Source organism: Veillonella sp. HPA0037, assembly GCF_000411535.1.
Lineage (GTDB): Bacteria > Bacillota > Negativicutes > Veillonellales > Veillonellaceae > Veillonella > Veillonella atypica.
In genome coordinates this window covers 1,002,336-1,060,006 of the sequence record NZ_KE150483.1, presented here as the reverse complement: position 1 = coordinate 1,060,006, position 57,671 = coordinate 1,002,336, and the positions used below count along the sequence as shown (strand labels likewise).

Sequence of the window (57,671 nt, the reverse complement as noted above, 5' to 3'; positions counted from 1 at the left end):
AATAATGCATAGGCACTTAGTATGGCAACGTTTTATATTGGCGTTAGCTTTCATAGGTGCCATGCTCTTAGGTACTGTTGCTCATGGTACTGCACCTACGCCACCATCTACCATTGGTGAAGCAGTAGTACTCATTGATGCGGATAATAAGGAGATTTTATTCGCCAAGAATCCCGATAAATGGATGCATCCGGCAAGTACTACGAAAATGGTAACCTTATTAACAGCACTTGAGTTAAAAGGAACACAATTAGATGAGTTAGCTACGATTAGTCCCTATGCGACGAGCATGGAAGAATCTAATCTTGGTATACAAGTAGGCGACCAAATCACCTTGGAAGGTGTTCTTGAAGGTATGATGGTAGCATCTGGTAATGATGCGGCCGTAGTGGTGGCAGAGAACGTAAGTGGGTCTGTAGAAAATTTTGCGAAGGATATGAATCGCATAGCTGCTAAGGCGGGGGCTAAAAACAGCGTATTCCTCAACCCTCATGGATTGACCCAAATGGGTCATCATTCGACGGCACGAGATTTGGCTTTGATTGCAGCTTATGGGATGAAATATCAAATGTTCCGCGATAAGGTGGCCAATGATTACTATAAGGTGCCTTATCAAAACCGTGCGCCTGAAACGATTCGCACTACAAACCATTTTATCCGTAATAAATATCCTGGTGCTAATGGCTTAAAGACGGGCTTTACAAATGCGGCTGGTGAATGTTTAATCGCATCGGCTACGCGAAATGGGCATACTATGATTGTGGTGATGCTCAATGATGACAACCGTTGGAATGAGGCCGTTCAGTTCCTAGACTATGGCTTTAAATTACGCGGTGTCATTTAATATCATAACTATTTAGTTATACATACTATAAAAGGTCCTACCTTCTGGTGGGACCTTCATTGTAAGGGGGATATGTATGAGTTCATTTTTTGCTTTTTTAAAACGGATGCGCTTTATTAACCGTTGGAGCTTGATGCGCAATACGGAAACAGAAAATATTCAAGAACACAGCCTTGAGGTAGCCATGGTAGCCCATAATTTGGCGGCTCTTAAAAATGAATATTTCGGTGGAAATTTAGATATTAACAAGGTGGCCGTCATTGCCATGTACCATGAGGTGAGTGAAATCTTTACAGGGGATATGCCGACGCCTATTAAATACTTTGATCCTAAGCTTCGTTCTTTGTATGGCGAGGTGGAAACCTTAGCGCAAGAAAAAATGTTAAGCACATTGCCGAAAAGATTGCAATCCGTTTATAAACCGTATATTGTAGATGCTGAAACATTGCCTGAATGGTCGATTGTGAAAGCTGCCGATACCTTGTCCGCCTATATGAAATGCGTTAATGAATTACATGCGGGCAATGATGAATTCAAGGAGGCGCACGATACGATTTTGGCCAAGTTGAAAGCTCTAAATATGCCAGAGGTGGACATGTTCATCGAAGAATATGTACCGGCCTTGAGTGAGTCCTTGGATAAACTTAATTACTATAAAATATAGTAGGTAGTATTAAGGTTTTGTAATATATTCCTGATTGCGTATCAATATCTTTTTACCGCGCCATGAGAAAGCTCGATGGCCGTGTTTTGCCTTAAACTCCTTATTGGTCATAGACTCTAATTCATCAACATCCACATAAGGTTCGATAGATTGAAATTCAATAATGGGTGTTGTAGGTAAGTCCTTATTATGGGGGCATACTTCTTGGCATACATCACAACCGAATAACAAGGGTGATTTCCTGATGATGGCTTGTTCGTCATCGGTGAGATCGCCTTTTTTTTGCGTTAAATAGCTTTTACAGGTGGCGTAATTAAATGCATTGCCATTTAGACATTGACCTAAGCAGGATGTAATACACCGATTACAGCCCATACACGTATCGGTCATAGGCGTATTGGGTTCGAACTCTAATGTGGTGAGCACAGTGCCGATGACGATATAAGAACCCCAAGTTGGATTGATAAAGCATTTATTTTTTCCATAGACCCCAAGGCCTGCTAAATAGGCCATATATCGATCAGCTAAGGGACTCGTATCGCAATGGATAGAGAATGATGCATCTGGGGCTGTCGTTTTAAGTTCATCTACGAGGCGTTGTAAATAGTCTATCACCACTAGATGGTAATCAGTGGCCCACGTGTAACGGGATAGATTTGTAGGACCTTCATGTGGCACATGATAGGGAAATAGACAGACGATGGCACTGCGTGGCATAAAGTCTGTTGTGCCTATCAGTCGTTCGTCTATGTCGGCTGCTGTGAATGGACAGGGATTGGATTCCTGCAAAATTTCACGGGCCTCTATAGGGAGTGGCCATGACGTGGTGCCCACTACGGGTATATGTAATTGTTTGCAAACTTCTTGTAATTTTATATTGTTTGTCATAGATTTACGATGTAATAGTTGTTACAATTATATATATAAGCAAAAATAAAAGGTTTTATGGCAACATTGCTAATAGGAAATGGCTTAAGATAATGATTGTTTTTAGTATACCATTGTGAGGATAGATTATGTTAGCCTTTTTGAAAGTATTACAACCGAAGACGGTGGAAGAGGCCTATGAAATGGCCGTAAAAAATAAGACGGCACCGATGCTTGCGGGTGGGTGTTGGCTACGATTGGGTCGCCGTACATGGCCTGCAGTAATCGATATGGCAGGACTAGATTTACGATATGTTCGTGAAGAAGATAACGAATTTGTTATTGGTGCCATGGCGACACAAGGTGATGTAGAACGGTTTGAACCGTTACAACAATTTTGTGGTGGCGCCGTAGTGCGTGGAATTAAGGAAATTTTAGGCGTCCAATTTAGAAATATGGCTACCATGGGTGGTTCCGTGGCTAGTAAATTTGGGTTCTCTGATATTATTCCCGCCTTGTTAGCTGTTCATGCAGACATCGTAACCTATAAAGGTGGTCGTATGTCCATGAAGGATTATATGAATTATCGGGAACGCGATATTTTAGTTGAAATTCGCATCCCTAAACGCGAAGTGCCTGTTGCGGTTGAGGCGTTGCGCATTTCTCGTGGTGACTTTCCGTATTTAACCGGTTCTATTCGCCGTGATGATACAAACTATGAAGTCTATATCGGGACTCGTCCAGGTGTGGCACAATTGGCTGAGAAAGCTAGTGCCTTGCTTTCAGAAAAAGGATTAGATGCATTAGCTGAGGCAGCACAGATTGCATCAGAGGAATTAGTGTATCAAAAGAATTCTCATGCATCCAAGGAATATCGCATTGAGATGGCTAAAGCCATGGTTCGTCGGTTAGTTAAGGAGGTGGCACAATAATGGAATTAGTATTGAATATTAATAATAAGAATGTAATCGTTAATGTGCCAACGGATGAAATGCTATTAACTACACTGCGTAACTTAGGCTATTATAGCGTACGCTGTGGCTGTGATACGACAAACTGTGGTTTATGTACTGTTTGGGTCGACGATGAAATCACGCTATCCTGTGCATATCCTACATTCCGTGCGCCCGGTCATACGATTACGACCCTTGAAGGTCTTGAAGCAGAAGCCTCATTATTAGCAGATTGTCTTGCTTCTGAAGGGGCTGACCAATGTGGTTTCTGTACTACCGGTATGATGATGAGCGCTATCGCATTGAAGCGTAGAAATCCTAATGCTAGTGATGATGAAATCCGAGAATACTTGATTGGCAATCTCTGTCGCTGCACCGGCTATGAGTCGCAGCTCCGCGGTGTTCGTAAGTATCTACAAGGAGGTTTATAATGAAGCACATTGGTAAGTCTTATGATAAAGTCGATGCCAAGGGTATACTCAGTGGTAAACCTTCTTATACAGGGGATTTTGTGCCAAAAGATGCCCTCATTATTAAGGTATTGCGTAGTCCACATGCACAGGCGAAAATTAAATCTATTGACACATCTAAAGCTAAATTAATCCCTGGTGTAGAGGCTATTTTTACCTATGAAGATGTACCGAACACGCGTTTTACTTTAGCAGGTCAAACCTATCCAGAGCCATCTGCCTATGATGCGTTGATTCTCGATTCTGTAGTTCGCTATGTAGGTGATGAAGTGGCCCTCGTCGTGGCTAAAGATGAAGCTACTGCATTGAAGGCGATGCCTCTCATTAAGGTTGAATACGAGGTGCAAAAACCGGTGCTTGATTTACGCACGGCTATGGACCATGAAACAGTAGTTCATCCAGAAGATGATATTCTTAATCACATTCCGGTAGGACAAGACTATAAACGCAATATTTGTGTATCGTACCATAAGCGTGTTGGTGATATTGAAGCGGAACTTGCTAAATGCGATTATGTCGTAGAAGGCACATATTTCGACCAAGCTACGCGTCAATCTGCAATGGAACCATTCCAAAGCTTTGGCTATATTGATCATTTAGGACGTATTGTCATCGTTAGCTCTACGCAAATCGTGTTCCATGTGCGTCGTCATATTGCACGAGCACTAGGAATTCCTGCATCTAAAATTCGCGTTATTAAACCTCGCATTGGCGGTGGTTTTGGATCGAAACAAACGGCTTGTACCGAATTGATGACAGCATTTGTAACATGGAAATTACAAAAGCCATGTTATTTGCTATATGATAGAACCGAAGCACAAACTTGTTCTACTACACGTCATGCTCGTGAATGGTATATTCGCGTAGGTGCTACAAAGGATGGCATTATCCAAGTTATTGACATGGACTCCATTACCGATGCAGGTGCTCATGCAACACACTGCTTTACGACAACCACAGCGGGGGAACATAAATCCGTGCCATTGTATAACAAGGCAAAAGCGGTGCACTACGGCACGGAAGGGGTTTACATGAATCATACGCCGGGCGGTGCCTTTCGTGGCTATGGTGCTACAGAAGCTTTGTGGCCTTTAGAATGTGCAGTAAACCGTTTGGCGGACGAAATGGAAATCGATCCAGCTGAACTTCGTCAAAAGAATCTCATTGCTGCTGGTGAACGCAGCTTAGTATATGATCCTGATGAAATTATGGATTCTGGACTATTCCAAGAAACCGTAAATAAGGTTAAGGAAATGGCTCGTTGGGATGAACGTCCTCATAGCTGGGACATTGATGAGCGCTATCGCGGCGGTTTGGGGATGGCTCTTGCTTTACAAGGGTCCGGTGTTGCTAATATCGATGTAGCATCTGTAGAAATTCGTCTTGGCGATGATGGTAACTACACATTGTATACGGGCTCTTCCGATATGGGGATGGGGGCTAATACAATTCTTACACAAATGGCTTGTGAAGCCCTTGGTTGCCCTATGGAATCTATGACGGTTGTCGAATCTGATACGGATATCGTACCATTTGATCCGGGTTCATACGCATCGAGCACGACCTATGTAACGGGTACTGCGGCGAAAATGGCGGCTGAAGAACTGAGAGAAAAGATAATCCATAAATTAGCGCAATTTATGGATGTTAAACCAGAAGATATTGATTTTGATGGCTTAGTAGGTACGACTAAGGACGGTACAAAGAAAATGTCCGTTCAAGAATTAGCGCCTAAGCTATTAGTCGGAACTACATCCGAACAATTAACGGGCTTTGCAACATGGGGTAGTCATACATCTCCACCACCATTCATGGCGTCTATCGCTGAAGTTAAGGTAGATAAACAAACGGGACAAATTATACCGTTACATATGTATAATTGTGTAGACTGTGGTACCGTTGTGAATCCTAAATTAGCGCGCGTACAGGTAGAAGGTGGCGCAGTACAAGCCATTGGTATGGCTTTGTATGAAGACGTTAGATACTCTAGTAATGGTCGTTTAGAAACTAATAATTTTATGACCTATAAAATTCCTACACGTCAAGATATTGGTGAATTACATACAGCCTTTGTTGAATCATATGAGGAAAGTGGTGCATATGGTGTTAAATCCATCGGTGAAATTGTTATTAATACAGCTTGTCCCGCAATACAACATGCTGTAAAAAATGCAGTTGGTGCGGATATTCGTACATTACCTATGACACCAGAGAAGGTATTTATGGGGATGGACGAGAAATATAAAGTATAACCATTTCTACATTCCTAAAGGGGGCCTCGTGCTATGACATCACAAACGCAGTACTGGAATCGTCTTATCCAACCTGGCATTGTCGCATTGGTTGGGGCTGGCGGCAAAACAACGGTCTTATCTAAGCTAGTCGAGTATGGTCGGTTGCAAGGACAACCTATCGTAGTGACGACTACAACACAGTTGTATGAATCACAAGTGGCTCAATATGAACCTATTTATACAAAGGATATCAACGATGTTGATGAATATTGTACAAAACGTATTCAACAAGGTTATTGTGGTGCCTGGTTTAATGGTATTACACGAACTAAGGTTGATGCTGTAGATTGTGAAAGCATAGATGGCCTTAGTGCGTTACATCCAAACTGGCAAATCGTCGTTGAAGCGGATGGAGCCAAAGAGAAATGGCTTAAGGCACCAAAACATACGGAACCTGTTATCCCAAGTCAAACAAAGACGACTATAGGGGTGGTGAACCTTCAAATGTTGGGCGCATCCCTTGATGAAGATCATGTACATAATTTAGAATTAGTGCAATCCATTGTACATCGCGAAGAAGGTGCCATTGTAACACCTCATATGCTTGCTCAAATCGTGCTTCATAAACAAGGGCTATTCCAATATAGTAAGGGCAAGAAAATCTTGTTCTGCACGGGTTATGACACGGTACAACATCGTATTATTGATGATTTCATAAGTCATGTGGTAGATAGTGATATCACGGCCATTGTGTTGGCTGATGGGTATAAGGCTAGTTGTGAAATTCGTCGCATTATTCAATGTCGCTAGGTAGCAAAATGAAATATAAGACAGGTGAAAGCGCTCCCTTAGGGGGCGCCCTTTCACGAGAAACACCTCGTATTGGCCTTGTTTTGTTAGCAGCAGGTCAGTCTCAACGAATGGGAACAAATAAGCAATTACTTCCGTGGCGCGGAAAGACGATTCTTGACGCGGTATGTCATGCATTACAAATTGGATGGAAACGAACTAATCCTTCATGGAATTTAAAAACCTATCCAATGGTTGCCGTTACAGGTGGGGACCATGATATTGACCATATTGCTAGCAGTTATGGATTTTCCATTATTCATAACGAATGTTCTGATTTAGGTCAAGGCACATCCATCGCATTAGGCGTGAAATACTTGATGAATGAATTTGGCACACGCGCTTTAGATGGTATTATTTGCTCTGTGTCTGATCAACCGTTATTGAATCCAATGGTTGTTGAACAACTCATTACTAGCTTTCAACAGTATAGGGATGAAACAAATAGAACAATCGTAGTACCTAAATATGGAATAACTCAACACCCTGGCAATCCAGTTTTGTTTGGTGCCCATTGGTTTGAGGACTTGCAACACATCGAGGGTGACCAAGGTGGACGAACGATCATTCGTGGTGTGGGGCATAATTTTGTAGAATATGTAAGTATTATTCCTGAATGGGGATTTGATATAGATACGCCAGAGGATTATAACGATTTGCAACATCGTGAAAGTGAGGGTGTATGAAGCCTTTGATACTTGTGCGCGGAGGCGGCGATATCGCTTCCGGTGCAATTTATAGATTGAGACGTGCAGGGTACCCTGTAGTAGTTAATGAAATTGCTATACCTACTATGATTCGCAGAGAGGTGAGTTATGGTAATGCTGTTCACTGTGGTGAAATGATTCTTGAACGGTTGGTTGCACGTCATGTGTGTATCGGTGAAATTCAGGATACGTTATCACAAGGTGTGATTCCTGTTGTAACATCGTCCTATGAAGAGTTATTAGATCAACTGCATCCGGATGTTGTTGTAGATGCCATTTTGGCTAAAAAGAATTTGGGAACTACTAGACTCGATGCGCCATTTGTTATTGGTGTAGGTCCTGGATTTAGCGCTGGCCGCGATGTGAATGTAGTCATCGAAACTATGCGTGGCCATAATTTAGGACGCTGCATTTATGATGGTGAAGCGCAACCAAATACGGGTATTCCTGGCAATGTGGGTGGTTATACCCATGAACGGGTGATTCATTCGCCAAAGGCAGGGGTATTTACAGCTAAACGTCATATTGGTGACGAGGTGCAAGCTAACGAAGTGATTGGTTATGTCGATGAAGAACCGGTGCGAGCTAAGATTACCGGTACGTTACGGGGCATTTTAAAAACGGGACTCATCGTTTCTGATCATTTTAAATTGGCTGATGTGGATGCTCGCTGTGAGGAATCGCATTGTTATAGTATTTCTGACAAATCCCTCGCTGTTGGCGGCGGTGTCTTAGAGGCTGTTACAGCATGGGACTATGAAAGGAATAAAGATGGAAAGCATTTATGATATTATGAAAGACCGATTACAGGTGATGGAGCCAACATTTTTGGTGACCATCCTATCGGGGCCTCGCCAAGGGGATAGAACTATCTATAATCAGGATGGGGATATATTATATGGTGACGCTATAGAAGGTTTTACACTAAATAGAGTTAAGCCGAATGCTTTATGTGTATTTGGTAGTACTGAATGTTTTGTTGAACCTGTTGAAAAGGATCCATCTGTACTTGTACTGGGGGCTGGTCATGTAAGCCGTGCCATTACGGATTTATTATTATTTATCGGATGTCGTGCTACGGTTGTCGATGATCGACCTGAATATGTGGTGCCTGAATTCTTTGATGAGCGTGTAACAAGAAAATGTTTGCCTTTAGATGATTTTAGAGATAAGTTACCTCTTGATGAATATAATGGATTTATTATCGTTACGAGAGCCCATGAATTCGATAACACATGCCTTGAACAATTGAGAGATCAACTGCCTACTTATATGGGTGTTATGGGCAGTCAACAACGCATTCATTATGCATTAGAAAATTTGAAAGCCAAAGGTTGGACGCAAGAGGAACTCGATATGATCTATGCTCCTATTGGACTAGATTTAGGTGCTCAAACACCAGAGGAAATTGCTTTATCTATCGTCAGTGAGTACCTTGCTGTTGTACGAGGTAAACAAGGTCAGTTTTTACGCAGAAAGAGAGTTGTAAGTCATGAATCGTGAGTTTGTAGAATATTTGAGTCAACGCACAGATGAAACACTAGCAGTGGCAACAATTCTTCATACGGCTGGTTCTACGCCTCGTAAAGCAGGTACATCGATGGTTGTATTCCCTGATGGATCTATTTTTGGCACTATTGGCGGTGGCCGTGCAGAAAATGAAATACGCCTCAGTGCTATTGATTCCATGAAGAAGAAGGAGCAACATCGACGTATTGAAGTAAAATTAAATGATGATGTAGCCGTAAAAGAAGGCATGGTCTGCGGTGGATGCATGGATGTGTGGATTAAAACGCAAAATGTATAACCCTGTTTTGTAAGAGTATAATACATTTGTGACAAGTGAATAAAAAATGAGAAGGAACTCTGTTATAATGAAGTTGCTTAATCCAAACATTACAACAAAAGGAGTTCCTTCTCATGCATTCTATTATAACTGAAGAATTAAGATTTCGTAAACGAGTATGTGAATATGCTATAAAGTATGGAAATAATGCTGAAGCTGCACGTCGCTATCATACTAGTAGACAACAAGTACAACGTTGGGTGAAGCGTTTCGACGGGACTATTGATTCACTTCGATTGTATAGTCGTAAACCACATTCTCATCCTAATCAACACACTGAGGAAGAACTAGCACTTATCAAGCGTATGCATTCTAAGTTTAAACATGAAGGGCTGTCTCAAGTATATGTTGAGGCAAAAAAGCGTGGTTATAAACGCTCATATGGCTCTATGTGCCGACAAATCAGGTGTCATATTAAAGAGAAAAAGGTTGTTAAATCTGTTCCTAAAAGCAAGTGGAAACCGGATATAATAACATATCCAGGAGAAAAGGTTCAGATTGATATAAAATACGTACCTCGCGAGAGTTTAGCCTTTTCAACACAAGGAAAATCTTACTATCAACTTACAGCTATTGATGAGTTTTCTAGAAAGAGAATTCTAAAAATTATAGATGAAAAAAGTGTTACTAATACAAGTCGCTTCTTATTAAATTTAGAAGCCAAAATGGGATTTCCTATTCATACAATACAAACAGATAATGGTCGTGAATTTACAAACTATGGAGTAAAAGATCGAGAGTGTTTATTTGATATTGTATTAAAAAGATTAGGAATAGAGCATAAAACGACAAGACCATTTTCTCCGTGGCAGAATGGAAAGGTAGAGCGCAGTCATCGAATTGATAGTGAAAGATTTTATTCTCGTAAGTTTAATAGTATGGAGAGTTTTCTAAAAGCACATAGTCGATATGCTAATAGATATAATAACATTGCACAAAAAGTCTTAAACTTTAAATCACCAAACCAAGTTATAACAGAGTACTTTATGAATCAAAAGGCATAAGTATTTGTCACAAATGTTTGATTACTCTAGAAAAACGCAAAATGTATAACCCTGTTTTAAATTTACAGTGCTCATAAAATGCGATAAAATATAAGGTACAGCTAATGTAATGGCTGTACCTTATTATTTTGTATAAGGAGTTGCACATATGCATTTTGAAGCCCTCATACATACCTTTAGAATCCTTGATCTCATCGATATCTTGACGGTTGCTATCGGTATTTATTATATGTATAAACTCTTAAAGGATACACGCGCTGTAGCCTTGCTAAAAGGGTTATTATTTTTGGCTATTTTGAATGTTTTAAGCCATGTAATGAATCTGTATGTTATTAACTGGATTCTCCAACAAGGGATGACCGTTATCCTCTTTGCGTTACCTGTCGTGTTCCAACCGGAATTACGTCGTGCCCTAGAGCAACTTGGGCGTGGCCGTATTTTTAGTAAAGCACAGAATGTAAACGAAGAAGAAATGGACATGGCTATCAATGAAGTGATGGCTGCTGCACGCGTTATGTCTCGTGAACATACAGGGGCCCTCATCGTATTTGAACGCGAGGTAGGCTTAAACGACTTTATTGATACAGGCATTATTGTTGATGCTGTACTTAGTCGGGAATTGATTAAAAATATTTTCGTTCCTAGTACACCTCTTCATGATGGGGCTATGATTATCCGCAATGGCCGCATTCAGGCTGCAGGTTGTCTATTGCCGCTTACCGAGGACCGTACATTAAGTACCGAACTTGGTACACGTCATCGCGCGGCTATCGGTCTGTCGGAACAAACAGATGCAGTTGTCGTTGTTGTCAGCGAAGAAACGGGTGTCATTTCTTATACCTATGGCGGACATATTTACCGTCACTTACCAGAAGATCAAATTAAAGAGGCCCTTCGTACATTTATGGAAAGACCTCGTCAAAATATTACGAGCATGTGGAAATGGGGTGGCAAGAAATGATGATTCATTTGAAACGCAACTGGCCTGCAAAAATACTTTCATTATTGGCAGCCATCGTCATGTGGTTTTTTATTATGCGCGACCAAAATCCTGTGATGGAGGTTTCCTATACGGTGCCTGTACAGGTGCAAAATTTGGCAGCTAATTACATCATAGAGGATGCACCTCAATATGTACGCGTTACGCTTAGTGGGCCTCGCGATACGATTATTAACTTAAAGTCTGATAATCTTAAGGCCTATATAGATGCATCAGGGGTTTCGACGGGACAAAATAATGTAACCATCCACTTTAATCCACCATCGGGGATGAGCATAGTTGAAATCAAACCTGATACGGTAACGATTAATGTTGATGAATTTGCGTCAAAGAAATTACCTGTTGAAATTGTGCCAATTGGACAAATTCCGGATAATGTAGCATTAAAATCGGTTACAGTCATTCCGAAGGAAGTTACGGTATCTGGTCGCAAACAACAAGTAATGGCTGCCACACGGGTTGTCATGAAGGTTAATGTGGCCGGTCAAACTAAAAACTTTAGTGCTGTTGCTGATTTGGAAGCTTGGGATAATGCGGGCAATGTGCTCGATGTAAATATTAGCCCAACACAAGGTCAAGCACAGTATGAATTAAATTTACTTAGAAAAGATAAAGCCGTACCTATTTCGGCAATAACCGTAGGTCAAGTAGCGGATGGTTATGAAGTCAAAGGTATTACGATTAAGCCTGTACAAGTAACAATTACAGGTCGTGAAGAAATGGTAGATTCTGTTTCGGATCTTAAGACGGAATCTATTGATATAAGTAATGCTACGGCACCTATTGATGGTACCTATAATATAGTAATTCCTGATGGCCTTACTAGTAAGATGACTACGGTTCATGTAACAGTGGATATACAAAGAAAAGCATAGATATGATAAGAATAATAAATCTTCGCGTAGCCGTTACCGTAAAGGCTACGATTGAGGAAATAGTAGAAAAGAAATACCCTCAACTAAAGGGATATATACAGAAAATTCATGTGGTGAGACGTGCCGTCGATGCTCGTAAGAAACCCAATATTGTATTTGTGTATACCCTTTTTGTAGAGGCTCAACATGAAGAAAAAATCATTAAGAAACTAGGTAAGCAAAAGGATGTTACCTTATTTACACCTGAGGATCCAGAACCGATTGCCATTGGTGATAGACCTCTAGCACATAGACCTGTTGTGATGGGATTTGGTCCCGCAGGCATGATGGCGGCCTTTTACTTAGCCCGTGAAGGCTATCGCCCTATCGTGTTAGAACGGGGACAAGATGTAGATACTCGTGCGAAGGATGTAGAAACATTTTGGAAAACGGGAACCTTTAAACCTGAATCAAATGTTCAATTCGGTGAAGGTGGGGCCGGTACATTTTCTGATGGTAAATTGACTACGCGCGTCACACATCCACGGTTGCATGAAATTTCAAAATACTTTGTAGAATTCGGGGCACCGGAAGAAATCCTATACAAGCATAAACCTCACGTAGGAACAGATAAATTACGTCATATGGTAAAAGCCATGCGTGAGCGCATTATCGAATGGGGCGGCGAAGTCCGCTTTGGAGCTAAGGTAACCGATGTGTTTGTTGACCAGGACCATGTGGTCGGTATCGAGGTGAATGGTGCGGAACGTATTGATACGACTTTAGTTTTATCTGGTGTAGGTCATAGCGCGCGAGATACGTATGAAATGTTATTTAAACGCGGTGTCGATATGGTAGCTAAACCATTTGCTATTGGTGTTCGCATTGAGCATCCTCAAGATGTTATCGATCAATCTCAGTACGGTGTGGATCCAAAAAGCCTAGGTTTAGGGGCTGCTGAGTATTCTTTGGTATATCATGATAAGGAATCGGGACGCACTGCCTATAGCTTCTGTATGTGTCCTGGTGGGCAAGTGGTCGCATCTGCGTCCGAACCGGGCGGTGTTGTAACCAATGGTATGAGCTTGTATGCTCGTGACAGTGGCGTTGCAAATAGTGCTATCGTCGTAAACGTAGGCCCTGATGATTTTGGTACCCATCCTCTAGATGGCGTAGCATTTCAACGAGAATGGGAACGCAAGGCTTATAAATTGGGTGGTTCAAACTTTAATGCACCGGCTCAAACGGTAGGTTCTTTCTTAGGCCAGGCTGATGCGCCGTCTGTTGAAAGCAGTATACATAGTTATGAACCTCATATCGTAGATTGCGATTTGCACCAGTGTTTACCTGATTATGTATCGTCTGTTTTAGAACGGGCCTTACCGTATTGGGGACGCCGTATCAAAGGCTTTGATAACCCTGAAATCTGTATGACCGGCGTTGAAACGCGCACATCTTCTCCACTTCGTATGGGTCGTGATGAAAATCGCGTATCCACTACAGTCGGTGGCTTTTACCCGATGGGGGAAGGTGCAGGCTATGCGGGTGGCATCATGAGTGCCGCTTTGGATGGTGCAGAAACGGCGATTGCGTGCATGAGCATGTATGCAAAACCTAATGAATGATACTTTCACAAATAGATTTATACATTTACGTGCTATGGTGAAAGTTCAACCTGGATTTTATAAATTGTACAAACTCGTGTGATATAATACACACAACATAGATTGAAATACATTCGTTTGTAGACGGAGGAGAATATATATGGCTCGATTATTTGGTACCGATGGTGTACGTGGCGTTGTTAATGAATTTTTAACACCTGAATTGGCATACCATTTAGGGCGTGCAGCGGCAACACATTTTGGTAAAGTAAAAGAACATCCTACATTTTTGATTGGTAGAGATACGCGTATCTCTGGTTCTATGTTGGAATGTGCATTGGCATCTGGCATTTGTTCTGTAGGCGGCAATGTAGTTATGGCTGGCGTTATTCCTACACCTGCTGTAGCATATCTTGTAAAGCAACAAGGTTTTGATGCGGGCGCTGTTATTTCTGCATCTCATAACCCATTCCCAGATAATGGTATTAAATTCTTTGATGGTAGTGGTTTTAAATTACCAGATGACGTAGAAGATCAATTAGAAGTATATGTACGTCAAAGTGCAGATAACGAATTACCTCGTCCTACAGGTGCTGGTATTGGTCGTGTAGAGTATAATGCAAATCTTGCACATCACTATGCTCACTTTGTTCGTCATACAATCGATACATCCCTTGAAGGTTTAACGATTGTCTATGATGGCGCGAATGGTGCCGCTTCTAGCGTAGGTCCTGAAATTTTGTCTGGTCTTGGTGCAAAGGTTATCAATATCAATGTCAATCCAGATGGTTTGAACATCAATCATCATTGCGGTTCTACCCATATCGAAGGCTTGCAAGTAGCTGTTCAACAACACCATGCTGATTTAGGCATTGCCAATGATGGTGATGCAGACCGTTGCTTGTTAGTAGACGAAAAAGGTCAAGTCCTCGATGGCGACCAAATCATGCTTTTATGCGCTCTTAAATTGAAAGAAGAAGGTAAGCTCAAAGGCGATACCGTAGTTGGTACCGTTATGAGTAATATCGGCTTCCACAAAGCAGCTGAAGAACTTGGTATGAAAACCGTTTCTACTGCTGTTGGTGACCGCTATGTATTGGAATATATGCGTGAACACGACCTTTCCATTGGCGGTGAACAATCTGGTCACGTCATTTTCCTCGATCATAACACAACTGGTGATGGTATGTTGACTGCTGTTCAAGTGGCGGCTCTTGTAAAAGAAAAAGGCCAACCACTTTCTGAATTGGCTGGCATTATGACAAAATACCCACAAGTTCTTATAAACGTACGCGTTGCCACAAAGACTGGTTGGGAAGAAAACGATATTATTAAGGCTGCTATTGTAACAGCTGAAGGTGAACTTGGTGACGAAGGTCGCGTACTGGTACGTGCATCTGGTACAGAACCACTCATTCGCGTTATGGCTGAAGGGCCTAATCAAGAAGAATTACAATCCTTATGTCAAGAAATTGCCGATATTATTGGTAGAGAACAAGGGCTAGCTGAATAATTTAAATAAATTGAATTGAGATTTTAGCTTGATTGCATAATATAATTTGATATTGATAGGAGAAATCCCTCATATATTCGTTTACACTTTTATTATTACACTTATTAAAAGTACGTATATGGGGGTATTTGCTTTTTATGTGAGTTATATTGGAGTATTATATAATAGGTATTTCTATTGTGAATTATATTACTTTACTAGTAAAATTTAAGTATCCTATATATAATTTTCAAGCGTGCTATGAGTATTGAGGTGATAAGCCATGGTATCAGAAGGTTTGAGAGACCAGTTAAAACAAAGTATGAATGAATTTATCCAATTGCGTGGTACAATTGTTTTAGATATTGATAGTATTTTTAAAGTTCAAGATTGCATAATACCATATTTACAGTTTTTTATGGAGTTGAATTTTGGTGACTTTACAGCAGAACAAGCGGACAAGATAAATACTATCTTAAATGAGTTAAAATCTGCATTTATAACACTAAATAAGTCTATACATATATTTAAAGGAACTCCGGATAATAGTAGTGATAATATAGAACGGGATATATCATCTTTGGAGACAACATTTAATAAGTATAAGAATGAGTTAGATTCATTTTATACTTTTTCATTAGTAAATAAGTTAAATAAATCTTTGAGTGGATTGACCGATTTATATTCAAATATCTCAAATGAAATTTCTTCTTTTGAAAATAGAGTTAACACTTCCATAGAAGGGTTGCAGATATTGGCTGGAGAAATAGCACTGCCTGTTTATACGGAGGTGTATGAAAATGAAGCAAGCCGATTGCAAAAGGCTTCGGTAAGATGGTTGATAGTTGGGATAGTATTGATTTTTCTTTTTATTTGTATGATCTTTAAAATGATGTCGTTAGATATAGATCTCCCAGTTATTACTGGTATTGAACCGATAGTGCTATTATTAACATTTTTATCTCTTCGAATGACTTTAATTTTGTTTTCTATATTTGTAATATATTTTGTTATACATAAACATAATATACTAAAGCATAATGCCACCTTAAATAAAACTAAAGCAAATGCATTGGCTGCATATAGGGGATTTGTTGAAACTAGCAAAGATGAGGAAGCAAGAAATATTATTTTGTTAAAAATTACTGATTTAATTTTTTCTGCTTCAAATACAGGTTATTTAAAAAATGAAGACGTAAAAGATCTATTAAAAGATAGTAATGCTCTGTTGTCTACAATCAGCAATATTACTAATAAAAAGTAATACATAAACCTAAAATGCCCTTATTTAATATAAAATAAACTTTGGGTGAAGGAATTCTTTTGTTTATTTAGTATAAATATAGAGGTTGGTTTTCGATGAACTTTCCAAAAAAAGTGGGAGTTATAGGACAAAAAGTGTGTGTAAAAACCCTTATAACACTAGTAAATATCTAGTGTTATAAGGGTTTAATCTTTTTCTGAAGAAGTTTGAGGGTGGACAAAAAGTGTGGGTGAAAACATTAATTAACCCTTGTATTTACTGACTAAAATGAGGTCATATCTTTCTATATATAAACAAATATGGAGGAAGAGTTTATGCGACAAATAAAATGTCCTGATTGTAATGAAAAATGTATTAAACATGGTGTTTTAAAATCTGGTTCTCAGCGTTGGTTTTCTAAACATTGTAAGGTGGCATTTTCCGTAAAAATTAATAATCTAAGTAAAGAGTTAAACCTATTCTTGAATTGGTTATTCAGCATCGATATTCAAGCTGATACGCCTGGTAAAGGCCGTACATTCAGGCGTAAAACCGTTAAATTTTGGTCCATATGGCCATTGCCACAAAAGGTGGAAGAAGTACATGATGTGGTATACCTTGATGGAATTTACTTATCTAGGAATTTATGTGTATTGATTTGTTGCAATGATACTCATGTTCTAGGATGGTATGTCTGCCGTTATGAGCATGCTAGAGCTTGGCAGTGTTTAATGGAACGGATTGCTGAACCTAAAGTCGTTGTATCTGATGGTGCTAATGGTTTACCTAAAGCATTACGGAAAGTTTGGCCTCATAGTAGCCACCAAAGATGCCTATTTCACATTTTTTGTCAGGTTAGACGGTATACGACAAGTAGACCTAAAACGTTAGCAGGAAAGGACCTTTATAATCTTGCCAAAGCTTTATTTAATGTGAAAACAATGGATCAAGCCTTTGTAAGGATTAATGGGCTTTCAGCGTGGCGAATGACATATTCTGATTTTTTACGAGAAATGACGATTGATGAATTCGGAAATAAACGATCTACACATGAGCGTTTGCTTAAAGCCGAATCATCATTATGGCGCCTGATTAGGCAACAAACTTTATTTACATTTTTAGAATGTATTGATATTACAGTACCTACAAGAAATAATCGTATTGAAAGTGGCGTAAATGCTCAACTAAGAAGTGTGTTACGCGCTCATAGGGGACTTTCACTTGAAAGAAGACTAAAAGCGGTCTATTGGTGGTGCTATATGCACTCGCCAAGACCGCTTTCTATTTCAGATTTATTAAATAGTATGCCTACAGATTAATAGATTGCGGTTATCTATAGATGTTTATCTGAGTATTGTCAAATAGATTGTTCAATCAATGGGGTGATGCTCTTGTTAAGAATGAGCTCTATATGTCTACAGATTTTCTAACTTATTGGGAGTAGTCCCCCACACTTTTTGTCTTATAACCTTTATATGTATGTTAGATAGTTGTCAAATGGATTTATCATAATACGTTGATATTTATGCGCTGTGTCGTTTCTTATAGGTGATATTAAATTACTGAGAGTAACTATTTTTACTAGGAAGTTGAATTGTAGTTGTTAATTTTGGTTTTAGTGATTAAATATTTAATTAGTCGTATCTATCCTTATAGAGTGGTTGTGTTTGTTTAAATAAATATAACATAATTCTTATTATCGTTTAATTGACGAGTCTGAAAGAGAGAATTATAATTAACTCATATTATTCTCATGAAAATTATATGAAAATTAAAGAAGAAATTCAAAGGAGGAGCAGTACATGGATAGATCATTACTCATTCAGGATAATGATTTAAAAATAGAATTTACAAGAACAGATTTATTTGATATTTTACCAGATGATCTTGAACGCAGAGCTAGAATAATATCCTCCTTGAATAAACTAGAGATGCAACAAGACGTATTGTTACATGAACTTGAAAATTATAAATCTGAGATTGAAAGATTGACCAATAATGCTGATACTATTGATTATATTATTGCGGTCAGTAGTGGTGTTATAGCGGCTTTAATTGATAGTCTATGGGTAGGAGAGTTTTCCTTCGAAAGAGGTAAAGCATGGAGTAACCAAAAAGTCAATGAAGTTGTAATGAAGGTAGCAAAGTCTCAAGGATATAAAGGTAATAGACTAAAAGGAGCTATAGATAGGTTAGAAGAAACTTTTAAGATTCCTAGTGATAATGTTTGGAATGGAAGCGATATTGGAGTTTCTGCTAAGAGCCATCATTTAGATGATTTTGCGCATCATCCTACGATAATAGGTTTATTTTTTTCTATCCTTACACAATTTACAAAAGAGGCTTATTTTAGTAACTCTAAGGGTGAGTTTATTCCTATTACAATTTCTAATGGTGAACTTATAGGTCACGATATTGTTCATAAATTTTATGCTGGGACAATTAATTGGTTTTTCCATCTTATTAGTGATATGTCTGGTAGTAGTAAGACTGCCGGGGCTGGGATGGGAATTCCTGGACCATTAGTTTCTATGTTAAAGGAAATATCGGGATTGCCAATTATAAGAAATACGAATTTGTCTGAATTCTTACATAAAATATATAGAGAAGATAGATTTGATTTAAGGGGGGAATTGGCGGTTTTGCATGAAATTGGGAGACAAGCACTACCAGTAATAATTAATGAGGTAATAGTTAGAGCTTCATATTTTATACGTCGACTATACAGTGAGTTAAAACAACATGACTCTATACGTGAGTTGAATTGGAAAAAAATATTTCCCTATAACAATAGGACAATTAATAGAATGTTAACTATTGCAACAGGAACATTTATCGCAGTTGATTTGTTTGATGCAGGAGTTAGAAGTGCGATTAAGACCGGTGGAGCAATAAATCCTGCATTTTGGGGAAGTTTTGTATTACGAGTTAATTTTGTAGGTATAGGACGTTTTGCAATAGCTTGTTATTCAGATATTAAAATGGGACTAAAATTAAAATCGACAAAAACTAGTTTCTTGGCAACACAGATGGAGTATATCTATAATTTGAATGCAATTGTACTTTATAAACAAGCTGATATGTTTATAGAGGCAAGGTCTGTTGAGAAAGCAATTAGTGAGTTGGAAAATAAAGCGGTTGAAATTGAATGTTATTATAAAAATCAGTTAGAGTTAATAGCTGGCTCCCTGAATAATATTTCGGAGTATTCACAATTGATAGAAAACCGTAATCCAGGATTAAAGAATCAACTATTAGAGATTTTAGATTAGGTGTTATTAATGAAAAAGAATAAAAAGGAAACAATTGATATTAAAGCAAAAGTTTATGATGCTGAACCTGGAATGGATCAACTAGTAAATATTGATACTTCAGAATATACAGAAGAAAATCTATCAGATTTAATTACTACAAGGATAGATGCATTAAATGATTTAGAAAAACATATTCTTGAAGCAGAAGAAGCTGCGGATGCAGCTATAAAGGAAGCGGATGATGTAAAGAACGGAATAATTGATTATGGCATTTTTTGGGATAGTATAGATACAGATAGAGCAATAGAAAAATTACAAAATGCAGTTATTTCTACGGCTAAGGCTTTAGAAGAATCTAGTGATGCCCATAAAAAAACATTTGAATATCAAAAAAGATTAACGAATATTTCATATGGGTTATTTCGATTGGGTGCCACTAATATTGCTTATAATAGAAGTTTAGTAAGAGAAATAGAATTAAGGCTAAAAGGGGCCTCTGAAAAGGAAATTTCTGAATTAGCCAGAAATGAGTTAGTGCGTGTTGTAACCCAATTAAAAGAACAAGAAGACTTACAAAAAAAGCTGGCTAGATTAAAAGAAGAGGTTAAAACCCTAAAGAAAAGTCAAAATGATATAAATGATAGTTTGACTGTAATAGATGCTGATAAAGATATACTAGATCAAAAGATTGAGGGGTTAATTAAGCAACTTTTAGATTATAGAGCGCTATTAAAAGATAATATTGAACGTACAGAGAAAATACTTTGTCAGGTCGATTTAAATGAAACTAATTTTAAAAATATATTAGCTGAGTTAGATTCTAAAATAGATGATCAAAATAATGCAAATAAGGTTAGTATTGAGAATAATAGAGCTATGATTCTAGGTTTGAAAGGTGACTTAGATAAGTATCAAGCACAATTTACATTGTTGGTTGAAGCGGACAATGCTAATAAAGAAAGTCATGAGAATAATAAATCCATGATTATTGGTCTCCAAAATGATTTCTTTAAGTACCAAAAACAATTGTCATCATTAATTGAAGAGAATAATACTAATAAAACTTGTAATGAACTAAATAAATCTATGATTGTCGACTTACAAGATGAATTAAATAGAAATCGAGAGTTGTTTTCAAAACAGAGTCTGAGTATTGATAATAACATTAACTCTAAGGCATCTAAGATTAATTTTTATATTTTGGCTGTACTTTTACTATTAAATATTGTAGTAAGTATTGTAGTTTACTGTTATAAGTGAAATATTTAAATAAAAGGGGCTATAACAGAATGCGGTAAAACCGCATTCTGTTATAGCCCCTTTTTGTTACATATATTATTTATCAGCTACAACAAGTTTATATCCATTCAAGTGAATATTACTGCCTGTTGTGTCTTCGTTAGTTAAGGATTTTACATAGCTATTGCCGGTAAGTGTCCAAGTGGAATCTTTGCTAAGTTTTAGTGTAACTTCTTTAGCTGTATTGTCAGTGTTTATAGCCCCGACGAGGTTGGATCCATTTGTCATGTCTAGTGCAATGGTGCTGATGGCATCTGCTACGATATTACCGTTTAAGGCTTGGTTGGATGCACGGAGTGTAAGGTGACCACCGTTTTCACCAGTTTTTCCCCAACGGCTGTCTGCCGCTGCTTTCACTAAGGTAGTGGTATTTGGTGTGGAAATGGCATTGCCAGTCAGGTCCACCTCTGCAGTGGTGTTATTTACATAGATGAACGCGCCTGTAGCGTGAGTTGTGAGTGTATTATTTTCTGCTTTGAGTCGTGCAATACCGCTTTCAGCATCGCCAGAGAAGCTTTGGTAGAGCATGAATCCATTATCTTTGTTCCCCGTTACATTAGAGTTTGTAAGGGTAATAGAGTTTTTACCTTCTACGACGCCGATTTCACTATTTTTTGCCTCGCCTGTGATGTAGTCTGCTGTGATGTTCCCCGTGGAGTAAATGATAGGACTACCGTCACCAGCTGTTGTTAATTTGGCAGCCTCTGCTGTGATTGTGCCTTCACCGCGGTCTGTGGCAAGCGTAGCGGAGTGAGCACCTTCGGTTGTAATGGTAAGGTTTTTACCATTCACAGTGCCTTTATAGGTGGCATCTAAACCGCGAGAGGAATCATTTTTGGTATGAATGTTAGTGTTCTCCACGTTGATGATAGAGCCTTCACCAGTGGCAAACACTGCATTTGAACCATTGGAATTGGATGTAATATTGCTGCCCTTTATGTTGATTTGACTACCATCGATGCCGAGGATTACTGCATTTTGACCACGGAAATTACTGTTGTCATCGCTTGTCGTATTGCCGGTTTTATCGAATACACTGTTTTCGATGTTTACGACTGCTTTATGTTTGCCGATGAACGCATTCTGATCGGATGTTGTATTGGACATCAATTCATGTGCTATAGATTTATTTTCTGTTACAACAGTAGTACCTGTGAACGTATTAGGATTAGCTTCGGCTTTTGGAGCTGGACCATTAGGTGCACTCAGCGGTGGATTCCCTGCTGGCGGAGCACTTGGTATGTCTTCTGCAAAGGTTGGAAGGAATGCCAATGTAGAAAGGGCTGCACCTAATACTGCAGGTAGCACCCAACGGCGTAATTTTCTATATGAATGTTTATGTTTAAGGGATGTTGCCTTTTTATGTGTTTTGTTATTTTGTGTATTCATTTAAATCTCTCCTTTTAGACAATAAATATTTACCATGTAAATTTTGATAAATATGATTGTATAAAATCTTTATAGTAAGTAGTATAATGATGGTGTATGAGTAATCTATGAAATCATTTGATTCTATGGAGCCCTATGAAAATAAGAGTTATATCTCGTGTTTAATGCTTTCATAAAGTCTAGATTCTTTACATTCATTACATCGATTTAGTATAATATAATTTAGTATGATTACAATTGTACTAGTTCTGCCACATATGAGTGAAAGGAGTTCCGAATTCGTAAAGGCGAATAGCGCAAGTACCCGCGAAGGCAGTCGTTAGGGTAGACGAGGTGAAGAGTGATCGAATAATCAGCGGATGCTCTTCCGGCACATTCATGTCGTAACAGATACTAAAAAGCCCATTGGTAACAATGGAGACAAAGTGTATCTGAATGAATTGTATTAAAGTAATAATTAATACATAATTGAAACATTAATCTAGAACATTAATCTAGAATATTAATTAGTTAGCCTTAGTTTTTGGCTGGGGCTAGAATGCCCCCAGTTATAGGAGGATATACTTATGTGCGGTATCGTAGGATACATTGGCTTTAATCAAGCATCTGATTTCTTATTGGACGGTATGGCGAAATTAGAATACCGTGGTTATGACTCTGCAGGTATTGCTGTTATCGGCCCTGAAAATGTAATTAAAATTCAAAAAAAGGTTGGCCGTCTAGCTAATCTTGAGGCGATTGTAAAAGCAGATCCTAATGAAGGGACTGTAGGTATTGGTCATACTCGTTGGGCTACTCATGGTCGTCCATCCGATATGAACGCCCATCCTCACTCCTCTGAAGATGGTAAATTTGCTGTTGTTCACAATGGTATCATCGAAAACTACATGCCTTTAAAAGAAGAGCTCATCGAAAAAGGGTACCATTTCAAATCTGAAACTGATACAGAAGTAGTAGCTCATTTATTAGAGGATATGTACGATGGCGATTTCGTAAGTACTGTTCGTCGCATGCTTGATCGTGTTGATGGTGCGTATGCTCTTGAAATCATCTGTGCTGATGAGCCGGACAAAATCATTTGTACTAAAAAAGAAAACCCATTAGTTATCGGCCTTGGCAAAGGGGAAAACTTCGTTGCTTCCGATATTCCAGCAATCATTAACTATACACGTGATACATACATCTTGAACGATGGTGAATTAGCTATCGTAACGCGTGATAATGTATCCGTATTTGACCGTAAAGGCAACCCTGTTGATAAAGAAGTGTTCCATGTTAACTGGAATGCAGAAGCTGCAGAAAAGGGCGGTTATGAACATTTCATGTTGAAAGAAATTCATGACCAACCAAAAGCTGTGCGTGATACATTCGGCACACACATCTCTGAAGACGGCAAGACTGCTGTTTTTGATGAGTTAAACTGGACTGCTGACGATGTAGCAGCTTTCAATAAAATCCTTATCGTTGCTTGTGGTACAGCATACCATGCAGGTCTTGTAACAAAACAATATATTGAAAGCTTGGCGCGCATTCCTGTAAGTGTGGAAATCGCATCCGAGTACCGTTACAGCAATCCATTGACTGATGACAAAACATTATGTATCGTTATCAGCCAATCTGGTGAAACATCTGATACATTGGCTGCTTTGAAAGAGGCTAAACGCTTAGGTGCTAAATCCTTAGCGATTACAAACGTAGTAGGTTCCAGTATCTCTCGTGAAGCAGATAACACTGTGTACACATGGGCAGGTCCTGAAATCTCTGTAGCATCTACAAAAGCTTACACTACTCAATTAGTAGCAGGCTTGTTGTTCGCTGTATACCTTGGCCAATTGAACGGTAAGATGAATCCAGCTGTAGGCGAAGACATTCTTAGCGGTATTAAAAACTTGCCATCCTTGATTCACGAAATCTTTGAAGTAGATGAAGATATGAAAGCCTTTGCTAAACATTATGGCTTTAAATCTGATGCGTTCTTCTTAGGCCGTGCTATCGACTATGCAGTAGCGATGGAAGGTGCTTTGAAATTGAAAGAAATTTCTTACATTCACGCTGAAGCATATGCTGGTGGCGAGTTGAAACATGGTACATTGGCTCTTATTGAAGAAGGCGTACCTGTTATCGCATTGGCTACACAAGAAGATGTGTACGATAAGATGATCAGCAACATCCGCGAAGTAAAAGCTCGTGAAGCTGTTGTAATCGGTATTGGCATGAAAGGTGACGAAGAATTGTCTAAACACGTAGACCATACAATCTATGTGCCTCGTGCCAATAAATTCATCGCTCCAATCCTCGCTGTTGTACCATTGCAATTGTTGGCGTACTACGCAGCGATTACACGCGGCGCAGATGTAGATAAACCACGTAACTTGGCTAAATCTGTAACCGTAGAATAATATATATAACCAACAGTGCTTCGGCACTGTTGGTTTATTTCAATATAGGGAGACTATTATGGCAGTTATATTTTCCGGCATCCAACCAAGTGGGGAATTAACACTTGGCAACTATTTGGGGGCTTTACGTAATTTCTTAGATTATCAAGATACTGATGAATGTTATTATTGCATCGTTAACCAACATGCGATCACTGTACCGCAAGATCCAAAAGAGTTATTTCAAAATACTCGTAATTTGGCTGCGTTATACCTCGCTGTTGGCCTAGATCCTAAAAAGGTAACATTATTTGTTCAATCCGAAGTACCTGAACATGTAAAACTTGGTTGGGTTATGCAATCTATTAGCTATGTAGGCGAATTAGAACGTATGACACAATATAAGGATAAATCTCAAAAGCAAGGCGAGTCCATTCCAACAGCTTTGCTTACATACCCACCATTGATGGCGGCAGATATTTTGTTATATGGTACTAACTATGTTCCAGTAGGTGAGGACCAAAAGCAACATTTAGAGTTAACTCGTAATTTGGCAGAGCGTTTTAACCGTAGATTTGGCGAAACTTTCGTAGTACCTGATATCAAGGTAGGCGAAGGTGGTGCTCGCGTTATGAGCTTACAAGAGCCAACTAAGAAAATGAGTAAATCTGATGATAACCAAAATGCTACAATCCGTCTTTTGGATGCACCAGACTTGATCGTGAAAAAATTGAAACGCGCTCAAACTGACTCTGACAACGCGGTGCGTTACGATAAAGAAAACAAACCTGGCATTTCTAACTTGATGGGCATTTACCGTGCTATCACAAAAGACAGCTATGAAGCTATCGAAGAAATGTATGCTGGTAAAGGGTATGGCGCATTTAAATCGGATATTGCTGATTTGCTTGTAGCAACACTTGAGCCAATTCAACAACGATACAATGAACTCATAACAAGCCCTGAACTAGATGTCATTTTAGATGAAGGTGCTGCAAAAGCACATGCAAAAGCATCTATGATGTATCGCAAGGTTGAACAAGCGATGGGGCTTTGCCGTAAATAAGTATTTACATACACTTTTGAGGTCAATTATGACAAAACAAGAGGTAAGCGAACGATTTTCGGGTGGCCATGTAAAGCACATGGTCACCACACATAAGGCCGTACAGTGGCTAGGACGGATTCTAGGCATTGTAATTTGTGTTGCTCTCATTAAATGGGCCCCACATGATATAGGTAATCGCATGCTTTGTTATGCATTGGTCGTTTGCTTGTTATGGTGGGTACACGGGCTCGATGTAGTGCTCGTATATATTTGTGACAAAGGCTTTGTTATCAAACAGAGACCGACAAATTTACGTGACTATTTTCGTAGTGCCATTAATTTAGATGATTACTATGTGTATGTTCCTTTTGAAAGCGTAGTTGGGTTTACGCCTGATTGGAAAGAACTACAAGCCGTTAATACTCATGGTGGCATTTATGTAGTACCTTTAGATCTGCAACTTGCACCGTATAAGGATAAAATGCGCCTTCAAGCCGCCATAAAACATTATAGAGATACACATGATATATAATTTTGTAAATTTATTGATTTAACTATTTACAACTTTAATACGCTAAAGTATAATAGGTTCATAAGTTAAAACATGACCTATAACATATTGTGTGGAGGATATTATGAACTGGAAAAAGATTATGGCTGTAGGTTTGGCTGCAGTTTCTATGATGGCTTTTGTAAGCGGTTGTGGTAGTGATACAAAGAAGGCTGATACTCAATTACCTAAGAAAATTGTTATTGGCCTAGATGATAGCTTCCCACCAATGGGCTTTAAAGATGATAAAGGTGAAATCGTAGGTTTAGATATCGACTTGGCTAAAGAGGCTGCTAAGCGCGCTGGTATGGACGTTGAGTTTAAAGCGATTGACTGGTCCAGCAAAGAAGCGGAGTTAAAATCTAAGAAAATCGATGTATTGTGGAATGGTTTAACTGTTTCTCCTGAACGTGAGAAAAATATCTTATTCTCCGATACATATATGAAAGATAAACAATACATCGTTGTTCGTAACGATGATAATGCTATCAAGGGCAAATCTGATCTTGCTGGCAAGGTTGTAGGTGTGCAACAAGCTAGTACTGGTGAATCTGCATTACAAAACGATCCTAGTGGCAAAACTGTTAAAGAAATTAAATCCTATGCTGATTTCGTAAGTGCGTTCATGGATCTTGGCATTGGTCGTGTCGATGCAGTTATCGCTGATGGTGTTATTGCTCGTTACCTCATGACAAAAGAACCTGGCAAATACAAAATTGTAGAAGGCACTGATTACGGCGTAGATAACTTTGCTGTAGGGTTCCGCAAAGATGATACCGTATTACGCGATAAAATCAATGGTATCTTAGCCGAAATGAAAAAAGATGGTACTGCTGATAAAATTGTTGAAAAATGGTTGGGCTCTAGTGCAGATCTAGATAAGAGCGATGCTAAATAGTACGATTCGTGATATACTAATAGTACTGTGGTCAGTATGTACAACTGATAATTAAAGAACGAAATGTACACTAGAGAAGAGGCCATGTGCCTCTTCTCTATTCGTGTTTTGAAGGAGTATTTCATGTTAGATTATTTATTGCAGATTATCCCGACCATTGCGGATGGGCTTAAGGTCACCATTGCACTGTTTTGTGTCGTATGGGTACTATCTATACCTGGTGGTATCATATTAGCTTTACTGCGACTATCTAAGCTTCCTGTAGTCGATAAAATTGTTGAAGCCTTTGTATATCTAATGCGTGGTACGCCATTGATGTTACAAATTTTATTCATGTACTTTGCATTGCCAATCATGACGGATGGGGCTATCCAAATGGATGATGCAACGGCTGCTGTGGTTACATTTGTACTCAACTATGCAGCGTACCTATGTGAAATCTTCCGTGGCGGTATTCAATCGATTCCACGCGGTCAATACGAAGGGGCAAAAGTACTTGGTTTTACCTATGGTCAAACGATGCGTACCATCATTTTGCCGCAAATGTTTAAGCGCGTATTACCTCCACTTGCCAATGAAACAATTAACTTATTAAAAGATACATCTCTCGTATATGTATTAGCTATGAATGATATCTTGCGTATCACAAAATCTATTGTACAACGTGATTTTGATATTTCTGCGTTCCTTGTGGCCGCTATTTTCTATCTAATCTTCACGTTCATTTTGACGAATATCTTTAATTATTTAGAAAAACGTTTCTCTGTATATGATGAGTAAGAGGTAATTATGACTTTTGTAAATATGGAACGCATAGAGAAACACTTTAATAATAATGTGGTATTGAAAGATGTTTCTTTGCAAATGAATAAAGGTGAAATCGTATCTATCATCGGTCCATCTGGCTCCGGTAAGTCTACATTTTTGCGCTGCTTAGGTCAGTTGGAAACGATTGACGGTGGTACTATTACCGTTGATGGTGTAACGTTGGCATCTACAGATGCTAGTGGCGTCGTTACCTACGCTGATAAACATACCATGCATGATCTATTACTTCGCATGGGTATGGTATTCCAATCCTTCAATTTGTTCCCCCATATGACTGTTCTTGAAAATATTATGGTGGCACCGCGTATGGTAAAAGGTATGAAAGATACCGATATTATGCCAATCGCAGAACGCTTACTTAATAAGGTAGGTCTTTGGGATAAACGAGATATGTATCCCTCTAGATTGTCTGGCGGTCAACAACAGCGTGTAGCGATTGCTCGTGCATTAGCCATGAACCCAGAAATTATGCTCTTTGATGAACCGACGTCTGCCCTTGATCCAGAATTGACTGGAGAAGTATTAAAAACGATTAAACAACTAGCCGATGATCGGATGACTATGATTATTGTTACCCATGAAATGAACTTTGCTCGAGAAGTTTCAGATCGTATCATCTTTATGGCAGATGGTATCATTCAAGAAGAAGGGGAACCGGAACAATTGTTTACCAATCCACAATCCCCTAGAACTAAAGCTTTTTTAGAAAATATGTTATAATCCTTACCACCTATGTAATCATAGGTGGTACCTTCACATATATGAAAGGAACTTTATGAAATTACCTATCGCATTAGTATTAGCTGGATTGTCTATCGTATCTAGCATTGCTTACGGAGCCTCTCCTGAACATGCTACGCCAAAGTCTATCGTAGCCTCGCAAGCAGATGCTCTTTCCGTATTGCCAGAGCAATATAAATCGTATGCTACTAAGATGAATACGGTTGTAAAGGATACGAAACACGGTTATACTTTCACCATTCCTTGGCGTGTAAATGATGGTGTTATGATTGATATGGATGTACGGAGTGAAAGTGAACATATACAGGGGTATTCCTTTAATTTGTCTGGACCAAATCAAGACGACGCCTATACCGTGTCTTTTACAAAGAGAAATAATACACCGCAAGGCAATGTGTCACAAAAGGTGTGGAATACAACATGGTATGATGTTCCAATTAAGGGTATGACGGATGAAGAATACCTTCGTATTTGGCGTCAACATAGTAATGTATTTGATACTAACGATATAGTGGGCGGATTCTTCCCTAAAAAGGGTGCACAAGCAGCACGCTGGAGCCGTACGACACCGAAGTCCTATGCAGAGATGACATCTACGGAAAAGGTTCATTCTATTTTTGAAGCTGAATTTATTATGGAAAAAGATCCAACGCATCGCTATAATCTTGTAAGTACGTATCCACCTATTCAGGCTAAATTTATGGAACAAGGTCTTATGGAAACGACAGTTCCTTCATTTTCTTTGTTAGATACTAAGAAGACTGGCTCTACATTAAATAATGTTAAGAAACTATTGTCAGGTTCCAGTGATATCAATGTAGCAGAAGGCTTGAAATTCGTTAGTCCTAAAGGATTCACACGAATTAATGACCCTAAAAAGATTACTTTCACAAAGGATAAGATTCGTCTCGACGTAGAAAGTTTTTCCGTTCCTGTACAAGCGGTGAGCAGTGCTATGCCTACGATGATGGGCAAGCAAATGCTAGGTGACCAATACGTGAAATCTTTGGTGGATGTAAATAGGGCCACCATTGAACGATATGAAACACATATTATTGATGGTGCCGTTATGTTTTATGTAGCTGGGACAATGAAGAATCCTGAAGTAGCAGATACGAATACGGCGGAAACTGTTACATTTGGAGCTACGATTATTCTTGGAAATAATGGCAATGTCGGTGTAGCTCGCATGATAGCACCAATTGGTACTGTATTGACTACACCTGAACTAATCGATATTTTAGATGGATTTAAGTTAACGAATTCTTTAAATATCAACAATTCGTCTCAAGTTCTTTAATCTGCAAAAAAATGTGCTATAATGTATATAAATCCTAATCAAAAAAAGAGGATTTTTCCTAATTCGTCTAGAATATTATAAATAGACTAAACGATTTTTAATCATATCCCTTCATGGGGATTAGAAATAGGAGGGGTTAATATGGTTACCTACAAAACTATTGTCGTACCTACTGATGGTTCTGAAAATGCTAAACGTGCACTAGAACATGCACTTGCAGTAGCAGATCGTAACAAAGCAGAATTGATTGTTGTTCATGTAGCAAATATTGTATCTGCTATTTCCAACTTTGATCAAACACCAATTTCTGGTGGCTATGTGTCTGAACAAATTGCAGAAGACATGGAAGAAACAGGTAAAGAAATTTTGAACGATGTAGTGAAAGAAATTCCTACAGGTGTTAAAGTTAAATCTGTATTTGAAGTTGGTTCCCCAGGCCCAGCATTGTTAGCCGTTGCTAAAAAATACAATGCTGATCTTATCGTAATGGGTAGCCGTGGTCTTGGACCTTTGAAAGGTTTATTCATGGGTAGTGTAAGTAGCTATGTAACTAGTCATTCCTCTTGCCCAGTATTGGTCGTTAAATAATATCATACAATTTAAAGGCTTTGTCATTGTGTACAAAGCCTTTTTTTGTATATAATAGATAGCATAGAGATAGTATTTAAATTTAGATAGATTATTAGTATTAGTTTAAAAGAAAGGATCCCTATGATCGACGGGAACGAATCATTGTTAAAGTTAGCAGAATTGTTTAAGATTCTTGGCGATCCAACGCGCCTAAAGATTGTTGAGATACTGCTAGAAAATGAGATGTGTGTTAATCATATTGCAGAGACAATGGGCATGGGACAATCTGCTATTTCACATCAGTTGCGAGTATTGCGACAAGCTCGTCTTGTAACATATCGCAAGGAAGGGAAAACTGCATATTATTCTTTAAATGATGATCATGTAGAAGGTCTTGTACGAATGGGTATGGATCACGTATCACATCAATAATAAGTTTTATTATAATGAACACCTTTCACCATATTATGAATGAAAGGTGTTTTTAGTTATGTTAGATATGAGAATGGAGATGTATATATAGTGAACCTGTTGATGAAAAATATAGGTATATTTGTGGTATTTATTGCCACGGTATTTTTATCAACTAAATCAATTTGGGCAAAGTTAATTTATCTAGATTCATTAAGTCCTTTGAGTGTTCTGGCATATAGAGCGCTTTTATCATTACCTTTTTTTATCCTACCAATGATTCATTTTAATTGGCAGAGTTTGAATAAAAAACAAGTTTTTAAGTATTCTTTTGTGGGAGCGGTTCTTTATTTAATTTCGTCTATGGCAGATTTTATAGGTTTATTATATATTTCTGCTTCTTTAGAACGTGCCGTTTTATTTACATTTCCAATCTATGTATTTTTACTATCATCAGATTTATCCAGAATTACGATTTCAAAGATCGTGTTAATTATTCTTACTGTTTTAGGATTAGGGATTATGTTTAATCCCACTGTTGACAGTCATTTTACTAATACTTTAATAGGCGTATTATTAGTTTTAGTTTCTGCTATATTTTGGGCTTTATTTATGATTTATAGTAAGCGGGTCGTTTTAAGTATTAGTCCTACTATATTTACTAGTACATATATGTGTATAACTACAGTGTTTTTACTTTTTTGCTTTATACTAAATAGTGGGGGCTTTTCGGAGATTGTAGCACTCCAACCTCATACTATAATTTATTTAATTTTCTTGGCTATTTTCTGCTCTATAGTTCCATCATACTTAATGTCCTTTGGGCTAAAGAAAATTAGTGCATCTCTTGCAGCAGTTATTAGTGCAATGGGCCCAATAGTTACTTTGGGTTTAGATGTAGTTATTCTTAATCATCACTTAGGATTAAATGAAATTATAGGTGCTATAATAGTTACCCTTTGTGTGACTTGTTTGACGAGACTAAATGCTAAGGCGTAAAAAAATCACTCATAGTTGATGACTATGAGTGATTTTTTTATAATTTTTATATTTTTAATATAATGGGAAAAGATAATAGGCGATTGTAATAAATAGCGGCATAGTTACTGCCGATAGAATTGTGGTGCCCATAACGATTTGCGTAGCATATTCAGGATTATTCTTCATTTCAATAGCAATGAGTGCCATATTAATAGCTGTTGGGACACTGTAGGTAATGACTATAGTCTGTGCTGCTATTGGATGCATTGGGCCGTAGAACATAATAAATAGTATAGTAATAACTGCTGCGATAAGAGGGCTTACGATGAGTCGTAAGGAGGTAGCGAGCATAACATCGGCCTTAAAGAAGTTTAATGGAGTTCTATTAATTTGTACCCCTAAGGCAATCATCGCAACACCAACAAAGGCATTAGCAAAAATCTTAAGAGGTGCAAAGAAGAAGAGGCCATGTAAATCAAATGGTAAGAGCTGACATATCAGAGCAAGAGGGATAGCGTATACCATTGGCATATGGAATACTACGTTTAAGGCATCTTTTGTGCTCAATCGGCCAGCACCAGCTTGGTAGAAACCATAGGTATTACTCGTAATGGTTTGTATAATCATGATAGATACAACGCTAACGAGGCCTAGGTCAGCATAGGGGGTTGCTCCATCAATGATATAAGGCACATTCGTAAATACGAAGATGGCAAGAGCAATACCCATATTTCCAACGTTATTAAACATGACGCAGTTTTTTAATGTTGCAATTTTGGCCACATCATAGCCTTGGATTTTACCGACTATACCAGAAAGTATAGAGTTTAGGATGAGTACAACTAGTGCACAAAATACAATTTCTAGTGTGCCAGATGTAAATTTTGCTTCATACATGGCTCTGAATACAAAGGTTGGTAGTAGTATATAGAAATTCAATTTACTCAATGTATAGAGGTCAAGTTTGAATTTTCTGTCTAGTATAAATCCTACGCCGATGAGTATGAAGATTGGGATCATAGAATTCATAAATATATGACCAATTAATTCAAATATATTCATTGTCTCACCTGGAGTTTCTCATTAATTATTAGAGTATCATTATATAGTATATATAGTATTATCATATCATAGGATGTATTGTTTTGGGGCTTAAAAGTTGATTCATTATGATTACTTATCATATTCATCAGAAATATACATGAAAAATGTGAGTTTTTACATATAATTTAATTGTTAGAACTATAGTATAATGTGAATATATTGTATATTTGCTTTGTTATTTAAGGGTGTGTCTCTGAGATATATTACTGATAGCTTTTACAGGATGGATTCCACGAGGAGACACAGGAGGAGAAATCATGAAACGAATTCTATTAGTATTAATGAGCGTTTTTATGCTTGCTTTTCTAGTAGGCTGTGGTAATGATGCAAGTAAAACTACGGATAGCGCAAAGCCAAGTACGTCTGAAAAGATTACAATTCAAGCGGCTGCTAGCCTTAAGGGGGCTCTTACTGAATTAGCAGATGCGTATAAGAAAGAGCATAACTTAGCAGATGATCAAATCACAATTAACTTTGCTGGCTCTGGCACATTGCGTCAACAGATTGAACAAGGTGCACCTGCAAGCTTATTCATTTCTGCAGACGAAAAAAATATGAAGATGTTACAAGATAAAGATTTAGTAATAAATGTAAAACCATTTGTAACAAATGAACTCGTTCTTGTAGTTCCTAAAGGACAACCTAAAATTGAGTTAGATCAAATCGCATCTGTAAAACGTATTGTTTTAGGTAATCCAGATACCGTACCCGCTGGTAACTATGGTAAGCAAGTACTAACAAAATTAGGTGTATGGGACCAAGTAGAACCTAATGTGGTATATGCTAAAGACGTTAAAGCTGTAACGGCTTCCATTAGCCAAGCAGCTGGTGATGCGGGCTTTATCTATAAGACGGATGCTATTGCAGCCGGTGATGCAGTTGAAATTGCTGCAGTAACACCTGCAGATTCTCATGATCCTGTTATATACCCTATCGGTATTATTAAGAAATATGATAATGCTTTGGCTCAAGATTTCTATACATATGTAATGAGCCCAGAGGGCCAAAAAGTATTGGAAAAATATGGATTCTCTACGTCTAAATAAGAATTTAACGCTAGCTTTTAGGGCTAGCGTTTTCTTATGATACAATAGAGTTATAATTTATTATCCGGCAGAGATTCGGCAAAGAAAGGAGGCCCGATATGAGTCCATTTTGGTTGTCATTGTGGGTGGCGAGTTTAGCTCTAGTTATTGTTATATTGACGGGCTTAGCTGCTTGTTACTGGATGAATCGATGTAAGTGGAGTGGTATCGCTGTTCTAGATGCCCTAATAACATTGCCACTCGTGTTGCCTCCAGTAGTAGTTGGCTTTGCTTTGCTTATGGTATTTACACCGGGCTATGCATTCGGCGCTTGGTTAGAATCATATGGTTTAGGCGTCGTATTTACTGCAGCAGGTGCTGTTGTGGCCTCTTCTGTTATTGCCTTTCCTTTGTTTTATCAAACGGTGCGGTCCGCATTGCAGTCTGTAGACCATAATATGGAGGACGTAGCACGTACATTAGGCGCTTCAGAGCTGCGCATATTTTTTACAATCTCTGTACCATTGGCATGGAAGGGGATTTTAACGGGCAGCATATTGGCATTTTGTCGTGCTATGGGTGAGTTCGGTGCTACCATATTAATCGCCGGTAATATTCCTAAAATTACGCGTACCATGCCACTTGCTATCTATTCCTATGTAGAGGCAGGACAGTACATGGATGCCTTTGAACTCGTTATTTACATTTGTGTGCTTACATTAGCGCTATTGAGCGGTATTCACATCCTTACAAAAGGATCCTTGTTCCGTAATTTAGGGCGTAATTAGGAGGGACTATGATTACATTTTCTTTTACCATAGCAAGACCTTCTATGATTGTGAAAGCCGATGGTACTTTAGCTTCAGGAATTACGGTGTTAACCGGTTCATCTGGAAGTGGTAAAAGTACGTTTATTAAATGTATTGCAGGGTTAGTGAAACCTACAACTGGTATCATTCGATGCGATGAACGAACATGGGTTGACCGAGATCAAAATATATGGGTGCCAGCTCAAGAGCGACAGGTAGGATATATGCCACAAGGCAATATCGTATTTCCTCATTTATCCGTGGAACACAATATTACATATAGTAAACGAGGCACGCCTAATATGTGTGATTCTCTATTAAAACGTTTAGGATTAGAAAAATACCGTAACACTAAGGCGGGGCGCTTATCTGGTGGTGAACAACAACGTGTGGCTTTAGGTCGTGCACTCTATTCAAAACCAACTATATTGCTTCTTGATGAACCTTTATCTGCATTAGATTGGAACCTTCGGAAGCAAGTGCGTGAGGATCTTGTTTCCATCATTCGTGAATGGGACGTACCTTGCGTATGGGTTACCCATGATGAAAGCGAAGCTGATGCAGTTGGTGATAGACACTGGAACTGTGAAGACGGACAAATTATTATACCTGAATAGTAAAACACCTTCATAAGCATGATTGCTTACGAAGGTGTTTTTGTTTTAGTGTTGTTTTATTTCGATAGATGAGGTTTCTGTATGACTTATAAATCCAATGATAGCTGTAACGACAAATGCTATTGTAAAGGCCGGTAATGTAGCACCTATTGTACTTTCACTATGTAACATATAGTGGTATAAACCAACGGATACGGCCCAAATAAGACCTCGTACGAGATAAGCGGATAATGTTTGTACTTGTTGGCGATTGATAAAGTAGTCCGCCAAAAGAATGGCAATCATCGGCGCAAATACAGAGCCGATGAGATATAGAAAGTCTGTAATATCGTCCATCGGATATAGGATGGCAGCGATTGTACCAACGATAGTAACTACAACGGCTATGCCTTTACTAGAAGCACTCTTGTAGATAGTCGTACTAGATACGCCTGCAGAGTAAGCGTCCATAAAGGTTGTAGTAACGGTAGAGAAGATGATAACGATGAGGCCCGCAAGGCCAAGTCCTGCATTCATCATGATGGTAATGATAGAATCGCCACCGCCAAAGATAGCGGCACTAAGACCTAAGGTGTACATAACGATACTTGTTACAGTGTAGACTGTAGCACTTGTAAGTGATGCGGAGAAAGGTTTTTTGCTTTCACGGGTATAATCACTGATGAGAGGAAGCCAAGATAATGGCATGGCGATAGATAATTCAAGGGCAGCGATGAAACTCATGTTTCCGCTAGTTAGAATGATACCTTCACTAGGCCACTGCGATATCATGTGAGCGCCCATGTAAAGGGTGAGACCTAACAATAGCACTGATACGATAGCTTGAATATAGCCCGTATTGTGAAGGCCGATGAAAAGCCACAAGATGACAAGTGCTCCGATAGCTATTGTCCAAATGATAGGGGATAGAGGTGCTAGTTTTTGTAAGGCTAGCATAGCATCGTAGATCATGATGCTAGTCCAGCCGATAAGTTGAAGCATATTTAAAAAGGCAAAACCTTTAGCCCCTAGTGGGCCAAAGCTGAAGGCAGTAGTATTCATACTGCCTTGTCGTAAACGTCCACCGATGAGGCCAGCTCCAAAGAGCAATACACCGCCGATAATATGCCCCAGTATGATGGCATATAGACCTTGGGTGAGTCCTAAGGGGGCTAGATAGGTTCCTGTCATAATTTCCGCTATAGATAGAGCGGCACCAAACCATATCATGGCGAACTGTGGTTGTGTAATGTATGTGTCTTTCATACGTCCTCCTTGCCAAGGAGTCATAGAAAAAGCCGAGTTCATAGGAACTCGGCTATTAATCCTCTATGTTCCCTACGTTGGCATTATCCAAATCAGGTTATGGGTTAAAGCATTAGCTTACTCTCAGCCCACTCATGTGAGCACCCCGTTATGGCTTCATTATAGGCTGTTAAGAGAACCCCGTCAATTATTTTCTTGCATAGATTGTATAATGATGTTATAACTAGAGTATAAAAATATATTGCCACTAGGGGTGCTTTTGCTGAGATTGACCATTCAAAACCCTAGACCTGATCCAGATAATACTGGCGTAGGAAAGTGGAGTGCAACATAATACTAAACTATTACGAGACCATTCCATTGGGAGTGGTCTCGTTTTATATGTTTGGAGGTATTATGAAATTACATACTGCATTAACAATTGCCGGTACTGACCCGAGTGGTGGCGCTGGCATTATGGCTGATTTAAAATCTTTTCAAAGCCGTAACGTATACGGCATGGCCGTGGTTACGTCCGTGGTAGCTCAAAATACAACGGGCGTACATCATGTAGAACATTTATCGCTAGAGAGTATTGACCGACAATTACACGATGTGTATTCTGACATTGAACCTCAAGCCGTTAAGACGGGCATGATTGCCTTGCCGGAGATGATGGACCTTATCTATCCTTATGTGAGTAAGGGAATTCCGTATGTAATGGACCCCGTTATGATTGCCACTAGCGGTGACCGACTCGTATCAGATGAGGCGGTACATTTCTTGAAATCTAAACTGATTCCTACCGCAACGGTTATCACTCCAAATCGCAGTGAGGCAGAGGTCTTAGCGGACATGTCTATTGATTGTGAAAGTGACATAACAACGGCGGCTAATCGAATTTTACATGACTTAGGGCCCCAAGTGGTCATCATTAAAGGCGGGCACATCGGTGAAGATGCAACAGATTATGCTTTCACAAGAGATGGTAGCGTTCGTACGTGGACAAGCCCCAAATATGATACGGTGCATACTCATGGTACGGGCTGTACCTTCTCAGCGGTTATTACAGCGGAGCTTGCTAAAGGCCGTGATGTAATGGATGCCATCGGTATTGCCAAGGATTATATTGCTCTTGCTATCAAGCACAATCCAGCGTTAGGCAATGGCTGTGGCCCAGTTAACCACATGGCCTATGGTTTATTGGCGAATGGAACTGAAACGATGGATGAGCTCTTGCAAAAAGATGAGAGGAGATGATGCTATGAACCCATATATGTATAATCAAATTAGGCCTAAATTCAATATGTTATACACATTGCGGAAGAAAAACCCTCTTGTGATTTGTATTACCAATGATGTGGTACGAACCTTTACAGCTAATGGACTACTAGCTATTGGGGCATCGCCCATCATGAGCGAATGTAGTGAAGATTTACAGGATCTTATTGTGTATGCATCAGCACTGCTCATCAATATTGGAACACTTACACCTGAGAAGGTTGGTTACTATAAAGAGGCTATTAAACTAGCGAAGGAATATGATGTGCCAATTATTCTTGATCCTGTGGGCTGTCATGCAGGAACTTACCGATTGTCGGTGGTCTTAGATTTGATTAAGACTGGTTCTATTTCGTTATTACGAGGCAATCAAAGCGAAGTTAAGGCTGTTTATGAAGCACTGAGTTCTGATAATAAGGGTGAAAACTCTCCGTTAGGTAAGGGCGTTGATGGGGCGCAGGTAGCGGATAGTGCCATTATCGCATATCGTTTAGCGCGTCTTATTAACTGTCCTGTAGTAGCAACGGGTGAAGAGGATTATGTATCTGATGGAACTCGAGTCTTTGCAGTGCCTCATGGTCATTCGATTATGACTGCTGTAACGGGAACAGGCTGTCTCTTAGGGGGCGTATTAGCAGCCTTTTTTGGAATTTATGATTCCTTTAAGGATAGCTTGTCTACAGGTGAATTTCTTGCCTATGCATTGGCGTATTATGGTTTAGCTGGTGAAAGTGCTGTTAAGGTAAGTGGAATAAAACCAGGTAGCTTTAGCATAGCCTTTATGGATGCTTTGTATACGCTAGATGATGAGGTGCTTGTATCTGAAAATCGTGTGCAGTCTGTAGTTGTACCAGATCAATTACAGGTGTATTTCGTGTGTGGTACACAAGATACAGAGCTTAACAAAAAACGGTTGCTCGAAATCGTAGAAGATGCTTGTCGTGGTGGTATAACCTGCTTTCAGTTTAGAGAAAAGGGCGATGGTACATTAGAAGGTCAACAGAAGTTAGAACTAGCACAACAGTTACAACATATCTGTGCCAAGTATCATGTGCTCTATATTATCAATGATGATGTAGAGCTAGCGGTCGCTGTTAATGCGGATGGTATTCACGTAGGGCAAGACGATATGTGCTTAGAAGATGTGCGTAATATCGTAGGTCATAAGATAGTGGGGATATCCATCCATTCCATAGAGGAACTCCATAAGACAGATGTACTGTATGCTGATTGTGTAGGCGTAGGTCCTATGTATACAACTAGTAGCAAGCCTGATGCGCAAGAACCATGCGGCCCGGAACGTATAGCTGAACTACAGGCACAAGGATTAAACTTACCATGCGTTGGAATTGGTGGTATTACCATAGACAATGCAATGGCAGTACTCCGTGCTGGCGCTTGTGGTGTTGCCGTTATATCTGCCATTGCCCATGCAGAAAAGCCTTATGAAGCGGTTCGACAATTTAAAGAATTAGCATCTAGCCTTTAATAGTAAATAGTATGACTTACAACTCTTAATGCATATATAACTAATAGAACACAAAAAAGACGATGACCGAAGTCATCGTCTTTTATATTGAGGTTGTCTGTACATACAGTTAGGAAGAACTGCACTTGCAGTATCAAATATCTGTATTTAAAATATTATTTTATCTAAACTTATAGATTAGATGGATTCAACGTGGCGTTGGAAGAAAGCTTGTGGGTGAGCACATACTGGGCAAACTTTAGGAGCTTCTTCACCAACGTGAATGTAACCGCAGTTAGCGCAAATCCATGCAACTGGTTGATCGTTGTGGAACACTTTGTTGCCAGAAACACGAGCTGCTAATGCAAGGTAACGAGCTTCATGGCGAGCTTCGATTTTACCAACTTCGCGCATTTTGAAAGCGATAGCAGTGAAGCCTTCTTTTTCTGCTTCGTCAGCGAAATCTTTGTACATTGTAGTGTGTTCATAGTTTTCACCAGCTGCTGCATCGCGAAGGTTAGCTTCGATATCAGCGGAAATGTCGCCACCATGAAGAGCTTTGAACCAAACTTTAGCATGTGCAGATTCGTTGTGAGCTGTTTCTTCGAAATAATCAGCGATTTCGTTCATGCCAGCTTTACGAGCTGCTGCTGCATAATATGTATATTTTTGGAATGCTTGGGATTCACCAGCAAATGCTGTTTGAAGATTTTTTTCAGTGTTAGAACCTTTTAATTCTGCCATTTTAATACTCCTTTGTACTTACATCGAATTTCAAAATTTTTACTTAGTTATATATTCATAACCACTTGGTTGTGAATGCAATAGTGGGTAACTCACTTGAGTTTAAGTTAAATAAAAACTTATTTATATACTGATTAGATAGACACTTGTCTATATTTGAAAAAAGCACTTGCTTATCTTTTAAATGAGTACTTACCTATAGTTGTAAAGAGGCACTTGCCTATAATTTACACCACAATGTTTTTGATTCGTATACTTAACGAATAATCATTGTTGACTATATTGTAACATACTAAATGAGAAATGCAAGTGTTTTTGTAAAAATTTATTTCGAAAATTTTCTAAATGATAAATGTTATCAATGTAGTAAATAAGCGGTTTTTGAAAGTCTGTTAAGTAATGGATTTATTAAAAATAGAATTACTGATAATGAGAATGAGAGTTACATGGAAAATCATTATTGTTTATAGAACTGTTTGTTTTTGGTAACAATTCTGATTAAGCCGATAGATCTTATTAGTCAAAGTGTACTTTTACCTATATTGGAGAACATATTTTAAGTATAATAAGATATATATAATAGAAATAGTATAAGGAGGCGCTATGGCGTTTATTAGATATTATGTGGGCGATATAGTACAAATGAAAAAATCGCATCCCTGTGGCAGTGATGAGTGGGAGGTCAAGCGCATAGGTACAGATTTTCTTATCGTTTGTAAAGGTTGTGGTCATCAGTTGTTGATGCCTCGCCCTAAATTTGAAAAGGCAGCGAAGAAAATAGTATCGCGCTTGCCTGAAAATGAATGAGGTAGGACTATGGTGCGACTCACTGATTATGTTACGAGTGGAGGCTGTGCATGTAAGATTGGTCCTCATATATTAGAACGTGTTTTAAAGGCCGTTACACCTGTTACAAATGAACATGTTCTAGCTGATATGACTGGTGCTGATGATGCAGGGGTATATCAAATTTCTGATCAACTTGCCCTTGTACAAACATTGGATTTTTTCACGCCTGTTGTCAATGACCCTACGTTATTCGGTAAAATTGCAGCGGCTAATGCATTGAGCGATGTATATGCGATGGGGGGGATACCCCTAACGGCGATGAACATCGTTGGATTTCCTGTTCCCTTAGTAGAACAAGGCGTATTGACGGATGTACTCAATGGGGCTGCATCCATTGTTTCTGAATCTGGTGCAGCCATTGTAGGTGGTCACAGCATCGAAAATAAGGAACCTATTTTTGGCATGTCGATCACAGGTCAAGTTAATCCTAGCGAGATTTGGAAGAATAAAGGCGCTCGAGTAGGGGATGTATTGGTGTTAACAAAACGCATCGGCACAGGTATTATGAATAATGCGTTGAAAGCTGATTTATTTCCTACTGGTACTGCGCAGGCGGTTGCTAGCATGAGTACGTTGAATCGTGTGGCTGCTGAGGTGGCCCATAATTTTACAATTCATGCGTGTACTGATGTGACGGGCTTTAGCCTTATGGGGCATTCTGTAGAAATGGCGAGTGCCTCTAATGTAACAATTCATATCAAGATTTATGATATTCCGCTCTTTGATGACGTCATTGACGCGGCTCGAATGGGCCTTGTACCAGCGGCGTCCTATGGCAATCGTAAGGCTATTACAGATGTACAAGTAGATAAAATATTAGATTCTGTGTGGACGGATATTTTATTTGATCCACAAACATCAGGCGGTCTTTTATTCTCTGTGCCTGCTGCAGAAGGACCGGATTTGGTGAAAGCTTTACATGATGTGGGCGTTGAAGGTGCCACTATAGTTGGTGCCGTTGAAAGCTTTAGTGGCTTAGCGGTACGCGTCACTAAATAAGATATATTACAATTTTGATTTTAATAGTATATAGAGTAGTTGTGCGTTGATGCTTTTACAAAATATATAATAGTATTGAGGTAAATGATGAGTAATACAAATGAATTAACTGTAGATGTGCGTGGCAGTTTGTGTCCAAAACCTGTGATTGAAACGAAGAAGGTAAGCGATGCAAATCCAGACGCGATTATTACGACCATTGTAGATAACGAGGTGAGTCGCGATAATGTAGAGAAATTTGGAAAGTCTCGTGGATATGATGTGGCAATTGGACAAGATGGTATAGATTTTTTTATTAAACTTACGCCGAATGTAGAACCTGCACCGGAAATTGATTGCAAACCTATGAATTATAGTGACCGCATCATTTTGATGACGAAAGATTATCTTGGTGAAGGTAGTGAAGAGCTTGGCCGTAATTTGATGAAAACCTTCTGGGTGTGCATGGTTGAAGCCGACGTGAAGCCATCTACAATTTATTTCATCAATAGTAGCGTTAAAATGGTAACCAACGATTCTGTTCATTTAGACAATATTAAAAAGTTAGCTGATCTTGGTGTTGAAATTGCTGCATGTGGTATTTGTCTCGACTATTATGGTCTAAAAGATCAAGTGGGGGTAGGCTCTATTACAAACATGTATGCGATTACAGATGCTATCGTTGGGAAAAATCTTGTTAAACTATAATACTCGTATCTATGTTGTAAATGATTAAGCAATATTATTGGAGGTCAGGCGTTGAACAATAAAAAATTGCTTGTCGTTTTTACATCCTATTATTTTGGGGATAAAGCAGATAAGATATTAACAGAACTTTCGGTGCCTCACCAACTGATGGCTACACCGCCAGAATTGAATGATATGTGTGGTTTGTCCATTCAAATAGACTTGAATACTGTAGAACAAGTTCAGACTATCCTAAAAGAACATAAGATTAGTAAATCAGGCTTATTTTGGTATGAAAAAGGGAAACCAGTTTTAGCTTATAAAGATTAAATCGATTTATTAATATCGAAATTTATCTATATATGGTAACGTTAATATATAAAAATCGTATTGTATAGGAGATATACATGGTTGATTTTACCTTGCCTCGCGAATATATAGACGATATGGTCGTCCGTATGGCCCATCATAGTACAGCAATCGAGGGGAATACGTTAACACAAGGGGAAGCAAAGAGTATCCTATTAGATAATATGATACCCCGTAAAATGGATTTGCGTGAGTTCTATGAAGTATCTAATTATCGCGACTATTTAGTGTTCTTGATGGAATCATATCAAGAAGTAATTACGATAGATATCATAAAAGACACACAACGATTGTTACTAGCACATATCCGTGATGATAATGGGCAATTTAAGATTGTTCAAAATATGGTTATTGGTGCTGATTTTGAGCCAACAAAACCATATCAAGTACAAGAAGCTTTAAAAAACTGGTGTGATACATTGCAATATCGTTTAGAGATATCCCAAAATGATGAAGAGCGGGTGCGTGCCATTATGGAGCAACATTTGCAATTTGAACGTATTCATCCTTTTGTTGATGGTAATGGCCGTACAGGAAGAGCTCTTATTGTACACGCTTGTTTACAACAGAAATTAGCGCCTATTATCATTAACAAAGCTGATAGAGGTGAATATATGACTCTGTTAAATGATGGTGATTTAAATGGCTTATATAAGTTAGGTCTTGATTTATTTTATAAGGAAAAAGAACGTATGATTCTATTTGGTCAAAATTTTGGCTGATGAGCATCATATGTTATGTATCTAGGTTAAGTTTTTGAAATTAATATAATGAAAGGTTGAATTTCAATGAGCAAATATGAAATAGAAAATGTAAAATTAACGGCCCCTAAATTGGATCGTAAAGATTTAGAATATGCTATGACCTATCGTTATGCATGTAAGAAATTTGATAGCACTAAAAAGATTAGTGATGAAGACTGGAATGCTATCTTGCAGGCGGCACGTTTGTCTCCTACATCCTTAGGTTTTGAAGCATATCAATTGTTGGTGATTCAAAATCCAGAAATTCGAGAAAAGATGAAAGCTTATGGTTGGGGTATCTTAGCAGGGCTTGAAGCCAGTCATGTAGTGGTTTTCTTAGCTCGTAAAAAGGCAGATCTTGAATTCGATTCATCATATATCCGTCATATTCAAGAAGAGGTGAAACAATTACCTGCTGAAGTAGATGCTATTTATAAGGAAAAATATGCGCAGTTTACTACGGAAGACTATAAAACATTTGAGTCTGAACGTGCTGCTTTTGATTGGTCCTCTAAACAAGCGTATATCGTTATGGCGAATATGATGACCATGGCTGCCTATGAAGGGCTTGACTCCTGTGCGTTGGAAGGCTTCAACCAAGACAAGATGACAGCATTCTTAGGCGATGAACTTGGTCTTTTCGATACTAAACATTTCGGTATTTCTGTAATGGCAGCCTTTGGGTACCGTGATGAAGAACCACATCGCAATAAGACACGTCGTACAATGGATGAAATTGTAAAGGTCGTTGAATAGAATATATCAAAATATTTACAAGAAGAATGTTAGGACCATAGAACACTACTTTTGCTAAAGTATGCCAACTTTATATATCGCACTTCATTTAACCTTTAAACATGAATGGTACGTTATAAATATACATAATATTTAACATATCTGTATATTTAGATGATTTTTAAGATACATGTATATAAGCGTAAAGGAGTGATTATATGTTATGGTCAATTATTGTTGGTGGTTTTATCGGGTTCCTAGCAGGTGCCATCACTAACAAAGGCGGTGCAATGGGCGTTATCGCTAAAGTTGTTGCTGGTTTAATTGGATCGTCCGTAGGTCAGTCCCTATTTGGTACCTGGGGTCCTAGCTTAGCAGGTATGTCCTTAATTCCATCTGTATTAGGTGCAGTCATTGTTGTTGCTGTAGTCTCATTTTTCTTCGGAAAAAGGGGATAGTAATCTACTTATAAAAGTAGGTCTAATATAGCTAAACGTGATTTTACATGAAAGGAGTCATTATTATGGCATTAGAAGAAAAACTCAACCAAGCTAAAGGTGCACTAAAAGAAAATGTTGGCAAATTAACTGGTGACAAAAAATTGGAATCAGAAGGTGCTGTAGAAAAAACAACTGCTAAAGTTAAAGACGTTGTAGAAGATGTTAAAGATGCTGTAGAAGGCGCACTTGACGGCTTGAAAAACTCTGTTGATAACGATAAAGAATAAACTCGTGTTTATTCAACAATCACATAAAGAAAATCTCATTAAGAGACAACAAAAACCAGTAAATCGTTCGATTTACTGGTTTTTTATTGCTATTAATTTGCATTATACGTTGAAGCGGAAGTGTGTTACGTCGCCGTCTTTCATAACATATTCCTTGCCTTCTAGGCGAACAAGGCCTTTTTCTTTAGCAGCATTTTGGCTGCCGCAAGCTTGTAAGTCATCGAAGGATACGATTTCAGCGCGGATAAAGCCTTTTTCAATATCGGAGTGAATTTTTCCAGCTGCTTGAGGTGCTTTTGTGCCGTTTACAATTGTCCATGCACGAGCTTCCATTTCACCAGCTGTAAAGTAGTTGATGAGGCCTAAGAGTGCATAACTTGCCTTGATAAGCTTAGTTAAGCCAGATTCTTCAAGACCGAGATCTTCTAGGAATGCAGCGGATTCTTCATCAGATAACTCAGCAATTTCGGATTCGATACGAGCGGATACAACAACGATGCCAGCACCTTCGTTCTTCGCGTATTCTTCTACGCGTTTTACGTGCTCGTTAGCGGAGTAATCAGATACTTCATCTTCAGAAATGTTAGCAACATAAAGAGATGGTTTTGCTGTAAGTAATGTCAACTCTTTAATCATTTCTAACTCTTCTTCGTCTAGACCTTGGGCACGAACTGGTTTTGCTTCACCGAGACCTTCGATAATGCGTTCTAGCAATGGTAACTCAGCGCGAGCATCTTTATCGCCGGATTTTGCAATTTTTTCAATGCGTTGTTTCCGTTTTTCTACGGATTCAAGGTCTGCAAGGCAGAGCTCTGTATTGATGATTTCGATGTCTCGGATTGGATCGATAGACCCTGCAACGTGAGTGATATTAGGGTCATCGAAACAACGAATAACTTGTGCAATTGCATCTACTTGACGAATATGACTAAGGAATTTGTTGCCTAAACCTTCGCCTTTAGATGCACCTTCAACGAGACCTGCAATATCTACAAATCGCATAGCAGCAGGGAGGATGCGTTTGGAACCGAACATTTCCGCTAATACAGCTAGACGACTGTCTGGAACATCAACAACACCTACGTTTGGCTCAATTGTACAGAATGGATAGTTGGCAGCCTCAGCGCCAGCTTTTGTAATAGCGTTGAATAATGTACTTTTACCAACATTTGGAAGGCCTACGATGCCTACTTCTAAATTTGTGCTCATGGTACCACCTTTATTAAAATTAATTTCGTTCTTTGTGAAAGCTTTCATTAGAAATATGGTTTCTTATAAAAGCCTTGTCAAACACATATTATATCATATTCTAATGGATATATACATTTCTATAGAATTGGTCTGGATTATTTATCAAGAAGTGCTATAATATTAGAGAGAAAGTTGAAGTTTCTTATAAAAAATAATGATAAGTAGATGTATTTATATAATAAAAATATAAGTTTTTCTTATGATTTGTTTTATAGAAAATTTTGATGAGTAGATATGACTATGTCAGTGTGCAGGCGGACGTGTCATTTTGATTGAACGTAAACGTCATGTAACGCTGCTAGGAAAGGAAGTTAAGTATGTTTTCTAAGTTATTTGATAGTTTTTTAGTTCACTATTTAGAACGTTTTAATGATCACTGCTTTAGTGTAAAAGTGGGTGACAATGAATATACCATTGGCGAAGGTACACCTGAGTTTACCATTCGTGTAAACCGCGATATCCCTAAGAAAGATTTGCTCGTTTCTGCTGAACTTGCACTTGGCGAAGCGTATATGCGTAAGGATATTGAAATAGAAGGCGATTTATTCAAAGCTCTTTGTGTTGTACTAGGTCATGTTAATAAGGATTCTATCAATAAAAAGGTACTTAGTTCTCTCTTTAATGTAGGTCTTAAAAAGAAAGATCAAAAACAACAAGTGTCTTCTCACTACGACCTTGGCAATGATTTTTATAGCTTATGGCTTGATAAGACAATGAGCTATTCTTGTGCGTACTTTAAACATGAAGATGATAGCTTAGAAGATGCACAATACCAAAAGGTTCATCATATTCTCGATAAATTATATTTAAAAGAAGGTATGACATTACTCGATATCGGTTGTGGTTGGGGATTCCTTTTAATTGAAGCAGCCCGTAAATATGGCGTTAAAGGCTATGGTTGTACATTGTCTGAAGAACAATGGAAGAAAGGCCAAGAACGGATTAAAGAATTCGGACTTGAAGGTCAAGTCGAAATCGAACTCATTGATTATCGTGATGTAGCGGCATCTGGTCGTACATTCGATCGTATCGTCAGCGTTGGTATGTTGGAACATGTAGGTCGTCCTAATTTCCCATTGTATATGGAGGATGCATCCACTATGTTAAATGATGGTGGTTTATTCTTGCTCCATTACATCAGTGATCCATCAGAAAAAGAATCTAGTGCATGGATTCGTAAATATATCTTCCCAGGTGGATGCTTACCGTCTCTTCGTGAAATTGTTTCTATTGCTTATGACTATGATTTTAATGTTATCGATGTTGAAAGCTTGCGCTTGCACTACTATAAAACATTGATGCATTGGTACAATAATTTCCAAGGTGTACGTGACCAAGTAGAAAAAGCTCGCGGTACTGAATTTGTTCGTATGTGGGACTTATACCTCTGTGGTTGTGCAGCAGGTTTCTATATTGGCAATATGGATTTGCATCAAATCCTTATGACAAAAGATGTTAATAATGAATTGCCATTAACACGTTGGTATTAATAGATAGATTTTAATATGAAAAAGGACCGTCTTAAGGCGGTCCTTTTTTCGTGTCATCATACGCTATTGTTAAATGTAAAAAGAGGATAACCGAAGTTATCCTCTTAAGGTGCGTATAGAATTATAGAGAGTGAGCTCGCAATTCTTCAGCAGAATGTGTGGAAATCCAAGCTGGTGGAATATCGAATACTGTGTAACAACCAGTACCACCGTGTTTAGCGAGACGGTAGATACCACGAGCGTATGCAACAAGTGCAGAGCCTGTGAATTCAGGGTTAGAATCAAGTTTTAAAGAGTATTCAACAACATGACGAGTGCCGTCAGTGCTTTCACCAGAACGAAGAACGAAGCCACCATGTGGAATACCCTTGTGGTTGCGATCAAGTTCTTCTTGGGAAATGAAGTTGACTACAGTTTCGTAACCTACGAAGTAGTTTTCCATAGTTTTGATTTCATTTTCAATTTTAGCTTTGTCCGCATCAGGAGCAGCTACTACATAGCATTCACGAAGGTGGCCTTTGTAGCCATCAACGTCTGGAGTTTCGCCGTTGCGGATAGCTTCAAGGTATTGTTCTTTAGGAACAGTGTATTGACGAGCATCAAGAACACCATCGATACGACGAATAGCATCGGAGTGACCTTGGGAAACGCCGCGGCCCCAGAATGTGTAAGATTTGCCGTGAGGCAAGATGCTTTCAGCGTAAACACGTTGTAAAGAGAACATGCCTGGGTCCCAACCACAAGAAATCAATGTAGCAGTCTTAGCTTCTTTAGCTACTTTGTCTACATTAGCAAAATGCTCAGGGATACGTGCATGTGTATCGAAGGAATCGATACAGTTGAAGTATTTAGTTACCATTGGAGTTTGTTCGATAAGGTCTGTTGCAGAACCACCGCACAGAACCATAACGTCGATCTTACCTTTGAAGTTTGGTAGATCTTCCATAGTGTATGTAGGAACACCAGACACTGTTTCTAAGCCTTTACGACGAGAAAATACGCCTACGAGTTCCATATCTGGTTGCAATTTAACAGATGCTTCTACGCCACGGCCTAAGTTGCCATAGCCTACGATACCAATACGAATTTTGCTCATATTAGCCTCCTATATAATTATAAAATGTAGTGTAATAACTAATATACTTATTATAACATAGAAATTTCTCTTTTTATAATATTCTATAGAGTTATACAGCATATATTATGTGGAGAGAATAATTCGTTTGTTATTATTCATCATTATATCGATACATTGCGTATGGGAATATACATAAAAGAAAACATCATATGTGCAAAAATTGACACATATACCCCTACTATATATACAATGAATATATGCATATTATTGTGTATAGTTTGAGGAGGTTATGAGATGAGAAGAACGATAAACCTTGCTGTTATTGCTGCTTTAATTATTACCGGTGCTAGTGCAGAGGTCATGGTGTCAGCCACTACAGTTGAAAGCCATACAGATGGAAAATCCATTGGGTTGAATTTGTGGGGTGAAAATAAACACTATACCGATGATTTGATCGTCAATGTATCTGGCCTTGGTGTAAATGGAAATAAATACCATAATAACGTTACCGGTATTTATGCTCTTGATGGATCTCAGGTTGCCATAGATAAAAATGTAAATGTAACGGTTGCAAATCCAGCACCTGCGGAAAGTGGAGAGAAGCGCAGACCAGACTTAGCACACTATTACATGAGTGGTATATATGCTGGTTATGGTGGGGTTACAAATGATGGTAATAATGATGATACTCGTATTACCGTACAAGGTAATGCCAAAGTAGATGCCATTGGCGTAGGTTTGCAAGCTAATAAGGATGGATACATTCGGATTCTAGGTGGGGCAGATGTAAAGACACATCCTTTAACGACATCTGATACATATTCTGCACTTTCAGAAGAAGGATTTGTCTATGTGAATACTGGCATGGATGGATTGAAACCAGGTGCTAAGGACGTCAATATGTATGGCAATATTGGTTTTATCAATAAAAACTATGGTATTGATAAAAATCCACACAATCATGGATCAGAAATTTCATTGGGATTAACGACACCAAATTCTAAATTAGTGGGTGGTGTACTCAATGAATTTGATGAAAGTAACAATAATCCTCATCATGGCGGTTTGAGATTGTATTTACAAAATGGTGCTACATGGCGTAATGAATGGTTAGGAGCTGAACGTGAATACCCTACACAAGGCCGACCAGATACTGCAAATTATCTCTATACAGGTAGTAAGGTAGAGCATCTTATAGGTGGTGCCACAGAAGGTAGCCGCGGCATTATCCAAGCCGTAGATGCACGGCCTATTACGATTAATAATTATGCTGGTCATACAGCTATTGATTATGAAAAAGGTGCACCTGCTGCAGAAAACGGAAAGGGTGAAGTGGTTATCAACCATGCTGATCCTGGTTCTTCTGTTACATTGCGTAGCTCCGTAGAGGCTTTGAAAGAACAAGCTAATGCCGAGATTCCAGGATTAGCAGAAAATCAATTTGTGAAGAAAATAGTCTACAATGGATATATGAAGGGTGAGCGAAACCTTGGTGTTAATGTGCATTTAGAAACAGGTGTGATTAGTCCTACATTAAATGCTAAACTTAGCCCGGATGATTTTGATGCAGATGGACGTGCTATGGTGTCTAATAAAACCGTATTATCCACTAGTGAAAGTGAAATTGTATCCGGTGCTAAGAGTGCATTAGCATCTTCTGTTATGCAAATGCGAGCTGATACCAATGATTTACAACGCCGCTTAGGTGATGTGCGTCTTAACTCCGATAATCAAGGCGTATGGGGCAAATATATTGGTGGTAAATCTAAAATTACAGACTCTGCCTATGTAAATCAAAATTATAATATGGCGCAAATTGGCTATGATATGAAACGAGGAAACTGGATTGTAGGCGGTGCCTTCTTGTATGGTACAAACAATAGTGATTATGCACTAGGTTCAGGTTCTGGTAAAACTGCGGGGCTAGCAATCTATGGGGCTAAACAATTTAATGATGGCCGTTATTTAGATATTATTGCTAAAGGCAATCGTTTGAAAAATGATTTTACCGTACATAACAGCTTAGGAACGTCGTTGAGTGGTGACTACCGTAATACGGGTGCATCTTTGAGCCTTGAATATGGTAAACGTATCAAGAGAAATAATGGTTTCTATATTGACCCTAGTGCGGAATTGATTCTTAGCCGCTTATCTGGTGAAAGCTTCGATGCTCGTACGAATACTGGTAGCACAGTTCATATTAATTCTGATGCAGTTAACTCTGCTATAGGGCGCTTAGGCATTGGCGTTGGTAAGGAAGCTAAGAATAGTAATGTTTTCCTTAAAGCTGCATTGGCACATGAATTCTCTGGCAAGATGAAAGCAACCTATAGCATGGCCGGTGAACCAACGACTAATAGCGTAGTAGATTTGAAGGATACTTGGCTTGATCTTGAACTCGGTGGTTCATGGAGTTTCCGTCCAAATACATATTTATATGGAACATTTACTAAAAACTTTGGTAGTACTGTTGATACATCCTATCGTGTAGATGCGGGTATTCGTCATAACTTTTAATTAGTATCTAGATTTAAAATAAAAACGGTTGTGAAACATTCGGAGAGAAGGTTTCACAACCGTTTTGTATTACATATTTTTAGTTATAAATGTATTAGAATTGTAAAGTTTTGATGCGTTCTACGGCACGGATTGTATTTTCGCGGCTGCCGAATGCAGTTAAACGAAGGTAACCTTCGCCATGTGGACCGAAACCAGAGCCTGGTGTAGACACGATTTGTACCTTTTCAAGAAGAAGATCGAATAATTCCCAGCTTGTCATGTTGCCAGGTGTTTTTAACCAAATATAAGGCGCATCAGTACCACCATATACAGTAAGGCCAATGGATTCGAGGCCTTCTTTGATGATGCGTGCATTTTCTTTGTAGTAAGCGATGTTTGCGCGAGTTTGTTCGCGGCCTTCTTTGGAATATACTGCTTCAGCACCACGTTGAACGATGTAAGGTACGCCGTTAAATTTAGTGCATTGACGACGGTTCCACATAGGGTTCAAAGGTTGACGTTCGCCAGATTTAGTTTTGCCTGTTACCTCTTTTGGAACTACTGCGTAGGCACAACGTGTACCTGTAAAGCCAGCAGTTTTAGAGAAGGAACGGAATTCAATAGCTACTTCGCGTGCACCTTCGATTTCATAGATAGATTTAACAGTGTCTTCTGTGCTGATGAAAGCTTCGTAAGCAGAGTCGAACATTAAGATCGCGTCGTTTTCTTTACACCATTTAATCCATTCGGCTAAGCGTGCACGACTGAGTACTGTGCCTGTAGGATTGTTAGGGGAGCAAAGATATACGATGTCTACACGTTCAGCAGGAAATTCTGGAGAGAAATTATTTTCTGCAAATGTAGGAAGATATACAACCTTTTCGAACATACCATCAACAGCTTGACCTGTACGACCGCCCATAACGTTGGAATCAAGGTATACAGGGTATACAGGGTCGGTGATAGCGATGATATTATCTTCGCTGAATAATTCTTGGATATTACCAACGTCGGATTTTGCGCCGTCAGAAACGAATACTTCGTCCATACCAATTTCGATGCCATATGGTTTGTAATCGCCTTCGATGATTGCTTTACGAAGGAAATCATAACCTTGTTCCGGGCCATAACCACGGAATGTTTCAGCTTTGCCCATTTCTTGAACAGCCTTAGTCATAGCATCTACGATAGCAGGTACTAAAGGCAATGTTACATCGCCGATACCAAGACGAATAATATCAGCATCTGGATGAGCTGCTTGGTAATCCGCTACTTTTTTAGCAATGTTAGCAAATAAATAAGAACCTTGTAGGTTTAAATAGTTTTCATTAATATTAGCCATGATGACTCCTTTTATAATTAGAATTCTCTATATATAGTAAAATATATAAGAGATTGGCGCAAGAGGTTTCTATAGAATTTTAAATCTATTATATCATTAATGATAATGAGCCGTTTATTATATAGGACCTACTTGCTTTCATTGTTATTTTAGGTTATAATAGTAGAGCTTATTAATGGTAAGCACTTCCTACCCCTATGTGTCGATAGGGGCATTAGTCCGAAAGAGGAGGTGATTTTGTATGAACAAATACGAAGTCATGGTTATTGTGAAACCAGCTGAAGAAGAAGCAACTAACGCTGTCATTGAAAAAGTGGAAGCTTTAATTGCTCGTGTAGGCGGCACAGTAGAAAAGGTAGATCGTTGGGGCAAGCGTCGTCTTGCTTACGCAGTGAAAAAATTCACTGACGGTTTCTACGTATTGGTTAATTTCGAAGCTGATCCAGCTGAAATTAAAGAAATCGACCGTGTGTTGAAAATCAACGATGATGTCTTAAGACACCTGATTGTTAAACACGATGCATAATTAAAGCCTGGAGGAGAAAAGATGAACTCTGTACAAATTCTAGGTAATTTAGCTCGTGATCCTGAAGTACGTTTTACTAAAACTGGTAGAGCAGTGGCAACTTTCACAGTAGCTGCTACTAATACTTATGTTGACTCTACGACCAATGAAACGAAAGAACAAACTGCTTTCATTAATTGTGTTGCATGGGGTAAACTTGGTGAAGCGGCAGGTAATCTTCGTAAAGGCAGTCGCTGCTTTGTAGAAGGTCGCTTGCAAACTCGTTCCTACGAGACTCAGGATGGTCAAAAACGTTACGTTACTGAAGTGGTAGCGAACTTTGTGGGCCAATCCCTTGATATGAATACTAATTCTTTCGATGGTGGGTCCAATTTTGATAGTTTCAGTACAGGCGGCGATGACGAACACATCCCGTTCTAGTGTCCGAGACTCCTACTAATTCGAAAAGGAGGATTCGCAATGAGAAGAGATAGAGGCAGAAAGCCAAGAAGAAAAGTATGCGTTTTCTGTGCAGACCATATCGATCAAATCGACTATAAAGATGTTGCAAAACTTCGTCGTTTCACGACTGAACGCGGCAAAATCTTACCTCGTCGTATTTCCGGTACTTGCGCAAAACATCAACGCAAATTGACTACATCTATCAAACGTGCACGTGCAATCGCTTTATTGCCATTCACTGCAGAATAATTGATGAATCAAGGCGGTATAACCATTTGGTTGTACCGCCTTTTTGCTACATAAAGAGCTGGTTCTGTATGGACTGGCTCTTTTTCTTAGATTGTGGTATGTTTTGCAGGAATACGGTGTTTCTAGGCTTATAGGACAAAAAGTGTGTGTGAAAACCCTTATAACACTAGATATTTACTAGTGTTATAAGGGTTTAATCTTTTTCTGGAGAAGTTTGAGGGTGGACAAAAAGTGTGGGTAAAAACATCAATTAACCCTTGTAATTACTGATTAAAATGAGGTTATATCTTCCTATATATAAACAAATATGGAGGAAGAGTTTATGCGACAAATAAAATGTCCTGATTGTAATGAAACATGTATTAAACACGGTGTTTTAAAATCTGGTTCTCAGCGTTGGTTTTGCAAACATTGTAAGGTGGCATTTACCGTTAAAATTAATAATTTAAGTAAAGAGTTAAGCCTATTCTTGAATTGGTTATTCAGCACCGATATTCAAGCTGATATGCCTGGTAAAGGTCGTACATTCAGGCGTAAAACCGCTAAATTTTGGTCCATATGGCCATTGCCACCAAAAGTGGAAGAAGTACATGATGTGGTATATCTTGATGGAATTTACTTAGCTAGGAATTTATGTGTATTGATTTGTTGCAATGATACTCATGTTCTAGGATGGTATGTCTGTCGTTATGAGCATGCTAGAGCTTGGCAGTGTTTAATGGAACGGATTGCCGAACCTAAAGTCGTTGTGTCTGATGGTGCTAATGGTTTGCCTAAAGCATTACGTAAAGTTTGGCCTCATAGCAGTCACCAAAGATGCCTGTTTCACAGTTTTTGTCAGGTTAGACGATATACGACAAGTAGACCTAAAACGTTAGCAGGAAAGGACCTTTATACTCTTGCTAAAGATTTATTTAATGTGAAAACAATGGATCAAGCTTTTATATGGATTAATAAACTTTCGGCGTGGCGAATGACATATTCTGATTTTTTACGAGAAATGACGATTGATGAATTCGGAAACAAACGCTCTACACATGAGCGTTTGCTTAAAGCTGAATCATCATTATGGCGTCTGATTAGGCAACAAACTTTATTTACATTTTTGGAATGTATTGATATTACAATACCTACAACAAATAATCGTATTGAAGGTGGAGTAAATGCTCAACTAAGAAGTATGTTACGGGCTCATAGGGGCCTTTCACTTGAAAGAAGACTAAAAGCGGTCTATTGGTGGTGCTATATGCACTCACCAAGACCGCTTTCTATTTCAGATATATTAAATTGTATGCCTACAGATGAATCGATTGCTGCTATCTACAAACGGTTATCTGATTATTGCCAAATAGATCGTTCAATCCCTCAATGGGGTGATGCTCCTGTTTGGAATGAGCTACATATGTCTACAGATTTTCCAACTTATTGGGATTAGTCACACACACTTTTTGTCCTATAACCCTGTTTCTATAGAACAAATTGTAGCTGATGTAAAAGCATTACTAAGTTAAAATCGCTACAGAATATAACTTATATAAATATTGTTTATGAATGAATTAAAAAGTAGTAGTCCTTGCTAATTAGCATAGAAACTACTACTTTTTGAATATATGAATATGAGTTATAAATAGTATTTATAAATAAAATATTTTATAGTTTTTTATCAATATGACTATAAATAATAGATGAAGTAGTATATAATAAAAATAGACTGACCCATTTGGATGTATGATACAGTTTTACTAATTTATAAATCTGTATTGGTTAGTATATGAACGTAAATGTGCTTTTGTTGGTGTGTAAAGGGAGATTTGGAAACATTGAAAAAGGTTTTAACTTTGGCCGTGGCTTTAGCTGTAGTCAGCAGTGGTTATCTGTGTGAGGTAAATGGTGCCGCAGAACCGATAACCAAAAAAGCGCCTTCCATCTCAGAATTTAATATATATGTGCCAAAAGAGCTCAATGAACGTCAAAAAGATCTTGTTGAAATCGGACGTTATACAGCTAGCGGAGATCTTGACTCCTTGAGAGAAACGATTATTTCTGCTATTGAACGTGGTACTTTGACACCTCAAGAGGTAAGTATTGCTATTCGTCAGTTGTACTCTGCAGCGGGTTTAAAGCAAATGAATGCGGCTCTTGCTACATTTGAGCAACTTCGTGAAGAACGCCCTGAGTTTGGTGTAGATTATGATAAACTTGTGCCAAAGCGAGTGGGCTTAAGTGCTCTACTAGGTAATGGCTCAAATAGTACAAATATGGCTGCCAAAATTAAAGCTGATGAAGCATCAACAGCTGTAAAATATAATACATTCCGTATTAAAAAGCCAAAACCACAAAATAGAAACAGATCACGTCTAGGTAAACTTGATCGTGAACTCGTAGCAGCAGCGGCATTAGGTACTCGTGTTGGTAAATCAAATGCGGTGTTTGCTACATCTAAGAAAAGTTTAACAGAGCTTGGTTTGAGCCCACAACAAATTGAATACTTAGAAAATATGCTTTCTAATTAATGATGAGCCCTTGTCTTTTCATAATGACAGGGGCTTTTTTATATTACTAATTGACGTAAAGTAAAGCATTTTTCTATAATAATAAGGATAGGTAACAATTAGTTATGTAATATAGTACTTTCAGAATAGACATATAAGGAGTAACGATGCGTCTTCGTAGAAAACCGTGGATTGATGAGGCTATCCACGAGTATGATTCACACATTATTTTATCAGGACAAGAGGCTTATAAAGGCAAATGGAGAGAGGCTTTTTCGCATCCAGAAAGACCATTATACATGGAACTAGGCACTGGTAAGGGACGATTCATTGCGGGTATGTCTGAAGCATATCCAGATGCAAATTTTGTTGGTTTTGAGGTTCAAATCGGTGTAATTTACTATGCAGCACAAAAGATTTTTGAAGCTCAACGGGACAATGCAAAAGTATCTTTGTTTGATATTGCAGGAATTGAAGAAATTGTAGCCCCTGAAGAAGTAGATCGATTCTATATCAATTTCTGTGATCCATGGCCTAAGGCTAAACATGCTAAGCGTCGCTTAACATATCATACATTCCTTGACCGCTATGCACGTTTGTTAAAAGATAATGGCGAAGTGCACTTTAAAACCGATAATGAAGACTTGTTTATGTTCTCTCTAGAG

The 57,671-nt window shown here is 38.6% G+C and carries 57 protein-coding genes, 1 pseudogene and 2 riboswitches (2 of these 60 cut by a window edge); of the genes and pseudogenes, 50 read left to right on the top strand and 8 right to left on the bottom strand.

What is annotated here, in order from left to right:
* Positions 1-844 carry the 3' portion of a D-alanyl-D-alanine carboxypeptidase family protein gene (locus tag HMPREF1477_RS04940; RefSeq protein WP_016476029.1) on the top strand. The gene continues 11 nt to the left of window position 1, outside the view, so only the last 844 of its 855 coding nucleotides appear in the window; its start codon lies off the left edge, out of view; its stop codon occupies positions 842-844.
* A 76-nt stretch (positions 845-920) separates the two neighbouring features.
* Positions 921-1,508 carry a 5'-deoxynucleotidase gene (gene yfbR / locus HMPREF1477_RS04935; protein ID WP_005375498.1) on the top strand — a complete coding sequence of 196 codons (588 nt, stop codon included), beginning with the start codon at positions 921-923 and terminating at the stop codon, positions 1,506-1,508.
* 9 nt (positions 1,509-1,517) lie between these two features.
* Here the strand turns inward: yfbR and HMPREF1477_RS04930 are convergent, their stop codons facing one another.
* Entirely contained in the window at positions 1,518-2,396 is an 879-nt protein-coding gene (locus HMPREF1477_RS04930) for an epoxyqueuosine reductase (protein WP_016476028.1), read from the bottom strand.
* Between the two features lie 128 nt (positions 2,397-2,524).
* Here HMPREF1477_RS04930 and HMPREF1477_RS04925 point away from each other — a divergent pair, with 128 nt between their 5' ends.
* From HMPREF1477_RS04925 to HMPREF1477_RS04845, 17 genes and pseudogenes are all read left to right on the top strand, one after another.
* The gene (locus HMPREF1477_RS04925; protein WP_016476027.1) at positions 2,525-3,307 is read left to right on the top strand and encodes a xanthine dehydrogenase family protein subunit M; all 783 of its coding nucleotides are present in this window, start codon (positions 2,525-2,527) and stop codon (positions 3,305-3,307) included.
* Positions 3,307-3,759, top strand: a complete 453-nt coding sequence (locus tag HMPREF1477_RS04920) for a (2Fe-2S)-binding protein (RefSeq protein WP_005375431.1) — start codon at positions 3,307-3,309, stop codon at positions 3,757-3,759. Before HMPREF1477_RS04925 ends, HMPREF1477_RS04920 begins: the two co-directional genes overlap by 1 nt.
* The gene (locus HMPREF1477_RS04915) at positions 3,759-6,050 is read left to right on the top strand and encodes a xanthine dehydrogenase family protein molybdopterin-binding subunit (RefSeq protein ID WP_016476026.1); all 2,292 of its coding nucleotides are present in this window, start codon (positions 3,759-3,761) and stop codon (positions 6,048-6,050) included. The genes HMPREF1477_RS04920 and HMPREF1477_RS04915 overlap by 1 nt, the downstream gene beginning before the upstream one ends.
* 33 nt (positions 6,051-6,083) lie before the next feature.
* Positions 6,084-6,842 carry a selenium cofactor biosynthesis protein YqeC gene (yqeC, locus tag HMPREF1477_RS04910; protein ID WP_005382104.1) on the top strand — a complete coding sequence of 253 codons (759 nt, stop codon included), beginning with the start codon at positions 6,084-6,086 and terminating at the stop codon, positions 6,840-6,842.
* An 8-nt stretch (positions 6,843-6,850) separates the two neighbouring features.
* Positions 6,851-7,567 carry an NTP transferase domain-containing protein gene (locus HMPREF1477_RS04905; RefSeq protein WP_016476025.1) on the top strand — a complete coding sequence of 239 codons (717 nt, stop codon included), beginning with the start codon at positions 6,851-6,853 and terminating at the stop codon, positions 7,565-7,567.
* Complete coding sequence (gene yqeB / locus HMPREF1477_RS04900) at positions 7,564-8,376, top strand: selenium-dependent molybdenum cofactor biosynthesis protein YqeB (RefSeq protein WP_016476024.1); 813 nt, start codon at positions 7,564-7,566, stop codon at positions 8,374-8,376. The genes HMPREF1477_RS04905 and yqeB overlap by 4 nt, the downstream gene beginning before the upstream one ends.
* Entirely contained in the window at positions 8,360-9,091 is a 732-nt protein-coding gene (locus HMPREF1477_RS04895; protein WP_016476023.1) for an XdhC family protein, read from the top strand. The genes yqeB and HMPREF1477_RS04895 overlap by 17 nt, the downstream gene beginning before the upstream one ends.
* Positions 9,081-9,395, top strand: coding sequence for an XdhC family protein (locus tag HMPREF1477_RS04890; protein WP_016476022.1), 315 nt, complete (start codon positions 9,081-9,083; stop codon positions 9,393-9,395). Before HMPREF1477_RS04895 ends, HMPREF1477_RS04890 begins: the two co-directional genes overlap by 11 nt.
* 113 nt (positions 9,396-9,508) lie before the next feature.
* Positions 9,509-10,438, top strand: coding sequence for an IS481 family transposase (locus HMPREF1477_RS04885; RefSeq protein WP_016475598.1), 930 nt, complete (start codon positions 9,509-9,511; stop codon positions 10,436-10,438).
* A 148-nt stretch (positions 10,439-10,586) separates the two neighbouring features.
* Complete coding sequence (cdaA, locus tag HMPREF1477_RS04880) at positions 10,587-11,399, top strand: diadenylate cyclase CdaA (RefSeq protein WP_005375475.1); 813 nt, start codon at positions 10,587-10,589, stop codon at positions 11,397-11,399.
* On the top strand, positions 11,396-12,313 hold the full coding sequence (locus tag HMPREF1477_RS04875; protein ID WP_016476021.1) for a YbbR-like domain-containing protein: 918 nt from the start codon (positions 11,396-11,398) through the stop codon (positions 12,311-12,313). The genes cdaA and HMPREF1477_RS04875 overlap by 4 nt, the downstream gene beginning before the upstream one ends.
* Before the next feature lie 2 nt (positions 12,314-12,315).
* Entirely contained in the window at positions 12,316-13,917 is a 1,602-nt protein-coding gene (locus HMPREF1477_RS04870) for an NAD(P)/FAD-dependent oxidoreductase (protein ID WP_016476020.1), read from the top strand.
* 139 nt (positions 13,918-14,056) lie between these two features.
* Positions 14,057-15,409 (top strand): phosphoglucosamine mutase, encoded by a 1,353-nt coding sequence (glmM, locus tag HMPREF1477_RS04865; protein WP_016476019.1) that lies wholly within the window; start codon positions 14,057-14,059, stop codon positions 15,407-15,409.
* A 262-nt stretch (positions 15,410-15,671) separates the two neighbouring features.
* On the top strand, positions 15,672-16,652 hold the full coding sequence (locus tag HMPREF1477_RS04860; RefSeq protein WP_016476018.1) for a hypothetical protein: 981 nt from the start codon (positions 15,672-15,674) through the stop codon (positions 16,650-16,652).
* Between the two features lie 314 nt (positions 16,653-16,966).
* A pseudogene (locus HMPREF1477_RS04855) lies at positions 16,967-18,075 on the top strand (IS1249 family transposase).
* A 358-nt stretch (positions 18,076-18,433) separates the two neighbouring features.
* Positions 18,434-19,903, top strand: coding sequence for a hypothetical protein (locus HMPREF1477_RS04850; RefSeq protein ID WP_016476016.1), 1,470 nt, complete (start codon positions 18,434-18,436; stop codon positions 19,901-19,903).
* A 9-nt stretch (positions 19,904-19,912) separates the two neighbouring features.
* Positions 19,913-21,145: a hypothetical protein gene (locus tag HMPREF1477_RS04845; RefSeq protein ID WP_016476015.1), complete on the top strand. Its 1,233-nt coding sequence runs from the start codon at positions 19,913-19,915 to the stop codon at positions 21,143-21,145.
* Positions 21,146-21,220: 75 nt separating this feature from the next.
* Here HMPREF1477_RS04845 and HMPREF1477_RS04840 read toward each other — a convergent pair whose 3' ends face one another.
* Positions 21,221-22,573, bottom strand: a complete 1,353-nt coding sequence (locus HMPREF1477_RS04840; protein WP_016476014.1) for a hypothetical protein — start codon at positions 22,571-22,573, stop codon at positions 21,221-21,223.
* 566 nt (positions 22,574-23,139) lie between these two features.
* On the opposite strand from HMPREF1477_RS04840, the gene glmS reads away from it, so the two are divergent.
* From glmS to HMPREF1477_RS04790, 10 genes are all read left to right on the top strand, one after another.
* The gene (gene glmS / locus HMPREF1477_RS04835) at positions 23,140-24,972 is read left to right on the top strand and encodes a glutamine--fructose-6-phosphate transaminase (isomerizing) (RefSeq protein WP_016476013.1); all 1,833 of its coding nucleotides are present in this window, start codon (positions 23,140-23,142) and stop codon (positions 24,970-24,972) included.
* Between the two features lie 58 nt (positions 24,973-25,030).
* On the top strand, positions 25,031-26,017 hold the full coding sequence (trpS, locus tag HMPREF1477_RS04830; protein WP_016476012.1) for a tryptophan--tRNA ligase: 987 nt from the start codon (positions 25,031-25,033) through the stop codon (positions 26,015-26,017).
* Between the two features lie 28 nt (positions 26,018-26,045).
* Positions 26,046-26,531 carry a hypothetical protein gene (locus tag HMPREF1477_RS04825; RefSeq protein ID WP_016476011.1) on the top strand — a complete coding sequence of 162 codons (486 nt, stop codon included), beginning with the start codon at positions 26,046-26,048 and terminating at the stop codon, positions 26,529-26,531.
* Positions 26,532-26,634: 103 nt separating this feature from the next.
* Positions 26,635-27,447: an amino acid ABC transporter substrate-binding protein gene (locus HMPREF1477_RS04820; RefSeq protein ID WP_016476010.1), complete on the top strand. Its 813-nt coding sequence runs from the start codon at positions 26,635-26,637 to the stop codon at positions 27,445-27,447.
* A gap of 123 nt (positions 27,448-27,570) precedes the next feature.
* Positions 27,571-28,227, top strand: a complete 657-nt coding sequence (locus HMPREF1477_RS04815; RefSeq protein ID WP_005379533.1) for an amino acid ABC transporter permease — start codon at positions 27,571-27,573, stop codon at positions 28,225-28,227.
* 9 nt (positions 28,228-28,236) lie between these two features.
* Positions 28,237-28,995 (top strand): amino acid ABC transporter ATP-binding protein, encoded by a 759-nt coding sequence (locus HMPREF1477_RS04810; protein ID WP_005379467.1) that lies wholly within the window; start codon positions 28,237-28,239, stop codon positions 28,993-28,995.
* A 55-nt stretch (positions 28,996-29,050) separates the two neighbouring features.
* On the top strand, positions 29,051-30,316 hold the full coding sequence (locus tag HMPREF1477_RS04805; RefSeq protein ID WP_016476009.1) for a hypothetical protein: 1,266 nt from the start codon (positions 29,051-29,053) through the stop codon (positions 30,314-30,316).
* A 141-nt stretch (positions 30,317-30,457) separates the two neighbouring features.
* Positions 30,458-30,904 carry a universal stress protein gene (locus HMPREF1477_RS04800; protein ID WP_005379465.1) on the top strand — a complete coding sequence of 149 codons (447 nt, stop codon included), beginning with the start codon at positions 30,458-30,460 and terminating at the stop codon, positions 30,902-30,904.
* A 123-nt stretch (positions 30,905-31,027) separates the two neighbouring features.
* The gene (locus tag HMPREF1477_RS04795; protein WP_005379548.1) at positions 31,028-31,318 is read left to right on the top strand and encodes a metalloregulator ArsR/SmtB family transcription factor; all 291 of its coding nucleotides are present in this window, start codon (positions 31,028-31,030) and stop codon (positions 31,316-31,318) included.
* Positions 31,319-31,420: 102 nt separating this feature from the next.
* A complete protein-coding gene (locus HMPREF1477_RS04790) occupies positions 31,421-32,296 on the top strand; it encodes a DMT family transporter (protein ID WP_232197158.1) in 876 nt (291 codons plus the stop codon).
* Positions 32,297-32,350: 54 nt separating this feature from the next.
* Here the strand turns inward: HMPREF1477_RS04790 and HMPREF1477_RS04785 are convergent, their stop codons facing one another.
* Complete coding sequence (locus HMPREF1477_RS04785) at positions 32,351-33,340, bottom strand: AEC family transporter (protein WP_016476007.1); 990 nt, start codon at positions 33,338-33,340, stop codon at positions 32,351-32,353.
* A gap of 299 nt (positions 33,341-33,639) precedes the next feature.
* On the opposite strand from HMPREF1477_RS04785, the gene modA reads away from it, so the two are divergent.
* From modA to HMPREF1477_RS04770, 3 genes are all read left to right on the top strand, one after another.
* Positions 33,640-34,428, top strand: coding sequence for a molybdate ABC transporter substrate-binding protein (modA, locus tag HMPREF1477_RS04780; RefSeq protein ID WP_016476006.1), 789 nt, complete (start codon positions 33,640-33,642; stop codon positions 34,426-34,428).
* A 98-nt stretch (positions 34,429-34,526) separates the two neighbouring features.
* Positions 34,527-35,195: a molybdate ABC transporter permease subunit gene (modB, locus tag HMPREF1477_RS04775; protein WP_016476005.1), complete on the top strand. Its 669-nt coding sequence runs from the start codon at positions 34,527-34,529 to the stop codon at positions 35,193-35,195.
* 8 nt (positions 35,196-35,203) lie between these two features.
* On the top strand, positions 35,204-35,833 hold the full coding sequence (locus tag HMPREF1477_RS04770) for an ATP-binding cassette domain-containing protein (RefSeq protein ID WP_016476004.1): 630 nt from the start codon (positions 35,204-35,206) through the stop codon (positions 35,831-35,833).
* A gap of 45 nt (positions 35,834-35,878) precedes the next feature.
* Here the strand turns inward: HMPREF1477_RS04770 and cytX are convergent, their stop codons facing one another.
* Positions 35,879-37,078, bottom strand: a complete 1,200-nt coding sequence (gene cytX / locus HMPREF1477_RS04765) for a putative hydroxymethylpyrimidine transporter CytX (protein ID WP_016476003.1) — start codon at positions 37,076-37,078, stop codon at positions 35,879-35,881.
* Positions 37,079-37,130: 52 nt separating this feature from the next.
* Positions 37,131-37,236, bottom strand: a riboswitch (TPP riboswitch).
* A gap of 81 nt (positions 37,237-37,317) precedes the next feature.
* Positions 37,318-37,412, top strand: a riboswitch (TPP riboswitch).
* Positions 37,413-37,474: 62 nt separating this feature from the next.
* On the opposite strand from cytX, the gene thiD reads away from it, so the two are divergent.
* Both thiD and thiM read left to right on the top strand, forming a co-directional pair.
* Positions 37,475-38,317, top strand: a complete 843-nt coding sequence (gene thiD, locus HMPREF1477_RS04760) for a bifunctional hydroxymethylpyrimidine kinase/phosphomethylpyrimidine kinase (protein WP_016476002.1) — start codon at positions 37,475-37,477, stop codon at positions 38,315-38,317.
* Between the two features lie 4 nt (positions 38,318-38,321).
* The gene (gene thiM, locus HMPREF1477_RS04755; protein WP_016476001.1) at positions 38,322-39,827 is read left to right on the top strand and encodes a hydroxyethylthiazole kinase; all 1,506 of its coding nucleotides are present in this window, start codon (positions 38,322-38,324) and stop codon (positions 39,825-39,827) included.
* A gap of 177 nt (positions 39,828-40,004) precedes the next feature.
* Here the strand turns inward: thiM and rbr are convergent, their stop codons facing one another.
* On the bottom strand, positions 40,005-40,550 hold the full coding sequence (gene rbr / locus HMPREF1477_RS04750) for a rubrerythrin (RefSeq protein WP_005379557.1): 546 nt from the start codon (positions 40,548-40,550) through the stop codon (positions 40,005-40,007).
* A gap of 603 nt (positions 40,551-41,153) precedes the next feature.
* Here rbr and HMPREF1477_RS04745 point away from each other — a divergent pair.
* The 8 genes from HMPREF1477_RS04745 (at position 41,154) to HMPREF1477_RS04710 (ending at position 45,638) form a co-directional block, all read left to right on the top strand.
* A complete protein-coding gene (locus tag HMPREF1477_RS04745; protein ID WP_005379561.1) occupies positions 41,154-41,357 on the top strand; it encodes a DUF951 domain-containing protein in 204 nt (67 codons plus the stop codon).
* Between the two features lie 9 nt (positions 41,358-41,366).
* Positions 41,367-42,398 (top strand): selenide, water dikinase SelD, encoded by a 1,032-nt coding sequence (gene selD, locus HMPREF1477_RS04740; RefSeq protein ID WP_016476000.1) that lies wholly within the window; start codon positions 41,367-41,369, stop codon positions 42,396-42,398.
* A gap of 87 nt (positions 42,399-42,485) precedes the next feature.
* A complete protein-coding gene (yedF, locus tag HMPREF1477_RS04735) occupies positions 42,486-43,085 on the top strand; it encodes a sulfurtransferase-like selenium metabolism protein YedF (RefSeq protein WP_016475999.1) in 600 nt (199 codons plus the stop codon).
* A gap of 51 nt (positions 43,086-43,136) precedes the next feature.
* The gene (locus tag HMPREF1477_RS04730; protein ID WP_016475998.1) at positions 43,137-43,394 is read left to right on the top strand and encodes a DUF3343 domain-containing protein; all 258 of its coding nucleotides are present in this window, start codon (positions 43,137-43,139) and stop codon (positions 43,392-43,394) included.
* A 77-nt stretch (positions 43,395-43,471) separates the two neighbouring features.
* Positions 43,472-44,155 (top strand): Fic family protein, encoded by a 684-nt coding sequence (locus HMPREF1477_RS04725; protein ID WP_016475997.1) that lies wholly within the window; start codon positions 43,472-43,474, stop codon positions 44,153-44,155.
* A gap of 66 nt (positions 44,156-44,221) precedes the next feature.
* Positions 44,222-44,932 carry an NAD(P)H-dependent oxidoreductase gene (locus tag HMPREF1477_RS04720; protein WP_016475996.1) on the top strand — a complete coding sequence of 237 codons (711 nt, stop codon included), beginning with the start codon at positions 44,222-44,224 and terminating at the stop codon, positions 44,930-44,932.
* A gap of 197 nt (positions 44,933-45,129) precedes the next feature.
* Positions 45,130-45,369: a GlsB/YeaQ/YmgE family stress response membrane protein gene (locus HMPREF1477_RS04715; RefSeq protein WP_009661862.1), complete on the top strand. Its 240-nt coding sequence runs from the start codon at positions 45,130-45,132 to the stop codon at positions 45,367-45,369.
* Positions 45,370-45,434: 65 nt separating this feature from the next.
* Positions 45,435-45,638, top strand: a complete 204-nt coding sequence (locus HMPREF1477_RS04710) for a CsbD family protein (RefSeq protein ID WP_005379485.1) — start codon at positions 45,435-45,437, stop codon at positions 45,636-45,638.
* Positions 45,639-45,740: 102 nt separating this feature from the next.
* Here the strand turns inward: HMPREF1477_RS04710 and ychF are convergent, their stop codons facing one another.
* On the bottom strand, positions 45,741-46,847 hold the full coding sequence (gene ychF, locus HMPREF1477_RS04705; protein WP_038124532.1) for a redox-regulated ATPase YchF: 1,107 nt from the start codon (positions 46,845-46,847) through the stop codon (positions 45,741-45,743).
* A gap of 359 nt (positions 46,848-47,206) precedes the next feature.
* Here ychF and HMPREF1477_RS04700 point away from each other — a divergent pair, with 359 nt between their 5' ends.
* Entirely contained in the window at positions 47,207-48,379 is a 1,173-nt protein-coding gene (locus HMPREF1477_RS04700; RefSeq protein WP_005382132.1) for a cyclopropane-fatty-acyl-phospholipid synthase family protein, read from the top strand.
* Between the two features lie 121 nt (positions 48,380-48,500).
* Here HMPREF1477_RS04700 and HMPREF1477_RS04695 read toward each other — a convergent pair whose 3' ends face one another.
* Positions 48,501-49,475, bottom strand: a complete 975-nt coding sequence (locus HMPREF1477_RS04695; RefSeq protein ID WP_005379726.1) for a diaminopimelate dehydrogenase — start codon at positions 49,473-49,475, stop codon at positions 48,501-48,503.
* Between the two features lie 276 nt (positions 49,476-49,751).
* Between HMPREF1477_RS04695 and HMPREF1477_RS04690 the strand changes: the two genes are divergently transcribed.
* Positions 49,752-51,974 (top strand): autotransporter outer membrane beta-barrel domain-containing protein, encoded by a 2,223-nt coding sequence (locus tag HMPREF1477_RS04690; protein WP_016475995.1) that lies wholly within the window; start codon positions 49,752-49,754, stop codon positions 51,972-51,974.
* 94 nt (positions 51,975-52,068) lie between these two features.
* Here the strand turns inward: HMPREF1477_RS04690 and HMPREF1477_RS04685 are convergent, their stop codons facing one another.
* Positions 52,069-53,298: an LL-diaminopimelate aminotransferase gene (locus tag HMPREF1477_RS04685; protein WP_016475994.1), complete on the bottom strand. Its 1,230-nt coding sequence runs from the start codon at positions 53,296-53,298 to the stop codon at positions 52,069-52,071.
* A gap of 241 nt (positions 53,299-53,539) precedes the next feature.
* Between HMPREF1477_RS04685 and rpsF the strand changes: the two genes are divergently transcribed.
* From rpsF to trmB, 6 genes are all read left to right on the top strand, one after another.
* Positions 53,540-53,824 carry a 30S ribosomal protein S6 gene (gene rpsF / locus HMPREF1477_RS04680; RefSeq protein WP_005377647.1) on the top strand — a complete coding sequence of 95 codons (285 nt, stop codon included), beginning with the start codon at positions 53,540-53,542 and terminating at the stop codon, positions 53,822-53,824.
* Between the two features lie 21 nt (positions 53,825-53,845).
* Complete coding sequence (locus HMPREF1477_RS04675; RefSeq protein ID WP_005382135.1) at positions 53,846-54,244, top strand: single-stranded DNA-binding protein; 399 nt, start codon at positions 53,846-53,848, stop codon at positions 54,242-54,244.
* 39 nt (positions 54,245-54,283) lie between these two features.
* On the top strand, positions 54,284-54,514 hold the full coding sequence (rpsR, locus tag HMPREF1477_RS04670; protein WP_004693795.1) for a 30S ribosomal protein S18: 231 nt from the start codon (positions 54,284-54,286) through the stop codon (positions 54,512-54,514).
* A gap of 322 nt (positions 54,515-54,836) precedes the next feature.
* Positions 54,837-55,949, top strand: coding sequence for an IS1249 family transposase (locus HMPREF1477_RS04665; protein WP_016475993.1), 1,113 nt, complete (start codon positions 54,837-54,839; stop codon positions 55,947-55,949).
* 385 nt (positions 55,950-56,334) lie between these two features.
* A complete protein-coding gene (locus HMPREF1477_RS04660) occupies positions 56,335-57,027 on the top strand; it encodes a hypothetical protein (RefSeq protein WP_009661654.1) in 693 nt (230 codons plus the stop codon).
* A 146-nt stretch (positions 57,028-57,173) separates the two neighbouring features.
* Positions 57,174-57,671, top strand: partial view of a tRNA (guanosine(46)-N7)-methyltransferase TrmB gene (gene trmB, locus HMPREF1477_RS04655; RefSeq protein WP_016475992.1) — the 5' portion only. Its footprint extends 162 nt past the window's final position; the window shows 498 of its 660 coding nt (coding positions 1-498); its start codon is at positions 57,174-57,176; its stop codon lies beyond the right edge, outside the window.

Bases quoted from the DNA above. Each gene is read 5' to 3' on its own strand.
- thiM (WP_016476001.1), top strand. From the start codon at position 38,322: ATGAACCCATATATGTATAATCAAATTAGGCCTAAATTCAATATGTTA.
- trpS (WP_016476012.1), top strand. From the start codon at position 25,031: ATGGCAGTTATATTTTCCGGCATCCAACCAAGTGGGGAATTAACACTT.
- glmM (WP_016476019.1), top strand. From the start codon at position 14,057: ATGGCTCGATTATTTGGTACCGATGGTGTACGTGGCGTTGTTAATGAA.
- HMPREF1477_RS04795 (WP_005379548.1), top strand. From the start codon at position 31,028: ATGATCGACGGGAACGAATCATTGTTAAAGTTAGCAGAATTGTTTAAG.
- glmS (WP_016476013.1), top strand. From the start codon at position 23,140: ATGTGCGGTATCGTAGGATACATTGGCTTTAATCAAGCATCTGATTTC.
- HMPREF1477_RS04860 (WP_016476018.1), top strand. From the start codon at position 15,672: ATGGTATCAGAAGGTTTGAGAGACCAGTTAAAACAAAGTATGAATGAA.
- cytX (WP_016476003.1), bottom strand. From the start codon at position 37,078: ATGAAAGACACATACATTACACAACCACAGTTCGCCATGATATGGTTT.
- HMPREF1477_RS04920 (WP_005375431.1), top strand. From the start codon at position 3,307: ATGGAATTAGTATTGAATATTAATAATAAGAATGTAATCGTTAATGTG.
- HMPREF1477_RS04665 (WP_016475993.1), top strand. From the start codon at position 54,837: ATGCGACAAATAAAATGTCCTGATTGTAATGAAACATGTATTAAACAC.
- rpsF (WP_005377647.1), top strand. From the start codon at position 53,540: ATGAACAAATACGAAGTCATGGTTATTGTGAAACCAGCTGAAGAAGAA.
- HMPREF1477_RS04825 (WP_016476011.1), top strand. From the start codon at position 26,046: ATGACAAAACAAGAGGTAAGCGAACGATTTTCGGGTGGCCATGTAAAG.
- HMPREF1477_RS04745 (WP_005379561.1), top strand. From the start codon at position 41,154: ATGGCGTTTATTAGATATTATGTGGGCGATATAGTACAAATGAAAAAA.
- HMPREF1477_RS04790 (WP_232197158.1), top strand. From the start codon at position 31,421: ATGAAAAATATAGGTATATTTGTGGTATTTATTGCCACGGTATTTTTA.
- ychF (WP_038124532.1), bottom strand. From the start codon at position 46,847: ATGAGCACAAATTTAGAAGTAGGCATCGTAGGCCTTCCAAATGTTGGT.
- yqeC (WP_005382104.1), top strand. From the start codon at position 6,084: ATGACATCACAAACGCAGTACTGGAATCGTCTTATCCAACCTGGCATT.
- HMPREF1477_RS04675 (WP_005382135.1), top strand. From the start codon at position 53,846: ATGAACTCTGTACAAATTCTAGGTAATTTAGCTCGTGATCCTGAAGTA.
- HMPREF1477_RS04870 (WP_016476020.1), top strand. From the start codon at position 12,316: ATGATAAGAATAATAAATCTTCGCGTAGCCGTTACCGTAAAGGCTACG.
- HMPREF1477_RS04720 (WP_016475996.1), top strand. From the start codon at position 44,222: ATGAGCAAATATGAAATAGAAAATGTAAAATTAACGGCCCCTAAATTG.
- yedF (WP_016475999.1), top strand. From the start codon at position 42,486: ATGAGTAATACAAATGAATTAACTGTAGATGTGCGTGGCAGTTTGTGT.
- HMPREF1477_RS04915 (WP_016476026.1), top strand. From the start codon at position 3,759: ATGAAGCACATTGGTAAGTCTTATGATAAAGTCGATGCCAAGGGTATA.
- HMPREF1477_RS04875 (WP_016476021.1), top strand. From the start codon at position 11,396: ATGATGATTCATTTGAAACGCAACTGGCCTGCAAAAATACTTTCATTA.
- HMPREF1477_RS04845 (WP_016476015.1), top strand. From the start codon at position 19,913: ATGAAAAAGAATAAAAAGGAAACAATTGATATTAAAGCAAAAGTTTAT.
- HMPREF1477_RS04925 (WP_016476027.1), top strand. From the start codon at position 2,525: ATGTTAGCCTTTTTGAAAGTATTACAACCGAAGACGGTGGAAGAGGCC.
- yqeB (WP_016476024.1), top strand. From the start codon at position 7,564: ATGAAGCCTTTGATACTTGTGCGCGGAGGCGGCGATATCGCTTCCGGT.
- HMPREF1477_RS04715 (WP_009661862.1), top strand. From the start codon at position 45,130: ATGTTATGGTCAATTATTGTTGGTGGTTTTATCGGGTTCCTAGCAGGT.
- thiD (WP_016476002.1), top strand. From the start codon at position 37,475: ATGAAATTACATACTGCATTAACAATTGCCGGTACTGACCCGAGTGGT.
- HMPREF1477_RS04800 (WP_005379465.1), top strand. From the start codon at position 30,458: ATGGTTACCTACAAAACTATTGTCGTACCTACTGATGGTTCTGAAAAT.
- HMPREF1477_RS04690 (WP_016475995.1), top strand. From the start codon at position 49,752: ATGAGAAGAACGATAAACCTTGCTGTTATTGCTGCTTTAATTATTACC.
- modB (WP_016476005.1), top strand. From the start codon at position 34,527: ATGAGTCCATTTTGGTTGTCATTGTGGGTGGCGAGTTTAGCTCTAGTT.
- HMPREF1477_RS04815 (WP_005379533.1), top strand. From the start codon at position 27,571: ATGTTAGATTATTTATTGCAGATTATCCCGACCATTGCGGATGGGCTT.
- HMPREF1477_RS04840 (WP_016476014.1), bottom strand. From the start codon at position 22,573: ATGAATACACAAAATAACAAAACACATAAAAAGGCAACATCCCTTAAA.
- rbr (WP_005379557.1), bottom strand. From the start codon at position 40,550: ATGGCAGAATTAAAAGGTTCTAACACTGAAAAAAATCTTCAAACAGCA.
- HMPREF1477_RS04805 (WP_016476009.1), top strand. From the start codon at position 29,051: ATGAAATTACCTATCGCATTAGTATTAGCTGGATTGTCTATCGTATCT.
- HMPREF1477_RS04695 (WP_005379726.1), bottom strand. From the start codon at position 49,475: ATGAGCAAAATTCGTATTGGTATCGTAGGCTATGGCAACTTAGGCCGT.
- HMPREF1477_RS04785 (WP_016476007.1), bottom strand. From the start codon at position 33,340: ATGAATATATTTGAATTAATTGGTCATATATTTATGAATTCTATGATC.
- yfbR (WP_005375498.1), top strand. From the start codon at position 921: ATGAGTTCATTTTTTGCTTTTTTAAAACGGATGCGCTTTATTAACCGT.
- cdaA (WP_005375475.1), top strand. From the start codon at position 10,587: ATGCATTTTGAAGCCCTCATACATACCTTTAGAATCCTTGATCTCATC.
- selD (WP_016476000.1), top strand. From the start codon at position 41,367: ATGGTGCGACTCACTGATTATGTTACGAGTGGAGGCTGTGCATGTAAG.
- HMPREF1477_RS04850 (WP_016476016.1), top strand. From the start codon at position 18,434: ATGGATAGATCATTACTCATTCAGGATAATGATTTAAAAATAGAATTT.
- HMPREF1477_RS04890 (WP_016476022.1), top strand. From the start codon at position 9,081: ATGAATCGTGAGTTTGTAGAATATTTGAGTCAACGCACAGATGAAACA.
- HMPREF1477_RS04820 (WP_016476010.1), top strand. From the start codon at position 26,635: ATGAACTGGAAAAAGATTATGGCTGTAGGTTTGGCTGCAGTTTCTATG.
- HMPREF1477_RS04700 (WP_005382132.1), top strand. From the start codon at position 47,207: ATGTTTTCTAAGTTATTTGATAGTTTTTTAGTTCACTATTTAGAACGT.
- HMPREF1477_RS04885 (WP_016475598.1), top strand. From the start codon at position 9,509: ATGCATTCTATTATAACTGAAGAATTAAGATTTCGTAAACGAGTATGT.
- rpsR (WP_004693795.1), top strand. From the start codon at position 54,284: ATGAGAAGAGATAGAGGCAGAAAGCCAAGAAGAAAAGTATGCGTTTTC.
- HMPREF1477_RS04710 (WP_005379485.1), top strand. From the start codon at position 45,435: ATGGCATTAGAAGAAAAACTCAACCAAGCTAAAGGTGCACTAAAAGAA.
- HMPREF1477_RS04685 (WP_016475994.1), bottom strand. From the start codon at position 53,298: ATGGCTAATATTAATGAAAACTATTTAAACCTACAAGGTTCTTATTTA.
- HMPREF1477_RS04770 (WP_016476004.1), top strand. From the start codon at position 35,204: ATGATTACATTTTCTTTTACCATAGCAAGACCTTCTATGATTGTGAAA.
- HMPREF1477_RS04905 (WP_016476025.1), top strand. From the start codon at position 6,851: ATGAAATATAAGACAGGTGAAAGCGCTCCCTTAGGGGGCGCCCTTTCA.
- HMPREF1477_RS04930 (WP_016476028.1), bottom strand. From the start codon at position 2,396: ATGACAAACAATATAAAATTACAAGAAGTTTGCAAACAATTACATATA.
- modA (WP_016476006.1), top strand. From the start codon at position 33,640: ATGAAACGAATTCTATTAGTATTAATGAGCGTTTTTATGCTTGCTTTT.
- HMPREF1477_RS04725 (WP_016475997.1), top strand. From the start codon at position 43,472: ATGGTTGATTTTACCTTGCCTCGCGAATATATAGACGATATGGTCGTC.
- HMPREF1477_RS04810 (WP_005379467.1), top strand. From the start codon at position 28,237: ATGACTTTTGTAAATATGGAACGCATAGAGAAACACTTTAATAATAAT.
- HMPREF1477_RS04895 (WP_016476023.1), top strand. From the start codon at position 8,360: ATGGAAAGCATTTATGATATTATGAAAGACCGATTACAGGTGATGGAG.